The following is a 54191-nucleotide window of genomic DNA, read 5'->3' on the forward strand; positions in this document are numbered from 1 at the left end:
ACCGACAACTCCGTGGCCCCCTGCTCCAGCAGTGCCTGGATCAACACCATCGGATTGCCCGACAACCCAAAACCGCCCACGGCGATCGAGGACCCATCCCCGATATCAGCCACGGCTTCCGCCGCCGAGGCAACACCCTTATCCATTGCCAATTCAATGACCTCCCTTGCCCAGAGAATTTTGTATCGGCCCCAACCATCCAGGACTGTGACCGGCGTTACCTTCCAACCTATCGCCATCGAGCGCTCAGCCCGAACATTGACTGACGCGTTGAGCGCGGTGCTACCGGCTGCTCCATCCACCGTCGACGGTGTACGAGGCCCCAGTGACCATTCCGGCGTCGGGCGATGCCAACCAGGCGGCCAATGAGGCTACCTCCTCCGGCTCAACAAGGCGCTTGACGGCGGACTCGGTGAGCATGATCTTGGCGACAACCTCATCCTCGGGTATGCCATGCATCTTGGCTTGGTCCGATATCTGCTTTTCGACCAAAGGAGTCCTGACATAGGCCGGCTCGATGCAATTGCTTGTAACCCCATGTTCTCCCCCCTCCAAGGCCGTGACCTTGGAAAGACCCTCGAGCCCGTGTTTGGCTGCCACGTAGGCACTTTTGAAGGCGGAGGCGCGCAAGCCGTGGATGCTCGAAAGATTGATGATCCGACCAAATCCGCGTTCATACATACCTGGCAGTACCGCACGAATGAGCAGGAACGGCGCTTCGAGCATGAGCCGGTGGATCATCCGCCAGTCGTCGGGGACGAATTCGTGGACTGGGTTGATGCGCTGGATGCCCGCATTATTGACGAGGATGTCGGCATCCAGGCTGAGTGACTCCAATGTGGCCGTATCTGAGAGATCGATTTGCCACGCCTTCCCACCCACCTCGGATGCGACCTTCTCGGCAGCCTCGCCGTTGAGATCTGCGACGGTCACGGTTGCCCCGCGTTCGGCGAAGGTTCGGACGCAGGCGGCACCAATGCCGCTCGCTCCCCCGGTGACAATCGCGTGGCGTCCTTGCAAGTTTCCGCGCATGTGTCTTCTCCTGTTCTGGCCATCATGGCAATGTCAGGGCAGTACCGATAGCCGCCTGGACGGGGCATCCATCGGACATGGCCCCTCAACGGATCATTGCATGCTGGACGCATCTGCGTCAGCAGCTGGGTTCCGTATGGCCGCAGAGGCAGAAGCCAACGCAGGAAGAATGCAGGAATGCGCTCCGGTCATTCCGCCAGTTCGTGGCGTGCATTTGCCCGCCAGCGGATACCGGCATCGACAAAATCGTCGATTTCGCCATCGAAAACGGCGCCGGTATTTCCCACTTCGTGTTCGGTCCGAAGGTCCTTGACCATCTGATAGGGGTTGAGGACGTATGAGCGCATCTGGTCCCCCCACGAGGCCTTTACGTCTCCTGCGAGGGCCTTCTTAGCCGCATTTTCCTCTTCTTGCCGCACAAGAAGCAGTCGCGACTGAAGGACCCGAAGCGCCGCAGCACGGTTTTGAATCTGCGATTTCTCGTTCTGCATCGACACCACGATCCCGGTGGGGATATGGGTCATTCGCACCGCGGAGTCCGTCGTGTTCACGGACTGCCCGCCGGGGCCCGAGGACCGGAAGACGTCCACCTTGATTTCGTTGTCCGGAATCTCAATGGAGTCGGTTTGTTCAATCAGCGGGATGACTTCGACGGCGGCAAAGGATGTCTGTCGCCGCCCCTGGTTATCGAAGGGGCTGATCCGTACCAGGCGGTGGGTTCCGGCCTCCACCGACAACGTGCCGAAGGCATACGGTGCATTGACCTCGAAAGTCGCCGATTTGATCCCGGCTTCCTCGGCGTAGGAGGTGTCCATGACGGCTGTCGGGTAACCGTGCCGTTCTGCCCACCGGAGATACATACGCAGGAGCATGTCGGCGAAATCGGCCGCGTCAACGCCTCCGGCACCTGCCCGGATGGTCACTACGGCGGCCCGTTCGTCGTATTCGCCCGCCAGCAACGTGACCACTTCTAGTTCGCTGAGTGCCTTTCGGAGTGATTTGAGCTCCTTTTCGGCCTCGGCCAAGGTATCCGCATCGTCTTCCTCGCCAGCGAGCTGGACCAGGACTTCCAGATCGTCAATCCGTGCATCCAGCCGTTCGATGCGCTCCAGTTCGCTCTGCCGGTGAGAGAGCTTCGAGGTGATCTTCTGTGCTGCCGACGGATCGTCCCAGAGGTCCGGTACACCCGCCTTTTCTGATAAATCGACGATGTCCGCTTTGATTCCGTCGACGTCCGTGACGGCTTCGATGGAAGCGAATGTGTTGCGCAGGTCGCGGATTTCCGCGGAGAAGTCAGAAGAGGCCATGATCCACCAAGCCTACGTCATCTTGTGAGTCCCGTTCTGGCGCTGGATTCCACGCTAATGGGAATCCCCTGCGGCACGAACCAGCCGATGATCGGAGGATGTACCACCGCGCTCAGCCTCACGACGGCCGTTGTTCCGTCGCTACTGGCTCCGGCGCGTGTGACGGAGAATCCATCGAACCGGCTGGCAGCGCCAACGTCGTCGACGTATTTCGACGCTGCCGCGCCGACTCCTGCATCACTGAGCCGGATGCTGATCTGGTCTGTCGAACCGGCGTTTTCCACTTCGAAGCTATCGGCTGCAGCGGTGACGGCGCTGTCTGCAACGCTGAGGAGCTTGCGCGCTTGGGTATTGACCAGAGTGGCCGCCAATGTCGCACTGACCGCCAACAGGACTATGACCACGTAGCCGATGATCAGGATCATGGATTGTCCATCCTCGGCAGCGGCGTCCATGCGGGCTGCTGCTGGCTGAATAGGTCGGCTGTCCATCCGGGCATGGTGACTCCGTTGTATTGGGGGACTGCGGCGTTGCATCTCAGCCAAATCGATCCACCCTGACCGTCGAGGACGACGACGCCTGGCCAAAATCCAAGTCGACGCCCGCAGGCAAGAACGGCAGCGGAACCCTGATGACGACCGTGACGGAGACCGTAGAACCGGGCTCCAGGCAGGCCGAAGAACAGTGGTATTCCATGGTGGCCGAGTTCTCATCAACGTCGAGGTTGCCCACGGCGATATCCACAGCGTTGCGCGCGCGGGCGGCGCCTTCGTCTTCACGGTCTGCGGCCGCGAAAGTCCGTGCTGCATGATCCGCTGCACCCACCGCGGCAAATGAAGCCGCCTGCAATTGGGAGGCGCTGATGATCAGATAGGTGACGGGCACGAGCAACAGGACGCCAAGAAAGATGAATTCGATGATCGACGACCCTGCTTCACCGGCATGCGCGTCCGACCACATACGGTGAATCCATCGTGGGAGTTGCCTAGCTGCCATAGCTTGCCGCCTCTCCGCTGACGCTCAGATGTCCGGTGACGGCAAAGTATCCCAACAGTGGGAAGGGCGTGCTGACCGTCACCCGCACTCCCGGCTGGCCCCCGATGGTGATCGATTGGTAGTCGACGTCCGCTTTCAGCCCCGTGCCCAGCGAACCACCAATCAGATCCCGGGTCCGCTGCGCGCCCTCTGCCGGGGATCTGTCCGCCAAGGTCCCGAATCGTGCGCCCGAGGCAGCAGCGTCCATCAATGTGTTGCGCACATGCAGTACCAGGGCCAATTGCAAGACCGAGATGAAGAGCATCGTCAACAGTGCCGATACCATCACGAATTCGGCAACTGCTGACCCGTCCTCCCCGTGGTGGACGCGGACGGGGTAGGGCACGAGGCGTTGGGGTTCCTGCCCGTTCTTCTGCATGCGTGTCGCGCTGCCAGTGGCGTTCTCAGTCGAGACCTGAGACCCGGTTAATGGCCTGGTTGAACAAGTCGCTCAGTCGAGGACCGGCAATTGCCAGCAGTGCTGCAACCAATACCGCCGACATCAATATGAATAGGTCCTGATGTCACCCGCGCGTGGCCACCGGACGACCACAGACTCAAGCATGCCGCATTTTGAGTTCCCGCGACGCCGTATCCGGGCGGTCCTCCCTCGGCTGGCTCGCCGTTGTTCCGGGGTTTTTGCGGCGGCTGCTGTCGCTGTCTGTCCACCCTCAGCCGAAAGAACTACCACCAGAACTACCACCACTGCCCCGCGCGCCCATATGCTTGCCCGCATGAAGCCCGGGGATCGCGTCGAGTCCACCCGGCCACCCCACCAGCACGGCACGGTCATCCTGGGCGTCAACCTCTTCCCCGGCATGATCCGAGTCCAATGGGACGACGGCACCCGCACCTTCGAGGGCCCCGAATTCCTCCAGCCACTCCGCCGGGCATGACGAAGGCGCCCCACCGCCTCCGTATGGAGAGGTGGGGCGCTATGGAAGGCTGCTGTTCCGAGTCGGTACGGAGGCCGGTACCTATGAGGATTCCAATGCCTCCGACTCCTCGGCTTTCGAGCTGAGTTGCTTGTTGATGGGATCTCGTTTTCCGTTATAAAAGAGCCCTATCAGTATGACGAACTCAGTCGTCATGATTCCAGCGGCGACGACACCATGCCCGACAAAAAGGTTGCCCAACGACCCAACTATTCCCACACCGGCGAGACATCCAGCCCAAATTTGGCCGCGCTTTGCCAAACCTATACGCTCACGATCCATGGCGTGTTCGTGATCCATCTGCCGAAGAAGCTGTGCCTCCTCGACATTGGATGGCTCGAAACCCACTTCAGTATTTCCGAACCGATTTCATGATCCGAGCCACCTTGGCCTCGGCATCCTTACGAATCTCTTCGTTTGTCCGCTGGCGCTGGTTTCCGGCCGCACCCGTAATCGTCGAAGCTCCGGCGAGCAGGGCGCGCATCTTTTCGCGCTTATTCAAACCTTTCCTCCTCTTTCGTGCAGTAGTGCTTGAGGATACGCGCGTCGACAGCACCAGCCCTGTCACAGACGTCGCCAAGTCCAACCGGCCGATTTCGACGCGCAAGGCATGCAGGCCCACTTCCTTTGCAGACTCCGCCGAGTAGCTAATTATCGAACTATCGGAGCTGGGCGTAGACCTGAAACTTGCAGCGGATACAGCAGTTCTGGAGCGAGTTGGTGTTCTCAGATATCCTGCCGCAACATTACTCACGCTGTCGCCTCTTCCTCGCTAGATGGCGCCAAATTCTCGGTGAAGTTCTTGGCGAATTGCTTGTCCCCCGCCAGGCCCACGTTCTGAAAGCGGCACTGGTAGAAGAAGCAGTCCTTAAACTCGACTGCCCCAACGACAAATTTCCTGCCGTCGGTAATAGGCCACAAGAGGGCTTCCGGCGGCGCGTCGAACGTACATCCATCGAGCGCCCCCTTTCCGCTTAGCACGGCGACCGCGGGGCCAAGTATCAGACAATCGCGGAACACCTTGCCCGAAATCGAACTAGACGTGACGGTGAGGTCCGCTACTCGGACAACTGATCCTTGGAAGTCGGCCTTATCATTCGACATATCTACATCATGCCGCATCCCTGCGGCATATGCGCAATAGGCAGTCGGGCAATGCGCTGCCTCACCCAAGCAGGGGAGGCAGCGCATTTTCGCCGGCTACTCCCGTCGGGATCTAGGTTCGTCCTCGGGTGGGAGGTTCACGTGGTCTGCTGCAGCGTACTGCGGCAGACCGTTGGCTACGGGTTTCTGGTCGACGTCGCCGGAGATGCTGTTCTCGTTCCAGTACGTGGGTGCCTTTGCGGAGCCGAGGAGGATCCGGGTGAGCCAGTCGGGCAGACGCGGTTCGAGCCACCGCCAGAGGGCGTACCAGGCGCCGATGAGGACCGCGCTGATGACCGGGATCGCGAGATCCCCATACGCGATCAGGTCGGCCCGCAACGGTTCGAGGACCGGCACGACCGCCAGCACCCAGCCGATGAAGCTCCCCCACAGCGCGGGCACGAGCGTCCGAAGTATTGATGTGAGCATGGTGGTCTCCTAGAGTCCGCGGTTGGCTGGCAGGTTGAGGTAGGCGATTTCGGCCCTGATGGTGGCGCTGCCACGGCTGCCGTCGGCCTTGCCGTAGTAGATGTGCGCCGGCTTCCCGCCGGGGCCGGCCGTGTCGTAAAGCTTCTTCTGCAAGGCCTCCACGAGCATGGGGCCAAACACGGGCGTCTTGCCGTGGTCGGCTTCGATAAGACCGGTGTAGTAGCCCTTGCCCGTGCGCGGGTCGCGGAGTTTGGAAAGCCACCGTTGGACGTTGGTGGTGAGGTTCTTGTCCTTGTAGCCGATGGCGGCCATGAGCTCGTGCCACGCCTTGTCGGACGCGGCGGTGTGCTTCGACGTGACCGGGAGCGGCTCGGCCGGCCACCCCTTCCCGGAAGGCTTCGGCTTCGGATTGGAAGGTGTCGCGGGCTTCACATTGCCGGGTTTCTCGTCCAGGTATTTCCCCTTGGCGACGTAGGCGCGGAATGCGCCCATGTCGAAGGTGGGGTCGATCTTGCGGCCCTTGGGGACGGCGATTTCCTTGTGCCCTAGGACAGCCGACACAGGGAGCTTGAACTCTGCGACCAGTGCGGCGCAGAGCTTCACGTAGGAGTCGTACTGGGCCGGCCCCCACTTCTCACCCTTGCCGTCATTCTCGGCTTCGATGCCGATGGCATGGGTGTTCCCGTGATTCGGGTTGCCAACGGCTCCTGCATGCCAACAGAGACCAGCGGCGACGACGTAGATGGTGCCGTCGCGGCCCAGCACAAAATGTGCCAGCGGTCCGGGCAGCGCGCCCTTGTTCGATTCCACGTATCCGAGCGCGGGGGCGTTGCCGGTCTGGGCGCTGGCAGTGTGGTGGCAGATAACGGTCTTGATGGCACCCATCTGGCCGTGGCCACGGGTCTTCCACCCCGGGCGTTCGACCACAGGATAGCCAGTGGTCTTCGCGACTCGTGCGAGTCCAGTGAAATAGGTCATGACGGCCCTCCTAGGGCATGAAAAAGCCGCCCGTGGGCGGCTGGTGGTCAGGGTCAGATCGGGCGGGGCGGGGGTGGAGGATCGGCACGGGACCAGATCATCCCCTCGAGGATCGCGATGTGCCCACCGTCGCGCTCCCGTGCCTTGCGCAGGGAAATGATCTCGGCTTCCAGCTCCGTGATCCGCTTGTCCTGGCGCTCGATGGTGTTCTGGATCCGGGTGGTGAACTCGGACCAGTTCGCCGACTCCTTGCCAGCGGCCTCGACCTCGTTGCCGGCCATGCCGACCTGCGCGGATTTGCGGGACGCGTAGATGGTCGCAACAGCCGAACCAACACCCAGCCCCCCGAGGGCGGTGATGATCAGCTGGATTGCATCCACTCCCGCTCCTTCCACGCATTCACCAGGCGGTGCAGGGACGCAAGCCGGGCGATGATCGCGCACGAGAGCGCGGTCATCAGCAACGCCTGCGGGCCACGGGTGATCGTCCCCGGGACCAGGGCCAGCAGGGTGGCCGCGTAGATCAACACCCCACCGGCCATGATCGGCAGCACCGCGTACTCGACCCGGTATCGGCGCCACACCGTGGCCACGCACGCGATCAGGGCAGCCAGCAGGAAGATGCCCCACGTCGTGGTCAACAGGGTCCCCGCCGCCCCCTCGATGGTCCGGGGCGGGGCAAACAACACCCACACCCCGGACGTTCCGATCAGCAGGTACCCAATCCCGCGAACAATGGACTCCGTCAGCGACGGCGGGCCGTTGGTGGTCATGGTGTCCTCCTAGACCTTGATGCTTCCGGTGTTCGAATCCGAGACGGTGAGCCCGTCCAGGAAGTTGTTCAGCACGTACCGTGGCCGGACCGCAGCCGCGTTGACCGACAACGCGATCAGCGCCTGCGTGGCGGCCCCGGACTTCGTCACCGTGTTCAGGTATAGGTACGGGTCCACCGCCCCGGAACCGATGGCCATGGCCGAGCGCCCGTTCGGGTTCGTCGTCGCCGCACCAATGACGTGGTTGTTCCCCGCCACGCACCCGGTCGAGAGTCCGATCACGACGCCGATGTTGCTGGATCCCTCGGAGGTGTTGCCGAGGACCTGGACGTTCTTCAGGTCGGCGGCGGTCCCCTCGGAGATGACGCAGATCCCGAAATCGGACTGGTTGTCCTTCACGTGGTTGCCTTGGACGAGGCCGGATGTGCAGACGATCCCGGCCGGCGTGGACACGCTGATGCCCCGGGTCACCGTGTTCCGCACCGTGTTCCCGACGACCTTGAACCCGGACCACCCGTAGGGGTTGATGCCGCGGGACTGGGCGCCGTCGACCACGTTGTACAGGACCTGGATGTTCTCGAACGGGATACCGAGCGTGGACACCGAGTGTGATCCGATGAACCGGCCGCACGTCGGCCACACCTCGGCAGTCTCCGGATCCGTCCAGGGCCCGACCCGGCAGTTGCGGACGGTCACGTTCTTGGTGATCGTCCCGTCCAGCGGCCGCATCGACGCGGCCCCGCTGATGCAGGAGTCGATCTGGATGGCTTCCTTGTGGGTCTCGGAGATGTTGAACCCGAGCATCCACACGTCTTCGATCGTGACCCCGTCGCACCCAGGCAGGTCGAACACGTGGTCACGGTTGCGGATGCACGTCATCCCCCGGAACTTGATGTTCCTTGCGTGGGCGAACGTGAACGTGTTCCCGCCCGGTATCTTCGAGTTGTTGTCCCAGGTGCCGCCCTCGATGACGATGTCACCGTTGCCCGTATAGCCGGGGAAGTCGTCCTCCACGCCATCGAACGAGGTCTCACGGTAGTTCCTGACCATGTGCATCGCTGCCTGGTCGCGGATGACCTTGGCACCCCAGGCCATCACGTGGTTGCCCTTCTTGAAACGCAACCGCTTCTTCAACCGGAACGTGTACCCGACCGGCAACACGACGACCCCGGTGTTGTCATCCAGTGCCGCCTGGATGGCCCAGGCATCGTCCGAATACCCGTCACCCTTCGCCCCGTACTGCATGACGTTGACATATCCGGTCCCCACGCCGCCGCCACCGCCGCCCCCGTACAGGGCGTTGAGCAGGGAACGGGTCGCCGAATCCGTGTCGGCAATGACATCCCGGGTCATCTGATCCCAGATCGGGCCGATGATCCCATTCACCAGGGACGTGGTCTCGGCACGGGTCGCCGTCCCCGGGGTCGCCATGTTCGTGCCCACCGCCTCGTCGGTGGCCACCCCGTTCGTCCCCGGCAGGCCGGGCGCACCGCGCTGGCCCTCCAGGAACGGCTGGTAGCTGGACACCGGTCCGGAGACGAACCAGACACCCGGAGCCGTGGACGTCGACGGGATGTCCACGGTGAAGCCCTCCACGAAACCGTGGATGTTCGAGAACGGGGTGTACGTGGTCCCGTCCTTCATCCGGTGCGCCTGCACCAGGGTGGACGTCAACGTCGCGTCGGCCGCGGCGAGGACCACCTCGCCGGCCGCGCCCTTCGCAACCAGCGGGACCCCCTGGCCCCCGGCGTCTGCCTGGTAGGCCATGAACCCTGGAACCGTGCGCCTGCTCATATGGTGCCTCCTTGGACACAAAAAAGCCCCTGCATGCAGGGGCAAGAGAGTTGTGGTCGGCTCAGGCGATCTGCCACGAGGCATCCAGCCGGATCGCGTTCCCCGTGTTCAGGTAGACGCCCGGGGCAGCATGCGTGATGGCCGCGACCCCACCGGAGTCAATACGGCCCCCGTACCCAGAAGTGCCCGGGCGGGTCCATGTCACGTCGTAGGTCGCCCAGATCGGCTGCCACCCTGATTCGATCGTGAAGATCGACGTGTCGACCATGTTCCCCGTCCCCGCATCCGCTGTGACCATGGGCCCCGTGTAGACGAGGTCCACGCGGGCGGTGACCGTGGTTCCCTGCCTGCTGATCGCATACGAGGTCAGGGTGGCCACCGACGATGCCGTGATGCCCACCCCGGTGGTCAGGACGCCCGTCTTCCCGTCGACCCAGGCCCCGCCGACGAAGACGTCGAACACGGCGCCCCTGGTCGACTGGTCCATCCGCAGCGCTATCGTCCCATCGGGGATGACACCATCCGGCGCCGAAGCCGAGAGGGAGTCGCGCTCCGACTTCGAGAACACCGGAATCACCCGGTTCCCCAGCAGGGCGGTGCGTCGCCAGTCCGGAACCAGGTTCCACATGTCGTCGTCGGACGGGACCCGTTCGCCGTTCCAGAGAGTCTGTGCCATGGTTTATCTACCCTTCCCAGGTGATTCGTACTTGGCCCGATCGGGCGTCGCCGTTCTTGCCGGAGATCCCGGCAAATCCTGCATATGAGCCACCGGCCATGCCGATGCCACGGCCCGCGATCAGCTGCGCCCCCCACGAGACGGGGAGTTCCTTCCACCCGCCCTTGAACCCCTTGGGGATGGCCACGTCGAACGAGGATCCGCGGGAGACATCTGACCCGCCGCGCTTGGCCGAGAAGTGGAGGAAGAGATTGAGCGTGACGGAGGAGTTGTAGGACCCGGCACGGAGCCGCTTGGGCACCCAGATCTCCACCTTCACCGGGCTCCTGCCCTTCAGCTTGGAGGGCTTGTTGTGGTAGAACCACGCGCCGCGGTTCGCCCCGGTCGAACCGTAGGAACCCTGATAGAGATCCCGGCCCATATAGGAGTTCCACGACCCGGTCCCCGTCGACCATGTCGCCGATTCCGCAGCCGTGAACGTGTCCTGGCCCTTGCCGCTGCCGGTTGGCGGCGGCGGGACATCGGGCTTCTGCTTCGGAGGCTTCGGAGCAGGCGGCGCCGGAACCTTCGCGGACTTGCCCAGCACCCACGCGTTGTCGTCCTGCCACAGGAGGCGGACCTTGTCCGAGACCTGCGGGGTGTAGGAGGCCGGGAACGCGGCATCCACGTTCCCGGACGCGGTGCTCACGGTGATCGTGTCGGAACCGATCGGCGCAGCCGTCACGGTGCCGGTGATCGGCTTCACCACCAGCTGGTCCGGCGGCCCGTTCACCCCGATCACCACGGCCAAGGACGGGGCATCGGGCCGGTCGAGCATCAACACCCACACCGGGTCGTACTCCTGGGCGTCAATGTGGGTCAGCCAGAACGCCGGGACCGAGACGCCGCCAACGGTCACCGCGCCCGGGGCACTGGTTGCGTAGCCGTTGACCAGCCGCACCCGGTGCTTGGCCGGGTCCACGAGATCCTCCAACCTCAGGCTGGCGGGCGTGTCCTGCTCGGGCATCATGTCTGGGTCCCCCTGATGTACCGGGCCACCGCGAGAACATCGGAGGTGGCACACTCCATGGACAACCGCATCTCACCGAAGCCTGCAGCACCGCCGGAAATCTCGACTTCCACGCACCGGCCAACCAGCGGGTAGGTTTCGCCGCCGATAACCGGCTGCGCCACCACCCCCCAATCCCCGATCTCGTACAGCGGGTTCGCCGCACAGTAGACATTCAGGATGGTCGTGGCCGACTCCACCTGGTCACGCAGGTACTGCTCCGCCTCGAGCTTCATGGCGTAGTAGCTGGTCGCCGACGACGTCATCTCCGTGGGCTTCTGCCCAAACGGGCCACCCCAACGCAGGGGCCCGTCCACCGTCGTGGCGTAGGCGCGGATCTCCTCCCCGCCCTCCGTCTGGCCGGAAGCCGTGACCGCGTTGAACAGGGCGTCCTGCGACTGCTCACGCCCCACGGTGATCATCGCCCCGCCGGGGCCGGCATCAATCGTCCAATGCGGCGTGCCCGGACGCTCCGGGTCGAACACCTGCAACAGGCCGACCCCGTTGATCCGGTAGTCCCCGACCATCCGGGCCAGGTCCGCGATCGTGTTGATCCGTTCCTGGGCGTAGACCATGTTCTTGGGGACCGGCTTGTCCTGCACGCCGACGAACTCGACACCGACCAGCCCGGCACACAGCCGCTCGATCTCCCCGAACACCGTCCCGCCCGATTGGGGCGGGGCCTCCGGTGACATGAACTTCGCGTTCGCGAGCAGCTGCGACAAGTCGGCACCGTCCAGGGGAACCGTGGCCCCGCCGTTGACCCAGCGCACCGACTGCCCGTTGCCGTACCGGGTCAACCGCCACAATTCGTTGGGCTGGTTCCGGGTGATCAGCCACTCCCCCAGGGGGACGGTTTCACCGGCGCATTCGAAGACCGCCTGGATGCGCGATCCGCCCACGGAGAGCGGTTCGTCGTACCCCCATGGGGCCAGCAGGCCCTCCGAATCCTGGACAGTGAACGACGCCGACCCCTGGACCGTCTGCTGGTCACCCAGCCGCCAGTTCATCGACCACGCCGACACGTCCAGCCTGTCCCGGACCACGGCGCCGTCATACAGTGCCGCGCAGGACAGCACGGCGCCGGAGCTGGAGCCGTCGAACGCGGCCAGCATGGCCTCGGGTACATCACGCACAGCGGCTCCTTAGAGGTTCGAGAAGATCAGGGGGTTCTTCTGCCAGTCCAGATATGTTGTGGCACTGGCTGCGGCTTGGACTTCCCCGTACGTGTACCCGCCGAGCAGCTCCTGCACCTGCCCGTAGGTGATGAACCCGGACTGGGCCGCCTGCAGGACCGCCTGCACGAGGTTCCCGGCCAACGCCCAGTGGGTGAGGTCCTGGCCTAGGCGGACGGTGCGCTGGTCTTCGGTGACGTCTCCGGCGATGTAGGCCAGAGGTGGGAGGAGGCGGTGGCGTGGCAGGGGCCGCAGCAGCAACACGGGGGCTTCCAAGACCATGGTCCGGAACGATGTCTCGGTGGGTTCGTCGTCGGACCACATGGTCACGGACACGTCGGACGCCGCGGACCGCAGCCCTGAACTGAACCTTGGGTAGCGGGAGCCCATGACGTTGGCGCTGGTGCCGTTGTTCGCGTAGGTGGCCGTGCTGATCGCCTTGGAGTCGAGCAGCAGCATGCCGTCGATGATCCTGGTGGAGTGCACAGGTAGTGCCCCGTCTGGGTGGAGGGGGTCCTGGATCCAGGCGACGTCCGATTCGATGGTGATGCTGGCCGTCGATTGGACCTGCCCGTCGACGAGGACCGTGTATGTGACCTCACGGTTCAAGGGGACGGCCCAGTCGTGGGCGATTCCGAGTCCCGAGACCCGCCAGGACCTGTGCCCTTGGACCGGCCCGGACTCCCCGGAGCTCGACCACCGCAACTCCAGGGTGCTGCCATCCGGGACGTTGTAGACAGTAAGCCGGGTACGCGGGGCACCCTCGCTGAACTCCCCCCACTCCTCCACATACTCAACCCGCTCAGCAACACTCACCGAAGCATTCGGCACCCCCTCCCACCGATACTCCCAACCATCAGCACCAGGGGTGTCCCCATTGAATGACTCCGCCGCCGTTACGGTCTCTGTCAGAGTGATGCCATCCAGCATTTCAAGGACAGAGCCGGCAACTGGCTTGGCTGCCGATGCGCTGTAGTAGATCGAGAAGCGAATGTCCTTCGCGTCCGGTTTGGCGACGAAATTCTCGATCACCACATCACGCTGCTCCCCGGCCGCAAGAGTGAATGACGCAGAAGCGGCGGTATCACCTGTAGTAACCCCAGCAATCCAAGTCAGAATCGAGATTGGAACCGGAGAAGACCCATTGTTTCTTAGCGGAATGCGCCAACTGTAGGGTTTCCCCGGCTCCACAGAGACGCGAAATCCTGTATTGGTGTAGACCAACGAATAGGCTCCAGTCGGGGGCGGGCCGGTCGTGATGACAAGCCCGGATGCTGATTGTTCCGTGATTGAACCAGCGGTTGTAGAGGCCATGGCCGCTCTGTCGCTAGACAGTGCAGACCCGCGCCACAGGTTCCGTCGCGTCTCCAACACCCGCCGCAACACACGCCGCGTCCGCCCCAAAGACTCCACCTCAAGAAAAAACGGAGTCTCCTCACCCAAACCAACAGCCACGAAAACCACCTCTCATCAGGATGATGGGGCCGAACCCGAAGCCCGACCCCACCACCACTTACTTACGCCGACCCAACGACGCCCTCGCCACACCAGAAATCTCCTGACGCGCCACACCCCGGACCTTCCCCAAGAACTCCCCCGAATCCAGGAACAAATCCCCACGGAACTCCGCCGGGCCTCCCCCGCGACCGGCGAGCGCGTGTTGGGCGAGGTTCTCCAGCGTCCCGAGTTGGGGTTGGTTGAAGATCCATTCGTTTCCGCCGGTCTTGTTCAGGACGGTTGAGAGTCCTGGTGGGAGGGCGCCGCCTTGGTCGCGTAGGAGTGTGGCGTAGTTGTACGGTTGCCGGTTGCGCCATAGTTCCGCGTGGAGGTGGGGCCCGGTGGAGTTGCCGGTGTTGCCGGATCGGGCGATGGTCTGCCCGGCCTTGACCCGGTCGCCGGGTTTGGCCACCCACCCGGAGAGGTGTCCGTAGTAGGAGTTCATCCGGTTGCCATGGGTCATCAACAAGCCCTTGCCCGTGCGCCCGGCGACCGCGTTCCAGCCGATCTTGGACACGATGCCGTCGAACATGGCCTTCACCGCAGTACCAATTGGCACAGCGAAGTCGATGCCCGCGTGGGGGTACCGGCCACGGGAGGATCCGAAGCCGGACGTGATGCGCCCGCCGGGGCGGTAGAACCGTCCCAGGGGCCCGTCGTATCCGCCGACGAACCCACCGCCGCCTGCCCCGGCTTGGGCGGCTGCTGCGGCGTCATCCTTCCTGGTCGCCCAGCCGGTCATGTCGTCGACCAGCTTGAACCCGGCACCGCGGATGAGTTCGTTCATCCCGGCCCCGGGCAGGGCTGCCGACATTCCGGTCTTGATGGGCTGGACGAGGGATTTCACGGCGGAACCGATCATTCCCACGGCCCAGTCCTTGACCTTCCCGACCGTGGACTTCATGCCTCCCCACACGTCGCCCCAGAACCCTCCGATGCCCTTCTCGGCCTGCTGCCCCTGGTCGATTGCGGCCATGGGCATCTGGCGTTGGCCGTCGAGCATCCGACGGGTCTCCCCCGCCGTGTACACGTAGCCGGGGCCGGTATTGATGAGCTCGGGGCCTTCCTCGCCCACGAGCTTCCAGCCCCGGCCCATCTGGCCGCCCTTCGCGAACGCCGGGATCTCCGCGGCGTCTGGCAGACGCCACGGCAGTTTCAGCTTCCCGGCGATCCCGTTGAACATTGCCTTTAGGCCCTTGTTGTAGACGGTCCCGACCACGAAGTTCACCGGCTTGCGGGCGATGTTCGCGACCCGCTTCCAGATGGCCTCGATTGCGTCCCGTCCCTTTCGGAATCCGTTCGGGATGGCTTCCGTCACGAGCTTCACCAAGGCGTTGAACACGGGCTTGATGCCGCGCTCATAGACGGATGCGATGACGGTCTTGATGCCGTTCCAGATCGTGGTGACCTTGTCGGAGATGGCCTTCCACCCGGCATCCCACAGCAGCCTGATCGCCAGCATCTTAGACAGGATCCAGCTGCGGACCCATTCGATGGCAGCGGATACCCGAGTCTTGATGTTGGTCCACGCCGTGGTGACGAAGCCGACGATGTTCGCCCATGCTTCCCTGGTGAATTTGGAGATCTTGTCCCAGTTCGCAATGACCAGGGCAGCGAGGCCGATGACAGCGGCTATGACCCAACCAACCGGGCCCATGGCCAGGATCCAGGCAGCAGCCATGCGGGCGCCCTGGATCAGGGACTGCACGCCCATGAGGACCCACGCGCCCACGATCCGGAGGGACTGCAGCGCGAACACGGCACCGGACTTGATCGCCTCGAGCTTCGCCGCCACGAAGGTCGCGATGATCTTGCCCCGGGCGATCAGGGCCTGGACCCCCATGCGGATGAACGCCGGCAGGAGCAGGGCCGTAATGACACCCGCGATGATCGCGATCGGCTGCTGGTTGTCGATCAGGAACTGGCCGAACTGCGCCACCGCCGGGATCACGGTCAGCTTGAAGTAGTCGAAGGTCTGCCGTGCCACATAGCCCAGGCGCTCCATGAACCCGGCGAACCCCGAAGACGTGACCTCTCCGTCGTTGTAGACCCACGCCGCGGTGAAGGCCTTGATGCCCCCCGAGAGCAGGTCAAACGTCTGGTGCGCGATATAGCCGAGACGCTCCATGAACCCAGGGATGCCGGAGGAGGTGATCTCGCCGTCGTTGTACTCCCACGCGGCGCCGAAGGCCGTCACGGACTGGTTCACGACATCCATGGCTGTCCCGAGGGCACCAAAGACCTTCGTGCCCAGAGGTTCCAGCCAGACCAGGACCTTGTTCTTGAAGAGCTGCCACTGCTCGGCAAAGTCCATCGTCTCCTCGCCGGCGCCGAGGATCGTGTCACTCGTCTGGCCGGCGGCCTTGGACATGTCGTCGAGGTTCAGCGTCCCGGACTTCAGGGCCCCGATGAACTGGGTGGCCCCGCGGGTGCCGAAAACCTTGGAAGCAAGATTCAGCGCCCCCGCCTCGTCGCCCTTCTCCAGGAAGCCGGAGATCTCGCCCTGCACCCGCTTAAAGGCCTCGGCAGGCTTCTCCCCGTCCTTCGCCATCGTGACCAGCCCCTTGGACAGGGACGCCATGATCTGGGAACTGTTCAGGCCCGCCTTGTCGAAGGAACCGACCATGGCCGTGGTCTCCTCGAAGGAGAACCCGAGGGTCTGCATCGCCGGGGCATTCCGGGCGCTGGCATCGGCCAGCTCGTTCATGCCCATGCCCGTGGCCTGCGACACCTGGTACAGATGGTCCAGTGCCCCGGAGACGTCCTCCCCCTCGATCTTGAAGGCGTTGAACGCGGCCGACGTCTTGTTGACGTCAACTTCCTCACCGAGGATCCGGCCCGCCTCCAGGTACTGGGAGGAGACTTTCTGCAGGGTCTCCCCCGACAGGCCCATCCGGGTGTTCACGTCGGCGACCGTGGACCCGATGTCCTCGAAGGAAGCGGGCACGGTGGACCCGACCCGCTTTGCAACGTCGACCAGCCCGTCAAGATCCTTCCCCGTCGCCCCCGTTCCGACCCGGATGGTGTCAGCGACGTCGTCGAAGATCTCGCCCACGTTGTACAGGGCCTTCCCCACGGCGAGCGCACCGGCTCCGACGACGGCTGTTCCCGCTACGACTGCGAGGCCGAACCGCTTGCCGACGGATTTGCCTGATTTGTCGGCTTCGGCGCCTGCTCCCTTGACCAGGGCGGGGCCGAATCCCCGCATGGATGGGAGTACCGGGAGCCATACGGTGTCTTCGGCCTGTGCCACGGGTCCCCCTTCGGGTGCTTATTCGGTTATGCGGGCTTGCCAGCGTTCCTGGGCTGCCTCGACCTCTGAGAGCAGGTCGGTGTAGTTCCGGTCTGCGCGGGCCTTCTGGGCGCGGCTGATGGCCGTTGAGGGCCGCTTGGCAGGGCGTTGGCGGCCGGGTTTGCCGCCTGCTGCTGCGATGACTGTCGCCTGGAGGGCTGAGAGCATGTCCGCGAGGGTGTCGAGGCGCTCCACGACGGGCGTGTACTCAGAGATCCGGGGCCCGTTGTCGGGGAGGTCCTTCACGGATTCGAGCATCGTGTCCGCGAGCTCGTCGTCGTTGACGCGTGCCTCCACCGTTTGGGACCACGCCGGAAGCCGCTCGATGAGGTTGAGCAGCTTCCGGGGTGAGTACCGGCGGCGGAAGAAGTCGAGGAGGTCCAGACCGTATTCGCTGTGCAGGTCCGCCTCGATCGCGTCCCCGTACCGATCGACGAGTGCGATCAGGTACGGGAGTCGGCTTCCCCCTGGACGCGGTAACCCGCTTTCAGGAGCGCGCGGACCTTGCGGGGATCCTTCTCGGTGATCTTTCCTCCTCCCTGGCCGACGAGGGTGATCTCCTCGGCGAGGTCGAAGAAGATCATCATGTCCGTGACCAGGTTCTCGAAGGCCTTCATCCCGGCCTTCGCGAGGAGGGGCTCGACGCTCGGCCACTGCTCGCCGCAGAGGGTGATGAGCATGGCTTCCATGTCGTTGTGCCGGTAAGCGCGGGCCCACTGGATCAGGGACGCGCCCGTGGGGGCCTGGATGATGATGGTCTCGTCAGCGGACACCGGGAGCTGGAAGGGCTCGGCCTTCGCTTCCTCGGCGTACTGGTCCCATGTCTTAAACTGCTGCTGGTTGCTCATGGTGGTAGGGCCTTCCTGGTCGGGCTACTTGTTGGACTTGGGGGTATCGGCCTTGGCGGCCGGCTTGCCGTCGGCGGGCTTCCACCCGCGGGCGCGGAGGTTGGTCGCCTCGACTGCGTCAGCCGGCGTCCACTTGCGCGTGCCGTCCGTGAGTTCCTGCTGTGCTTTCGCCATTGCTCTCTCCTGCTTCGGTTGGTAGGTGCCTGGATGAAGCGGTGGCCCCGGCAGGCCCTACCAAGGAACCGGGGCCACCAGTCGGGAAAGCCTGCCGTCATCCGCCGGCCGGGGCCGGGAAGCCCATGGCCGCGTGGTCCAGACCCGGGCCGCCCCAAAACTCGCGGAAGCTCGTCCCGACGGGCTCGTCGGTGTAAGCGGTGAACGTCGCCGGGTAGCGGATCTCGTCACCCTCGGACCACGCCTGCTCGCCGTTCTCCGTGATGGAGGCACGCGGCAGCCAGCGGGCCATGTAGATCGCGTCCGGGCCGTCGCCGTCCTTGCCGATGGCCAGGACGCGGTACTTCTTCTGGACCGGGCGCGAGGCCTTGTCGAAGAAGAAGTTCCCGTCGGTGTCCGTGGTCACCGCGGAGAGGTCCAGCCCGTGGTAGAGCTCCATGGCCTGCCGCTTGGACTCCTGCATGGTGAACGCGAGGCCGCTGACGTCCTTGAGGATGTCAACACGCCCCGGCTCGGCGTAGCCGTGGGAGTCGACCTCGGCGGTGTCCTGGTCGCGGGACCAGGTCGCGCCGTCGTCCTTCGTGGTCCGGCCGACGCCGACATACCCTGCGGGGACGACCAGGCCCTCGGTGGCGCTCCAGATCTTCGTGATCTCGGTGTCGGATTCCTCGTAGGGCTTGACGAAGATCGCCATTTCGAGGGCCTTGCGGATGTTGGCCGGGTTGTGGGCCTTCACCTCGTTGAACGTTTGAACTGCCATGATGGCCACCCTTTCTAGGTGTCGAATTGCTGCCTGAACTCGATGCGGTACGAAGCCACGAATCGGTTCGTAGCCGGGTTGCGGTAGTCCACCCAGGCGGGGGAAACCGATGTGCGGGCCCTGTCGACCAGGACCACGCCGATACGACGGCCGTTGAGCCGGTGGAACCACTGCCGGGTTTCCTCGGCGAGCGCCTCCGCTGTCCCGTAATCGGTGGAGAAGCACTCCACGTCGATGAGCGGGGCGTCAGTGACCATGTCGTCCGTGCCGGGGCCGCGGGCCATCCTGACGAACCCGGCCAGCTGCTCGACGTCCGCGGGGACCTTGGTGCCTGTCTGGACGCCAGTGTCGGTGCGGTGGGCTGCGATGAGTGCTTTGATGATGCTGGGCCAGCTCATCCGCCGGCCGCCGCCCTGCCGAGGATCCGCCGGCGGCCGGTGCGGGATGATCCCCACTCCTGCTCGGCGTTGTCGGCCACGACGTTGACGAACGGTCGGCCCTTGGGCCGGACGCCGGCCACGGTGGTGACCTGCATGTCGACCTCCTCGCTGGCCGCAATGCCCTCGGCCCGGGCCTTGACCCGGTTCGCGACGACTTGCAGATGTGCCAGGACGCCCGGCTGTGTCATGGCCGAGGCGATGAATGCGGGGGTGATCTCGACTTCGCCCATCAGCCGCCCACTTTCTCGATCGCCGCCTTCTGGAAGCCGTCGACGATGAACCCGCCCGGTTGGCGGCCGGGTTCGCCGACGACCTGGTGCTCGTCGCCTTCGACGACGACCGCGTCCGCGCCTTTCAGCGGGGCGCTGAGCGGCAGGTAGACCCAGTAGCCGTAGATCTGCTGGTCCTTCGCGGACGTGTCCTCTGTGGAGCCGCGGGGCTCGTACCAGCAGGGCCACGTCTCGTCCCGTGGTGGGCCGATGACGGGGTTGCCGTAGTCGTCGAACTCACCGGGGATCGGCTTGCCCCGAAACCGGAGGACGCACGTCTCGGTCATGAGGTTCATCAGGCCTCCCCGGAAAGCGTGTACTTCGCCAGGACGACCGACCCGACGGTGTCGTACCCGGCTTCGAGGGACACCGAGCGGCTGCCCAGCGACTCCTGCCGGACCCGGCCAGCGGATCCGGAGGACGCGCGCTCGGCAATCACGGCGAGCAGCTCCGGCGGGCATGTCTCGTAGCCGTGCCGGAACTCGATCTCCACCACGTGGGGGAAGCCGCCCCGGCGTTCGATGACGCCGTTCTGGTACCACTCCCACCCGGTGACAGGTTGGCCGCCGGCAGCGATGCCTAGGACCTCGACCAGCCTCATGGTGGGGAGAAGAACGAACCAGGCGCCCGCGGTGCGGATCTTCACCGTCTCGGTGATGACCGGGGCGATGTGCCACTCGCATTCGGTACGCACGGACTCTGCCGCGCTTTGGATGACCGGGTCGGGGAACGGGGCACCCTTGAATCCGACCAGGTCACCAGCTGTGATCAGCTGCTCCATGAGCGCCCCTCCCTCCTACTTGTCCGCCGGGGGCGGGGCCTGCTTGTTCGCCGGCACCGGGCCACCCTTGGCCCCGGCCGCGGCTTCCGCTGCGGCCTTCTCCTTGGCCGCGGCCTCCGCTGCTTCGGCAGCCTTCTTCGCAGCGGCGTCCTCGGCTGCCTTCTTCTTGGCTGCCGCTTGGCTGGCCTTGCGGCCAGATGCCTTGGCGGACTCCGCGTCGACGTCCTTGCCCAGTAGGCCGCGCAGCTTGGCGTCCGCGTCGCTGTACTGGATCGTCGTCACGTAGCCGCTGGTGGTGCGGACCTCGTAATCCTTCAGATCAGACATTTCAGACCCTCCTCAAAGGGGTTGGACGACTGGCGGCGCAGCCCTCGGGCGAACGCCGCCAGCCGGTTCAGGGTGGGTCAGGCCGCGACGGCCGTCTTCACGAAGGCGGACGGGCGGGTGACACCGAACGCGATGCGCTCCTCGGCGAGGATCGCGACCATGTTGCGGATGAAGAAGTCCGCGTGCGAGTCCGTGATGCTGACCGAGGTCTGCTCGCGGTCCCACAGGACGGCCTTCGAGAAGTCGCCGACCAGGGCCTGCCCGGCGGCGATGCCCTCCGTCTCCAGCACCGGGACGCCCCAGAGGGTGCGCGGGCCGAGGGCGAACGGGCCGGCGCCCAGGAACTTGCCGGTGGAGCCGTTTTCCCGGGCGAGGTCGATGGTCTCGACGTCAACCGGGTTCAGCGCGACCGCGTTCGGGACCACCCGGCCGACTGTGCGGGCCTTCGTGAGGGCCTTGCGGGTCGAACGGAAGATGTCCGTGTCGAACGCCTGGGTTTGGACACCCGAGGTCGAGAGAATGCCGGTCAGGTTCTCGCCCGACCCGTCACCGGTGAGAATCTGGTTCTCCTCCGCCTCCGCGATGTCCGAACGGAGCTCGTCGTTGATGAGCCCCTCCAGCTGGGCGGCGTCGGCCAGGGCCCGCTTGGTGGCAGGCACCCACTCGGCGATCGTCTTGACGTTGGTGGTCTTGCGCTCGAACGCCCACGACCCCTCGGGCTTGTATCCGCCACCGGTCGGAAGGACCAATGCCCCGCCACCTTCAGGCGCCGTCGGCGCGGCGCTGGACGTCGCCTCGGCCACCGGGGCCGCCGCGTTGGTGTGGGACACCTGACGGACGTACTCGATGGCATCGGCACCGGTGCGACGGACGCTGATCACGTCGCGGATCGTCAGCGGCCGACGGCCCAGCATCTCGATGATGCCTGACTGCTCCGGGGTGACGAACGCGCCGGCCGAAGCCTGGTCGCCACCGACGAACAGGCCCTTGACCCGGATCGGCGCGGTGGAGAACTTCGCCCGCTCCGGCACACGGCCGTCGGTGAACGGGGACATGGCGTCCTTGAACTGCTGGGAGTTCACGACCTCCAGACCGAGATTCTTCACCCGGCGCAGCGACTTCTCCGCGCCCTTCTGCGCCTCGACGTCGTCCGCGGCGCTCCCGCCGATCTCATCGGCGAGCGCCTTGGCCTGGTCGAGGATGTCGGCGTCGGCCTTGGCGGTCTTGATCTGCTCGAGCAGGTCGCGGCTCTTGACCATGTCGCGGTCGTAGTCGGCCTTCTCGGCGTCGGTGAGGGAGCGGCCCTCGGCGTCGGCCTTCTCCGCGATCTCGCGTGCGGACTTGACAGCCGCCCGAGCTGCTTCCTGCAGCTGCTTCAGCTTGCTCATGTTCTTCCCTTTCTGGGGATGAGTAAGGCCCCCGGTGTTTCCGGGGGCCTCGTTGTTCGGGTGGTTAGGCGCTGAACTCGATTTCGAGTTCGAGCACCTCTGCCAGGTTCCGTGCGGACGGGTCCGGCTTGGGGTCCTTCGACTTGGCCGCTTCCGGCTCCTCGTCGTTGCCCCGCGGCGGCCCGCTGGCCTTTTCCTGGTCGTCTTCGATTTCGGCGGCGGCGATCACCGCGCCGATTGCTTCCTGCGCGGATCGCAGGGAGTCGATGTGCTTGGACGCGAGGACGCGGCCGGCCTTCAGTCCCCCTCCGATGGCCTCGGCGAGCGCCTTGACGGCCACCACGGAGGTGTCCTGGTTGGCGCCGATGGGGACGAAGGAGAACTCGTAGACCTTGAGCTTGCGCAGCTCGTTGGCCTTGACACCGTCCTCCAGCTCCACGGCGCCCTCGTCGAGGGTGTCGAATGCGAAGGAGAGCTGGCTGAGTCGGCGGCCCTTGACGAGCCGGTAGACGTGGGGGCCCTTGGGCGAGTCCATGTCGAACTTGCCCTTGACCCGCCAGCCGTGCTCGTCCTGGGTCATCTCCAGTGCGCCTGCGACGAAGAAGTCCGGGTCGTCCATGCGGTGCCCGTACAGGCCCGGCAGGACGTTCCCTGATTCCTCCCACTCCTTGATGGTGTCGGTGAACGCGCCGGGTGCGACGACGTCGCCGTAGGAGTCGGGCTCCCGCGTGAAGGTGGAGGGGTAGACGATGAACTCGCCTTCCTCCAGCCCATCATCCGGGCCGGCCTTCACTCCCCCGATCGGGACTGTCTTGATGTGCATGGTTCCCTCCTGGGGGGCTAGCTGATGATCACAACGGAGCACTGGCAACCGGCGACCTCATCGACATCGCCGTTGAACGAGCCGGGCCACATCAGCCCGTTGCTGAACTCGTCATCGATGGGGACCTCCTCGCCGTTCACGCTGGCATGGGAGGACCGCGGGTTCCCGGAGTTGACCTGCCACCGCTTCTTCGCCTTCGGGCGGGTCTGCCGAGCGGCCTCGACCATCGCGAACCCCACGAACGTGGCCGCGGCGGTCATCCCGGACTGGTCTGCCCGGGACTCCTCCGCGACGTCGAAAACATGCGCCGGGGCGTCGCCGTCATTGCTGGAGAACGCCGCCTCCAGAGCCGCCACGGTGGCCGCGTTGACCTGCGAGGCGATCCGCTCGGCAACCTTCCTCAGGAAGGCCTTCGTGCGGTCCACGCTGTACTTGTCCGGATCGACGCCCATGCCGGTCAGGGCGGCGAGGGCGGTGGCCTTCGTGACGTCGAGGGACTGGTCGAGGATGTCCTCGGACAGCTCCTCGTCCCACCGGTCTTCGTCCCACCAGTCGGGGCTCTTCGCCCCGGCCGCGGAGAGGACCACGGCGCGCTGCCGGGCGAAGAACTTGGAGAACACCTTGGCCATGGCCTTCTGGTGCTCGGACGGGATCTCCTCCGGCGCCTTGATCTCGTACTCCGCGGCCTTGATGCGCCGCCGCGGGGCCGCCGATTCGCCGCCGATGTTCTGGCTTCCGGAGTCCACAGGGGACGCCTGGCCGCCGGTGATGACGTTCAGCGGGACGATGAGCTCGTCCCCACCATCGATGGCCTGGAGGTTCCGCATGGAGCGGGCCTCGTTGCGGGTCATCCACGGCCCACCCACGGACTGCTGCAGCTGCGCCGCCTGCTCCTCGAACGAACCGCGCATCTTTTCCTCGAGGTTGAATTCGAGGTAGAAGCGATCCGAATCCGGGAAGTCCCCGAGCAACTGGAGCTTGAGCTCCTGCACGATGCGCTGCAGCCACGGGCCCAGCGTGTCCTGGTAGAGGTTCTTGTGCTGCTCCTTGATGTTGGAGAACGTCGCATGATCGAGCAGGCCGATCATCGGCGGCGGGATGAAGTACGCCGAGGCCACCTCCTCCCGGGTCAGCTTCCGGGACTCGATGTACTGCAGGTCCTTCGCAGACTGCGAGGCCGACACGTACTTCATGCCGTCCTCAAGGATCGGCGTCCCCGCAGCATCCGAGCCGCCCGAACCGGCGTACTGCGAGCGCCAGCCGGTGCGGAAGCGTTCGCGGCCCTCACGGGACCACTTGGGCGCTCCTGCGGGGCGTTCGAGGTAGCCGCTGGTGCGGGCGCCGTTGCGGAAGGTCTGGGCCCGCATGCGGGCTGCCTCGTATTCCTCGGCAAGGATCTCGCGCAGGGACTCGATGGAGGAGACCCCGCCGAGGTCACCGTCCGGGCTGTACCCGTCGATGAAGAGCACCTCCTCGCGGGCGAACGTCTTCTTGCCCTTGGTGCCCTTGACCTCGAAGGCCTCGGCGAACATCCACGACGAGGAGGTGATCGAGTACATGGCCGGGGGGATCCGCACGAGCGAGTAGCCGCCGGCGTCGTTCTTGACCTTCACGGCGAGGAAGCGTTCGAAGATTGCCAGGTCCCGGACGAGTGCGTCGAAGAACGTGTAGTGCGTCGTCCATGGGTTCGGGGTCCCGATCATCTTGGCCAGTGGGTGGTCGGTGACGCGGCGGCGGTCGTTGTCGTCGACGCGCTCGAAGAGGTGCAGTCCGAGGCTGGCGATGTTGCGGCCGAGGAAGTTCACCACGGTCTGCACGCTGCCGTGCCGGCGCCAGATCTGCGCGTAGTCCGGGGAGTAGTCCGCGGAGATCGCGAGCCTGCTGGCCACGGTGACGGTCGGGCGGGAGATGCTGGTGAGCTGTCCCTGGGAGATGATCGATGCCACGCTCTGACCTCCCCGTTATGGTGCCTGGATGAATTCGACTTCGGATCGTTCGACGACGATCTCGCCGTCCATGGCCACCGGCTCGCTGCCGGGCTGCAGGAATGATGCGTCCCTGACGAACAGGAGCGGACCGGATTGACGGACCAGGAACCCGTCGAGGGACTGGCCGGACTTGAGGTTCACCACCACCCGGTGGGCGACAAGCGACCGCCAGTGCAGGCGCAGGGCCAGCCAGACCGCCGCAGCGCCGATGATGAGGCCGAGGGTGGCCAGGACTGCAGCGAGCACGTGGCCCTCCTTCTAGACGATGAACAGGTCGTCTTCCTCGTAGGCGGATTCCCCGGTCCCCGGGTCCACCCCGGCAAACCAACCGGCGAGCGCGCCGGCTTCGAGTGGGGTGATGTCGTTGGTCGATGCCTTGCGGCCGAGCGCCCACCGGTCGCCCACGGGGCGCTTCACCGCCCCGGCGACGGCGTCGTTGAGCTCCTTGGCTTCCTCGTACAGGAAGTGGTTCTCGCGGACGAGAGTGGCCATGTTGGCGCAGGCGTCGAGGACGTCCTGCGTGGTGGCCACGTGGAGGCGTACGCCGGCCTTCTCCAAGTGCGGGATGAGCACGGCGCCGGGGCCGCGGCCGTCGATGACGACGGTGACCCCGTAGGTGTCCTGCAGCTCCTTCGCCCTCTCGACCATCCAACTGGTCCCGGGGCCGTGCTGCAGGGGCTTGATCCAGACATCCTCCCCGTCGGCGCCGGAAGCGACGATGGAGGAGCTGGTGAGGTCGAGGGAAACCGCGATGGCCATCGCCTGGATGGCCAGGTGTGCCGGCCGCTCGTCGCGCAGTCCCAGCTCCCACTTGCCGGGGCCGAAGATCTCCGACGTCGACGGGTCGTCCCACCAGCCCATCCGCTCCCTGGCGAACTCAGCGGGCGGCAGGGAGTCCCGCTCGGCGCTGATGTACTCCACGGTCAATCCCGTCCCGTTCGAGCGTGTACGGCCCAGCAGCGGGTTTGCCGCCTGCCAGTTCTCGACGACGTCGAGCTGGCAACCTTCCCGGGTTGTCTCGTGGTCGCACTTCTCGTCCTCGCACGCTTGCCGCTTGGCACACCATTCGATGTAGGCCAGCCGGTTCGATTTGCCCTCCCGGCCACGGTCGCGGATCTTGCGGAGGACGTCGGAATGCATGACGCCGGCGCTGGAACCGTAGATGACCTGGGGATCGGGGCGGACGGACAGGGTCGGGATGAGGGAGCCCATGTGGTCGGGCTGTAGGGCGAACGCCTCATCAAGCACCACCTTGTCTCCGGAAAGGCCGCGGCCGCCGGTGCGGGTCCGCGCCCGGAACTTCAGACGCTGCCCGGTCGTGAGCTCGATGCCCTCCGACCCGGCCGCACGGTGGATCTTCTTCACCCTGGACGACAGGGAAGCATTGCCCTCGATCAGGATCTCCATATCGCGGAACGCTTCCTGCGCCGTGGAGAACTCGTGGGCGGACCAGATGACGAGCTCCTGGTCGGTGATGAACAGCCACCCGAGTGCGGCCTGCTTGAACAGGCCCGTCTTGAGGTTCTGCCTCGCGCAGATGACCGTGAACTCGAACGATGCCGCACGGCCCTGCTTGTCGATCGCGAACATCAGATCAAGCGCCAAGCGCTGCTCCGGATCGGGATTGAACCCGATCGCCTCGTTCAGGTCCGCAACTTCGGGACCGTACGTGTCGTGGTATTCCGGAGTCGTCAGGTAGGCCGGTTCAACCAGCAGCCCCGAGTTTCCTAGCACGGCGCGCCCTCAATTCATCCAGCGGGTCAACCGCCTTGCTCTGTCCGGCGAGCGCTTCGTCAAGGGTGGCGCTGAGCTGCTTCACCATCGTGGAGACCGCGGAGCCCGTGTCCATGGTCGGCATGTCCAGGCGGCGGGCGATGACCAGGGCCGACTGGCCCATCACGGTCCCGACCCGGTCGGCCTTCTCCAGCTCGGCGCGGACGGCGTCCTCGACGCTGAGCGGTTCCCCGTCCGGGGTCGTTGGCCGCTCGACCTTCCCGCCGGCGGCACGCGGCGCCGCGGCCGCTACAGCAGCGGCAAGCTTCGGCCCCTTCGCCCGGTGCGCCCGGACGCGGCAGGAGTCGCTGCAGAACCTCGCGGTGCTGCGCTTGGCAAGGAACACGTTCCCGCAGGTGGCGCATGCGACTTCCACGGCCACCGCCTCCTCCTTGCTCAAATGGGCGATCCCGTTACCGAACACGTTCCGTTACCGAGGATCGGTAACGTTACGTCGCGGCCCCGCGAACGTAAATGACTACCAGGCGGAGTCAGGCTGACTAGGAGCTTTGGAGATTTCTACCCCCCTACCCCCGGGCGGCGGCTCACCAGTCGCGGACCGTCATCTTGTTCCGTTCCATGCGAACGGCGGTCGCGTTCCGGGCGCCGGCACCGCGGTTGCACCGTTGATGTTCAGGTCCAGTCCACGCGGTGCGGTCATCGTTGTGCCCGAGGTCCCACGGCCCGTCAGGGTCGATGGGCTCACCACACCGATAGCACGTTGCCTGTCCGCTCTTGACCGTTGGTTCCCATCGCCGACGCTCGGCCTGGTGCGCTGCACCGTAGCCCCGCGACGTGGTCGTCGGCATCGACATGGCCAGCTCCTTCGAACGTGTTGCCCCTGCCAGTGTCGGCCGCTGGTTGAGGTGGTGCCCGGTGTTGCGTCCACCTTCCGCCAACACCACGCCTGGTCGAATGCAGCTGGGGCGCGTGGGCTTGGCTGGGCAGGACGGGTAGGCCACCCGATGGGGCGGGTGGGGGTGAGAGGGGGTGGGGTGCCACCCGGGGGTGGGTGTCCCCCGGGTAGGGCCGGGGGTGGGGTCCGTCCCGGGTAGGGCCGGGGGGGGTGCCAGCAGGGTGGGGTACCCCGGGCATGCGAAAGGCCCGGCACCCTTGGGGGGAATGTGCCGGGCCTTTCAAGCGGTGGGCGATCTGGTTTTAGATATACGTCACCGGATTGGTTATAGATTAACGCACTTCGACACCGATGTCATGCGGACTGCGTATTGAGCGTGTCGGCCAGGTCATGGATCGTCCCGGCCGGCCACTCCGCGCCACATGCACGGCAGCTGGCCAACACCTGCTCTGACCCAACAGCCGCGACCAAGGCCGGCTTGCGGATCGTCTCACCGAACTCCTGCACCATCGCCCACGTGTTCCGGCACTCCGGGCAGCAGGCACCCCGCAACTGCAACACCTTGGCCGGATCCAACAACCCTTCGATCTGCGTCACCCACTTGCCCAGGACCTTCCGCGCCTCGAGCCTGCCAGTCGGCTTCGTCCGCATGAACTCCACCCACGTCAGCACCCGCTGCTCCATCGTGGCCATGGGTCTGACCACCAGCCGCTCACGCTCCAACCACATCAGGTCAGCCGACTCCCGGTCGATGGCCACGAACAGGTCCACCGCCTCGATGGAGACCGCAGCCTGCGAACCACCAGCACCACCACCGCCGCCCTCAGACCGGTTGCCCATGTCCGGGCGGGCAGCATTGCGCAGCAGCACGAACAGCGGCGGCTCCTGCCAGAAGTGGCGGTCCTCGTTTCCCTGGTTGTCCCGATAGATCGCGGTCTCTGTCGTCGTACGCAGCAGCCTGTCAGCCAACCGCATCACGTCCTGCTCAGTCACAGTCCCCATCGTCCCCAGCTCCTTCCACCACATCGACGTCTTGTTCCTTCAGGCCCAGCTGGTCCAGGGGGCGAACCTCGTACTGCTCGCGCTCGTATCTGGCCAGCTCCTCGTTGATGCATCCCCAACAGCCACACGGCTTAGGGCGCCGGCACTCAGGCACCACGCACCTGCCTACCCGTCAGCTCGGTGTGGATGCGGCGGCTGACCCAATCCCGAGGACGCCACACGCCGGCATCGTTGCCCGTCAGGCCCAGCCCGATGATCCACCGATCCTGCTCCGCCGTCGTCCTGCCCTTCTCCGTCTTCAGCTCACGGAACAACAGCAGGCCACGCTCCGGATGACCCAGCACCAGATCAGGAAACCCCGGCTCCGAACGGCGACTGTCGAAGACGTGGTACCTCAACGTCCAACCCAGTGCCTTCGCGGCACCGAGCACCTGCTCCTGCAACTCCTTCTCAGACCAGGCCAATACCGACCCAGCCAAACCACCAGTACTCACGGGGTCACCTTCTCTTCCTCGGTCTGTTCCTACGTCTGTTGTTCTTCTTGGGTTGATCACGGGGCTGGGGTACCGAACCTGCCCTCCCCGTACCGGCCCGACCCGACCCGTCCCTACCCGTCCCGGTAAAGACAGCGCCGGCAGAGTGGCCTCCTGCGGATTCTGCTGATTTCTGCGGAAGCCCTGCAGACGGCTCAACAGGGGCCTCGACAACGGGAGCTGGCACTGGTGCCTGCTCGACCGTGGAAGCCGCCTCAGGCCGGGTGTGGCCGTTGCCTGAAGGCTGTCCTGGAGCGATGGGCTGCACCGGAGGCTTGGGAGCCTTGTAGCCGTTGCGCTGTGCCCATTCGTTCGTCTTGATCCACTCGATCGTTGCCGCCGAGTAGTAGGGCTTCTGCGGTACCGGCAGAAGCGGGAGCGCCTTGTCGGCGTCCGGGTTGTTGTTGCGGGACGAGTTGCACCCCTTGCAGGAGACCACGTAGGTCTCTACCGTTGCCGCTTGGCCGGGACTGCGATGGTCGTACGTGCCGACGTGCCGGCCCGTCCTCGCACCTGGGGCGAACTTCACCACCTGGCCGCAGTAGCGGCAAGCGTCGCCGTCGCGAAGGCGGACCGGGATGATGAGGGCCGGGTTGGAGTTATCCGACTTCCGTTGCCTCTCCCACTCGATCTCTTCACGCGTGCGCATGTGGATGAACTCGGGCTCGTCCATGATCTTGTACACGGTGCGCACGCCTTGACCGTCGCCCAGGTCACGCTCCTGCGTGGTCATGTACCCGGCGAAGAGGGCCACGTTGAGCAGCTTCTCCGCCCGGCCAAGACCGCCGATTGACAGTGCCGTGCCGCGGTTCACGACGTAGTCCGTGAGGTGCGCCGTCGATTGGGCGGCGCATCTGACCACGAACCCGAATACCTCGTTCACGAGACGATCGTCGATGTCCTGGTGCTCGAGCACTCCGAGCACCGTCGGGTGGTTAGCCGCGGTGTCTCCGACTCTCAACCAGGGCATCTGCTGTCCTTCCTTCCGTAGACTCGTCGCCGCCGGCCTTTACCGGAGCGGTTTCCTGCTCGTTCTTCGCTTCGCAAGCCCGGGCCAGAGAGGGGACGACCTTCACGTCCCCGCACACTGCACAGATCCAGTTCGCGTCGTACTCCCCCGGCGTCATCTGCGGAACGCCTGACGCCGGGCCGCAGCCGCCATGCCCTGCAACCAGGACTTGAACTCGCGGTCCTTCGTCCCATTCCCCGGCACCGCAATGGCCGTCCGGGAGAGGACCTCGTACTTCACGAACGGCTTGCACGCCTCCAACGCCGCCTGACCGGCGAGCGCGAGTTGCGCCTGGTCATTGATGCTGAGGGTGGTCCATGGTTGGTCGAGTGCCTCGGCGATGGCGCGGCCGGCGGCTTCTGCTGCTGGGTGGCGGGTCACTGTTCGTCCTCCCCTCGGAGTGGGCTGGTGTTGGGCGTCTCGGGTGCCCACTCCTGCTGGTAGTCCGGGTGGTCTGCGTAGACGGCAGCCAGAGTTCGGATCATGGGTGCTGTTGGTGCGGCGGTGCCGAACCGGGCGATGTACTGGCGTTCTGTCAGCCACATGATCTGCTGGCTGGCCCGCATGGCGAAGCCTCTGAGGTCGGTCGGGTATTCCTCCATGACCGGATCCTCACTAACCAGTACCGGCCAGGTCTCGTGCTGGGCGATGATCGTCCGCTTGGCCACGCATTCAGCGAGGACTCTTTTCCAGCGGCGGCCGCTCACGTCTTTGCCCTGCGAGTACGCGCGAAGGCAGAGGTTCGCCTCGAACTCATCGTCCGAGATCCGGGCCTGGAGGAACTCCAAGATCTTCTCGGCGTCGTTCATCGCGCGTCCTCGCCGTCGAACTTGCGCCGCTCGAACTGCAGCGGGCCCCGGGCGATCTCTTCATCGATTGCCCGCCGGTTGCGGATGAGCATTATTTCCTGGTTGATCCTGACCACTTCCTCCGCGATCGCCCGCCGATCGAGATCGGCGAGCGTGGTGGCAAGCTCCTCGGCCTGATGGGCTACATGCGCATCGATGGTCCCGTCTGTGTATGCTCCACACGGGCAGAGGAACTCTCCCGGGGCGCGATAGACGAGTTGCTGGTGCGCGGCGAGCACTTCGGCGATCTTCTCGGCCATTCCGGCCGAGGCGTCCTGTCCGCGCCCGTAGGTCGCTTCTGCCTCGTCGTTCGCGCTCATGCTGCTGCTTCCTTTCCGTCTTCGAGGGCGTACTGCAGGGGCGGGAGGCGTTCGGCCCAGCCGTCCCGCCATTCCTGGAGGTCGTGGTCGAGCTCGTCGCCGTCCTCCGCCCGAATGGGCATCAGCAGGCCGAGGAACGAGTCACCACAGCTGATGAGCATCCGCTTATTCGTCTCCGTCGGCTCGATCGACAGCGGCTTCTTGTAAGAGGCGGCGGCGTGGGCGAAGAGCTGGAGCAGCTTCCCGTTTGTCACGATCCGCGAGGGGACCTGCCGGTCGGCCGCGATCGCACCCCAAAAGACCCGGGCGAGATTCGGGAAGACGTCCGTCGTCGCCCCGTTGGGGATCGAGTACGCCTTGCCAGGGAACAGGCCAGAGATGTCGATGAAGGCGATCTCACCATCGGAGATCGTGATCCGCAGCGCGTCGCCGATCTCGTCCTCCGGCTGGTTCTTCCCGGCCTTGAACACGGCCAACAACTCCTTCACCGTCGACGGGTCCAAGTCGAAGTGATCCTCCGCCGGGTCACCGGTCAGTCCCTCGTGCTCCCACACGGAAACGATGGCCATCGCCGCCGAAGCCGTGTTCGTCGCCTGCACGTACACGTGTTCCCCGGTGACCGTGAAGTGCACGACGCCAAGGCCCGTGGCCGGATCCGAATGCACATGCGGGATAACCGAGGCCAGCGCCCGTCTGAAGTCCAGCGTGTTCAGATTCAGGATCACAGGGAAACACCGCCCGCGTTGCGCCGGTCGATTGCTTCGGCCCATTGGGCCGCGACGGCGGCGACCTGGATCAGTTCAGTGCGCAATGCCGCGGGGTCGGATTCTGCCAGAGCCTCGAACACTTCCTCTAGCAGGATGTCCTTCCACGCGCATTCGCCGCGGGATGCACGACGGTCGGTTACCTGCGTGGCCAGCTCTGCGAGTTCGATGGCGTCGTAACGAGCATCTCCGGTGATCGGATGGAGTGGGAGGCGGGCCGGCCCGGTGCCGTCGGGGTGGTTCTGCTCGCCCCACTTGGCGTCCTGGCGTTGGCGTTCGTCGTCTACGTCGCTGAGGACGGTTTCGCGGGCACTGGTCGCGGTGGGGTGGAACGCCTCGTGCGCGGCCTTGGCTGCCTTCGTCGCTTCGTCCTGGTTCAGGTGGAACGTGTGCCCCTGCTCGAGCAGCTCCATGGTCCCGCCGTTGGGGCGGATGCTGATCCGGACGGCGTCACGGATCGCCCGTGCCGCGGCCTCGATCTGGTTCTGGTTGATGGTCATTTCGTATCGCCTTGTCCGAGGATCGCGGCTCCCGCAATCAGGGTGACCAGGGCCGTTAGCCCTGCTTGCCAGTGGTACGGGGTCCAGATCGCGACGATCACCATGACGACGGTGGCAACGATCAGCGCCCTCCCTATTGCGGTCATGCTGCTTCCTCCTGGGTGTGGCAATGGTGGGCGCAAGGGACGACGTCGTCCGTTGCCTGGTCGAGTGCGCGGCCATCGCATGCCCGGCACTTGCCGTGCAGGCAGTCCGGGCCGATGGGCGGCGCGGCACCGGTGACCTCGACAACGTCGCCCGGGAGCAGACGCAGGGATTTGAGGGCTCCCTCAAGCCAGAGACGGACCGCATGGCCAGTGGTCTCCAAGGCGTTCAGGACGCCCGAGACTGTCTTTCCGTTGTCCGGGTTCGTGCACTCGATCCTGCGGCCGATGTCGCGGTGGCAGAGGTCGGCGGCCTGCTTCTGTGTCGTCACTTGCCTGCCACCTGCTCGACGATGAATTCGTGCATGACCTTCACGTGGCGGGCATCGGCGAGCGCGTTGTGCACGCCGTCGGCCTGTTTGGGTAGCTCGTTGGTGCCTTCCCAATCGACGAGTGAGCGGACGTCGTTGGTGTACATGGGGATGCCACTGGGCAGTTCAACCATGGGGCCGAAGAGTTGGGCGAGGGCGACGTGGTCGTATGCGCCGTACCAGGCCCAGAGCTCGGTGTGCGGGGTGGCGGTGAGGAACTCTCGGACTTCGTTTGCGATGAGGCGGTATGGGCGGATGGTGGTGCTTTTGTCGTCGAGGTGTCCGGGACCTCTGACGCCGCGGGTCGGGAGTGATGGCCAAACGTTCTTCATGAGCCATGGGTGGTTCTTGATTCGGTCTACGGGCATGTCCGCGTTCACGGCGTAGTACTCGCGGCCGTCCTCGGCCACGATGGCGATGCTGATGAGTTCGATGGTCTTGCCATCTTCGAGGAACTCTGTGTCGTAGAAGTACTTCATGCTGTTGCTCCTTGTCTTCTGACTGCTCTGGTGGTGGCCCGTAGCGTGTACGGGCAGTGAGCTGATTCGGGGTGGGCTGCTGCCCTGGGGTTGGATGTCGTCGGGATGATGGAGAACGACGGCGCGCCGAGCATCTCGACGCCGAGGCCGCGGGCGATCTTGTGGATCTCGAACATCGCGATCGTGCACAGCCCCTGGGCTTCGTCCGGTGTCGGTGCGGTTCGGTTGTGGGGGCCGGTGATCGGCCAGACCGCCTCGAACACGTCCCGAACCGGGGTGGGCGGTTTGGCCGCTGTCTTGGCCTTCACCGCCGCCCCACCCCGCGGCGCCGACCCGAGCGGGTCACCGTGCTTCAGGAGCCGCTGGTAGTGCTTACCGCAGTACCCGCGGGTCTTCGCATCGGATTCACAGGCCTCGACGTCGCAGGCCGGTTTCTCGGTGGCCATCAGGCTGCCTTTCCTTCGGCGTTCTTCTGGGCACGCTTACGGCTGCGGTGGAGGTTGTACCGTTCGTCTGGCGTCAGACCGCCGTACATGCCGTGGCGCTGCCTCCCATGGACCGCCTTCTCGTCCGCCATGGCCGCATCCAGGCACTGCTGCGCGACCGGGCAGACCGCGCAGACCTTCGCCGCGACGTCGTAAGCCTTGGGATCGCTGAGGTTCTTCGGGAACCACGGGTCAACGCCCTTCTCCGCCCAGCCCTTGCACTCCGCGAGCTCGCGCCAATCGATGACCTGGGACGCACGCTGCGGGGACTTCGTCAGCCGCCGTGCCCTCGTCCGGGCTAGCACGGCGGTTCCCCTTTTGGGCTGGGGCGCTTGGCCTCCCAATCGGCCTTCAGCTCCGCGAAGGACATCATCCCCGCCGAACCAACGACCCGGGCGTCCTGCGTGAACCGCAAGACGCCGACCTCCTGGACTGCGTAAGCGAACGCCTTGGCCCGGTCCGAGTACTGGCCGGCCAAAAGCATGGACTGGCGACGGGCCGGAACACCCGGGGACTGCCACACCTTCACCGCCCACCAGCCATCCACCAGGCGGACCGCCGCACGCGGCCACACCGCACCGTCCGGCGCCCGCATCGCCGCGTACTGGGCAGAGGCAGCCGAGAGGTCCAGCTCCAACAGATCATCAGGTCTCGGGGCGCTCACGACTCGTCCTCGCCGTCATCCTCAGCCGCGTCGGCGGCAGCGTCCGCGGCCTCGCGTGCTTTACGCTTCTCCTGCCAGTAGTCGAAGACGATCTCCTCGATCGGCGTGAGCTTGTAGCCCAGCAGGTTCTCCCGAACATCGGACCAGGCAGTCAGCCGTTCCGCGTAGTAGTAAGCGAATGGGTTCCACATGCTGAAGTCGCCGACGTCAACGCGGAAATGGTCGATGGCCAGCAGCAGGAGGATCTGGTCAGCCGAGAGCTTGACCAGCGCCTCACCGTCCTCGTCCGGGTCAAGCCCGGTCAGTTCCTTGACGACGCCGCCACCCACCACTTCCTGCAGCAACCGCGCGCCCACCACCTGGGCAATACCCTTCGGCGGAGTCCCGACCTTCTCCGCCAGAAAGTCATCCTCCACCGCCACAGCGGTCCGCAGATCTATCTGCATCTGCTCGCGCTCGGCATGGGCTTTGGCCTCAGCCAGCTCCTCCGCAGTCGGTTCGCGCTCAGGCTCCTCCACCCGCTCGCGCACCCACATGGCCGAGTGCTTGTTGAGACTCAGATCATCCAACAGCAGCGACCAGCCGCCCTCAGCTGCCTCCGCAGCCGTCATATCGGAGCTGTACTGCACCTGGTACTTGTTATGCCATTCGTACTGCTGGCCGTCAGGCCGCTCGATCCGGGCGATGCCCGCCTCGTCCGCAGCCTTCTCCAAGGCAGGTCGATCAACCTCCAACCACTCGACCTGCTCCTCGGAACGCTTCACCTCATACGACCAGTTCCACGGGCTACTGAGCGTGTTCTCCAGCTTCTCCACGATGGACGGGTGATCGGCGAACCGGGCAATATCCAGAGCCTTCTCGATGGTCACCTGATGATCGGCAACCTTCGCCTGCGTCTCCTCCGATAGCCTGGCCAGCTTCAGCCGCTCCGCCACCGTCTTACGGGCCCGGCCCGTGGACTTCGCGATCTTGTTCAGATTCAGGCCCTCGAGTTCGAGCTGCTCGTACGCCTTCGCCTCCTCGATCACCGTGATGTCCGAGCGCTGCAGGTTCTCCACCAGCATCGCCGTGATCTGGTCGGCCTTCGTCACCAGGTTGTGGTTGATCACCACCGGCAGGTACGACAGGCCGGCACGCTTGGCCGCGGCCAGACGGCGGTGGCCGGCGATGACCGTGAAGTCACCTTCCAGGGTCGGGTGCGGTGCCACCGTCAGCGGCTGCAGGATGCCCTGCGCCTTGATGCTGTCCGCCAGCTCGTCGATGTCACCCACGCTCTCGCGGATGTTGCCGTCGTGGTTGCGCAGCTTCTCGATCTGCATGTCCTCGAACGTCGATGTCTTACCCATGGTCAGTTCTCCCCTTCGTCGTTTCTTCTCTCCACTAGGCGACCCGCTGCGACTTCGCATTGCAGGGCCTCCACCAGATGGGTTACGGATGTCGCGGCCGCGCCGAGGACGTCGGACAGCGGCTCGGCGCGCTCGAGCTTGTACAGGGCCCGGCGCAGCGTGGCCTCGGCCGCCAGGATCAGGTCCGCGGCCTGCTGGGCCGCGGCTTCACGCCGCTCCGCCTCACGCTGCGACGGGTGCAGCGCCATGGCACGGGCCCGGGCCTGCTGCAAGTCCAATGTGTTGCCAAGAAAATCGGCCTCCGTCATGCTCATCGCAGCTCACGCCCCAGCCCATCGAGGATGTCCAGGCGCGACAGGTCAGCGCCGATCCCGTCCATTGCCGACTGGTAGCGGGCATTGCGTGCCTGCCGGCGGGCCGCCGCCCGGCGCAGCACGCCACCCAGCAGGACGAAGGCCCCGACCAGGACCACAACCATGACGACCAGCACGACGAGGACCACGATCCAGAACGTCATCGCATCCTGCAGGCTCATGCCTCGGCCCTTCCGCTCTGGCCGTCGTCGGCCACGATGCCGACGGCGGCGAACATCAGCAGGCCGAACCCGAGCACGGTGGCCCCGTTCCCTGCCTGGTAGGTGGCCAGCCACAGGATGGCGGCCAGGAGCGCCAGCGGCGCCCAGATCAGGACACGGCGGCGGAACGACGCCTGTGCCGGTGATGGTCTTCTCACGATGCTTCCCCTCCAAAATCGAATGCTTCTGTCTCCGGCGCCGTGCGCGGGATGACTGGTGTGAACGACGCCGCGTCGCGGCTGTCCACAAAGATCCGGCCCGTACAGGCCGACCAATGGCCGCGGACCTCGACGTCGATACGCACGCCGCCCGGCCAGACCGACCGCGCCGCTGCCGCGACGGACTTACGCAGCTCGCCCCGGTCCTTGAAATGGACCATCGGGCGGTCCTTGCGGGGCTTCTCCCCCGTGGGCTGGATGATGATCTGCCGCGACACCCTTGCCTGGCTGCTCACGACGGGCCACCCTTCGACGGTCCGCCCAGCACGTAGTTGCCCTGGTGGTCCTCGGCCAGCTTGTATCCCAGTTCCCTGGCTAGGGCCTTGAACGGCTGCCAAGCCCGGGCGGCTCTATCGAACGCGTCAACTACCGATTGCCCCGCGCGCTGGAACGCCAGCCACGTCTCAAAGCGGGGGCCGCGCTCCGCGGCCACCAGTGTGCGGGACTCCTCGATCAGCTCTCCGGCCCGGCGGACGTAGGTCCGGCAGAGCATCGGCTGGCCCGTCCCCTCGAGGTGCGCGGCCCGCTCCAGGAGATGTTGGGCGCGCTGCATGCGCTCCTCGGCGGCGTTCATGCCGCGTCCCCGGCGTGGTGGACGAGCGTGAGGCCGAGCTTCGCGCCGAGCTGCAGGGCGAACTGCTGCCGGATGTAGAGCGTCTGCCGCACCTGGCCGTTGTGGTAGCGCGGCGCTTCATGCTGGGGCCGCAGATCGAACCACTCGATGTACCGGGCGTACGGGCGGTACTCGTACTCCTCGACCTTGCGCTGCTTCGCGTTCGACCAGCGCCATCCGATGCTGAAGCGGTAGATCACCTTGGCCGCCAGCAGCATCTCGCGGGCCTTGGGGTCCGAGATCCCGAACTGCGCCGCCCAGACCCGGACCAGGGCCGCGTCGCCGTTGGCCACGTACCGGTCGTGGTAGGCGATCGCAGGGGCCGCGGACTCCAACGCCGCGGCCATGACCTGCTTCTCCTCCTCGGCCTCCAGCACCATGCGGGCCAGATCGGCACGGCTCACCAACTCCGGATGCACCGGCGCCGGGGCAACCGCGTAGGATCCCGTCTTCCGAATGGCCGGCAGGACCTCCGCGGTAACCCAGCGGCGGAATGGTTTCGCGCCCTCCGCGTTGCTCCGAAAGACCGCGTCGTACAGTCCGGACTCGTTGATGACCGTCAGTTCCTGCTCGCCACCAAGGGTGCGCACTTTTGCGTACCCTTTGTCCGCTTCCTCCAGGCGACGGGTCATATCCGGCGCCGTCCTGTAACTGAGCACCGTCGCGACGTCCTTGGCCACGAACCAGGGTGCGCCATCGATCTCGACAGTGCGGAGCATCGTTCCTTCGTATTCGAATCTCTGCAGGTCGTTCATCGTCTTGTTCCGTTCTCGAAGTGGAGGTGCTTGCTGGCTGAACTGCGCTTTCCCCCGATTCGGCCGACGACGTCGCCCTTCTGGACGATGCGCATCGTCTTGGGTGCGGCTTGATCTGCCAGCAGGTTCCGGATGTCCACGAGCAAGGCCTCGATGCGGTCCAGCTGGGTCGGCGCCGGAACGTCCTGGGGGGAAGTGGGCGTCCCGGCGGTCTGGCCCCGGTCGGCCTGGGGGGTGGCCGACCGGGAATCTATGGGGATGAGGGAAGCGGCGCGGGCCATGGTGCGGTCGCCGTTGTCCCATCGGACGGGCACGAAGCCCGGGTACTCGGTGCGCTTGGCGTCGTCGTCGAAGACGACGCCGAAGTGGGCGCTGCTGTTGTCGAGGCAGACGCGGGTGCCGGTCTTGAAGTCGGTGCTCATGCTGCTGCGTCCTCGCGCTGCGCCGGGATGATGTCCCGGACGGCGGTGGCCAGGACGGCGGCTGCTGCCTGGATGCATTCCTCGCGGGTCGGACGCAGCTCCCCCGCCATGACTGGGTGCCGGGTCTCCGGTATCGTTGCCATTGAAATACCTCTTCCTGAATTGGTTTTCACTGCCCTCAGCCGCTAGTCCCGGCTGGGGGCATTCTTCTTTTGCTGCGCCTTCAAGAGGCGAGCGGGATCTGGCCACTCGTGTGCACAGCACTTTGCACGACGGGCATTACTTCGTGCTCCTCGAGTTCGAAGTAGTCCTCCCAGTCGACGCCGAGCCGCGCCGATATGAGAAGTGCCAGATCTTCCGTGAGGGTCGGCATCTTCCCCGTCTCCAGGAGGCTGATCGTGTTCTGAGACTTCCTGACCAGGTAGGCCAAATCTCGCTGGCTGTACTGGCGGTTCATCCGCTTCCGCCGGAGTGCCGCTGGATCCTTGACGCGCATCCAGCTCTCCTTTCGTAGGAGCTTCAAGTGCGATCGGTTGGTACGCCTCATCAGTATTGCCCTTTCGTTTCGGTCTGACAAGTCGAGTGTGCACGACTGTGCATCTACTTGTCAAGTAGACAATCCGGATAAACCCTTTCTGAACTGGCAAGATGGGTTCGTTACTTGTCTTCGACTTGTTATTCCCGTTAGCGCAAGTTGGCACCCGTCAGGAAGAGTCACCGCTGTGAACCAACCCCAGAGCTTGAGCGAACTGATCAACATGGCCTTTCACCGCCATGACACCTCAGCGCGCCAGCTGGGTTTCCTTGCTCGGCGCGAAGGCTTCCGCATCGTGGCCACGACGATCAACCAGATCCGCAACGGCTCGTACAAGTCCACGCCGTCGGCAGAGACCATCCGGGCGATTGCCTGGCTGGCCGGCGTAAGCGATGAGGTTGCGTTCACGGCAGCGGGACAACCAGTCCCGGGCCCGCCCCTCGCTGACGAACTCCCGCCCGGCACAGACAACCTCTCGCCGAAGTCCAGGAAAGCCGTCATCGAGATGCTGCGGGTCCTCATCGACCTTGAAGCGAGTAACCATGACGACCAGGAACAACCCGAAGCGAATCCATCCGGCGAGCGCGCTGGTAGTGCGGCTCGGCGTAGCGGTGGTGTTGTCTCGGGACAGAAGACGGGTCTTTCTTTTGCCCCGATTGTCCAGTCGCAGATCGACGAACACGACAATGAGGTACCGCCGGCCGACTTGCTGGCGGCACACCCGCCGATGGAGTTGGACCGCGACCGGTTCGAGCGTGAGCATGGCCAGGCGGGCGAGGAATCTCAGGCCCGGCCGGAGGACGATTAACCGTTCAGTCGTAGCAGCTGGTGCGGACGGATCGGCGCGGCGGGCGTAGCAGTGGCGTCATGTGTGACTTAGTACATATGTTCGGATCATGTTTCATCCTTGGGGGGCGTTACGTGGTCTCGCGCACGTCATCATCATCTGGGCCAGGCCCGCGCCTGGCGTACCTGCGGCCACCGACGGCGAGCGCCGCATCTGGATCGATCCGCGCATGGGCCAGCGGGAGCGGCGTTGTGCGCTCTCGCATGAGCTCGTGCATTTGGAGGCCGGGCACCGCGGGTGCCAGCCGGGCGGCGTTGAAGCATGGGTGCGTGGGGAAGCGGCCCGCCGGCTGATCGACCTGGACCGCCTGGCTTCGACACTGCTGTGGTCGCAGGACCTGCGGGAGGTTGCCGACGAGCTATGGGTGACCGAGCTCGTCCTGGCCGATCGCATGGCTGCATTGTCGCCGACCGAACACCACTACCTGGAAGTCCTCTGGGCTGCCGCGCAAGGCTGACACCACCTACCGAGAGGGGAAGGACCATGGCTGGAAAGCCCAGGGCCGTGCTGTACCTGCGACAATCGGTCGCACGGGAGGACTCCATCAGCCTCGAGCTGCAGGAGACTGCCGGCCGCGCCTACGCCAAGTCGCAGGGGTACCGGGTCGTCGCCGTCGAGGCAGATCCCGGGATCAGCGGCCGGACGTGGAAGCGGCCCGCCGTGCTGCGGGTCATGGCCCTCATCGAAAACGGGGACGCCGACGTCATCGTGCTGTGGAAGTGGTCCCGCCTGTCCCGGTCCCGCCTCGACTGGGCGGTAGCCGCCGACAAGGTCGAGACCGCCGGCGGTCGCATCGAATCCGCCACCGAACCCCTCGACGTCTCCACCAGCACCGGACGGCTCGCACGCGGCATGCTCACCGAGTTCGCCGCCTTCGAATCCGAACGCATCGGCGACGTCTGGAAGGAATCTCACGCCCGCCGCGTCAGCCGTGGACTACCCGCCAACGGGAAACCCCGGTTCGGCTACCAGTACACCCGGGCGGAAGGGTTCACCCCAGACCCTGTGAGCGGGCCTGTGCTCGCCGAAATGTACCGGCGGTACAACTCCGGGCAATCGGTCTACTCGCTTGTCCAGTGGGCCAACGACGGCCCCACGCGACCCGTCACCGGGTACGGGCCCTCCGGCGACGGGCTCTGGTCAGCGCGCACCATCCGCCGGATCCTCGACCAGGGCTTCGGGGCCGGCTACATCACCCGCCACGGCGAGCGCATCCCCGGAGCCCACGAGCCCGTCATCACCCCAGCCGAGTTCGAGGAGTACCTGGCACGCCGGGATACCCGCCGGGTGTCCCGGCGGACGGAGCGGTCCGAGTACCTGCTCTCCGGACTCATCCGCTGCGACTGCGGATCAACGATGAACGCCGGCCTATTCGGCACCGGGAGGATTCCGAAGTACCGGTGCAAGGCCGCGAATGAGAAGCGTGCCCACACGGGTGGCTACGTCACCACCGCCGTCGTGGAAGACGCCGTCCTGGACTGGCTCCGCAGCGTGGCCGACGACATCACCCATGCCGCCCAAGACCTTCCGGCGCCGAAGCCCAAGGCCGGGGCAGGTAACCAGGAAGCCGCACTCAGGCGGAAGGTCGTGAAGCTCGGTGCCCGCATGGACAATCTCACCCTGAAGCTCGTCGACGGGACCATCCCCCAGGACTCCTACGAACGACTCCGCGACCAAACCAAGACCGAACTGGCCACCACCGAAGCGCAGCTGCGGAACCTCGCCGTCGCCGAAGCCAAGCCCGCCGCCGTCATCGTCCCCGACCTCCTGGCCAACTGGGGCGGCCTCCCCATCCCCGTACGTCGAGACATGCTCTCCCGACTCATCCACCCAGTACGCGTAAAACCCGGCAGGCCCCGCTCCATCGTGGCCGTCGCCGGCCTCTGGGAAGACCCACCAATCCTCGGGTGAGATCAGGCACCAGTCATGAACGTGATCATGACCCACCCCGGGACATCCCCGCGCTCGTCGTCGCGGACGCGTCGTCCCATGCGGTTGACCTGCGCCAAACAGACCAATGTGGCTGTCAAACCGATTGCTGCTGCCCTGTTCCATGTGTTTTTCATTGCGTCCTACTCTCCTCGGTGGTTCTCGGCATTGCGCGCCAGTTCACAATTGGTCGTTACAAATTCATGTCGATGAGCGAGAGGCCCGGATAGACCGCGAAGACGATGGTCAGTGGGAGGATCCCGAACACCACCGGAATCATCATGCTGATCTCCTTGCGTCCCGCCGTTTCCATGAGTTCCCGTTTCGCTGCATCCCGGACATCCTGGGCTTGTGCCTTCATGACTTCCGCCAACGGGGTTCCTCGCTCCGATGCCACGGTGATGGCGTCGACGAACCTCGTCATGGCGTTCAGGTCCAGACGTTTGGCCATGCTGTGAAATGCCGTGGTCATCGGTGTCCCCGACCTGATGTCGGCAAGAAGCTCATTGAACTCGTCGGGCAAGTCGCCTTCCGAACTGTTGCAAACACGTTCAATGGCTCCAACCGTGCTCTCGCCTGCGGCAACGGCCAATGCGATGAGCTCGGCAATACTGGGGAACTGGCCCAATATGCGGCGACTGCGCTTTGTTCCCTGCTCCGTGAGGTACCACTCGCGAAAGAGATAGCCTGCCACAGCCGAAAAAATCAGCACTGCAATCGAGAGCACACCGTTGAACGTTCCCCCGGCGACGGAAGCGGCAATCAGCAGGCTACCGATCAGCAGTCCACCGCCAGCGTAGGTCAGCTGCGATATGCGGAACTCGGTGACGGTCATGTCAAGGCCCGCACGCTTCAAACGCTGCTGCAGCCCGCCGCTGGCGGGATTGAAGCGGTTCAGCACGGATACGAGATCCTTGAGTACTGGCCACATGATCTTGACCAGTGGCCCCAGTGGCGACTCGGCGGCTACCTGCCCGACTCTGGCACCGGTGCGTTCGCGCCCGGACCGCAGCTGTCCGGCAATCCGGTCCGCAAAGTTCACGCGACGCATCGCAGGAAGACGGACAAAAACCAACCAAAGACCTGCCCCCAGAAGCAGGCCCAGCGCCAAACCCCAGGCAATCGCTGCGCTCATTTGAGGATCCGTTCTTCGCTGGGTAGCGAGCCAATACCCAGCATGACCCGGTAGCAAATGAAAGAGATGGCCACCCCTGCCAGAAGAACCATTGCACCACTAAGGGTTGAATACGCCTCGACGGCCTGGCGCTGGGTGGACATCAGCAGGAGGATCACCCAAGGAGCGGCTACGGCGAGGCGGGCGGCATTCACCGTCCATGATTGTCTGGCTTCGAGTTCTCCTCGAGTCCGGGCGCTGTCGCGGAGAAACCCGCCCAGCGTTCCCAACATCTCACCGAGATCGGATCCACCGACGTCCCGGGTGATCATCAATGCGGCAATGATCTTGTCGGCTACGGGATCTGCCAGTCGATGCCTCAGTCGTTCTATGGCCTCGTCAAAACGCGATGTTGCGCGGTAGTCCAGTCCGAAGTCAACGAAGGCGGGTCTCAACGGCTCCGGTCCTTGGGTGCCCAATTGGATGAGTGCTTCGGGGAGTGACAGGCCCGCGCGAATGGCGGAACGCAGATGGTCAACGACGTCGGGCCACTGCTCGCGAAGGGCAACTGCGCGCTTCGCGGCGCGCCATCGAACGACGAGCAACGGAAGCGTTCCGCCGAATGTCCCGAAGATCAGGGCGATCAGTGGCGACAACGTCATCACGAAGACGATAACGGCGACCACGAGAAAACAAATCACTGTCGCTGAGACGAACCCGCCGACGGTGACCTTATGCAGTCCCGCATGGAGCAGCAAGCTCTCGATCCTGTGCTTTCGCGCCTGTTTCCGTTTGACCGGTTCACTCCAGCATGCCTGCCAGATCAAGAGGAATCCCAGGCCCAGCAGTAGTCCATAGACCAGGCTCATCGTCCGGCCCCCAGGAGCGTGGATGTGTCAACACCGGCGTTATCGAATTTCTCATGAGTCAGGTCAGCCGACGGGGCCAGCTGCAGTTCGCCGTCCACACGCCGGAAAATGGTGGACGATTCGATAATGCCGTTCTCCACTCGGCGTCCCAACTTGAGGATTTCGGAGACGCCGCGTTGACCGGATGAATTGCGTTCGCAATGTACTACAAGGTCGATGCACGAGGCGACAGTGGGTAGGACGAAGTTCGAGTTGATGTTCTCGCCCGCGAGCAGGGGCAGCGTGCAAATCTTTGTCACGGCATCCCGGGCAGAGTTCGCATGGACGCTTGCCATCCCGGGCAGGCCGGCGTTCATGGCAATCAACATATCCAGGGCTTCTGCTTCACGGACTTCGCCGACAATGATGCGGTCCGGACGCATGCGCAATGCTTCCTTGACGATCCTGCGCATGTCGATTTCGCCGTGTCCTTCAAGATTGGATTGACGGCATTGCATCGCCACGACGTCCCGGAGGGGAACCTTTAATTCAAAGATCTCCTCGACGGTGATGACCCGTTCCCGGCTGCCAATTCCGGAAGCCAGGCAATTGAGCAAGGTGGTCTTGCCCGCCTGGGTGGCTCCCGAGACAAGGACGTTGAGCCCGGCACCTACTGCCATGTAGAGGAAATCCGCCGACTGGCGGCTCAGTGATCCGAGCTCCACCAAGTGATCCAACCGCGAAGCACGCGCAATGAACTTCCTGATGTTCACCGACCAGTGCTTCCGGGTGATGTCAGGAATCACCACGTGGAGGCGCGAGCCATCCGGGAGAGCTGCATCGACGAAGGGCGTTGAGAGGTCCAGCCGGCGTCCGGAGGACTTGAGCATTCTTTCCACCAGCAGTCGAACATGTGCGTCGTCCAGACGGATGGAAGTCAGCTCGGAGCTCCCACCTCTGGCCGCAAAAACTTCTGTCGGCGAATTGATCCAGATCTCCTCGACTTCCGGATCGTCCAAGAGTGGCTGCAGAGGCCCAAAACCGGCGACCGCATCGAAGACGGCACGACCCGTCTCGTCCAGTTGGCCCAGGCGCGGCAACCCCTCCAACAACGATCTCTCGTCGTAGTCCCTGACCGCGACATCCACGATCCGTCTGACTTCCGCAACGTGCTCGGCAGGATCAAGCCCGCGGCGCCGGACGTGCTCGCGGACCTCGTCTTCGATGATGCGTTGACCGTCCATCGTCACCTCCCGACACGGAATGGCAGGGCACGCGCCCTTGGCGTCCACGACTGGGACAGCACCTGCGACACTACCGACAGCGAACCAGCCAAACAAGCGGTTAAGCCGACGTGTGGATAATCTCCGCCCATGTTTTCCACAGCTCCACGATTTCCACAACATCCTTTGTGTATCGCAAATAGCCTTGGGACCAGGATGAACTGGGAACAAGGAGGAACCCCATGGCGCTGCACGTTGTCGTAATCCCGCGGCCGACAGGTAGTTTCGAGGTCCCATCCACTGCGTATTTCGATGTCCATGGACCGGGCGGAGTTGATGGAGCAGCACTTGCCGGAGCCTTGGAAAAATTGGGGCATCATGACCTCTGGCCAGACGGCGATCTACCACTGCGTGCCCTTGGCCCGCTACCAGCGAGCGGCATGTTGACGCTCTCCCCTTTTAAGCGTTCCGGACCTTCGGGATCCCCAGCACCCGAAGTCCTGCTCGTGGCCATCAAGGGTCCCGACTGTGGACAGCACATCACCCTCACCCGGGGCAGCTATTCGATCGGTAGGGGCGATTGCGACCTCCGTGCCCTGGATCCCGCCCTATCACGGCACCACGCCGACATCGTGGTCGATCAGACGTCAATTGCACTCGTCCATGCACCCACCGATCAACGAGCCGCCTCACCTGCTCCTCGGGGTCCATTCCTTCTAAGTGTGGGGGACGAGTTTCAACTGGGGACCACAACCTTTCGCATTTGCCCGGCTCGACCACACGGCACGGAAAACGCCACCTCGGCACAAATTGAGTGGCCGCCTCGACCGTCCACCCTTCACGTGAGGTCGGCCACGAACAGGCCCTGGCTGACCATGGCAACCGCGGTCATGCCACTGCTCATCGGCATCATCCTGGCCGTGACCCTCGGCTCATGGATCTTCCTGGCATTCAGTGCATTGGGACTCGTCACCGGCGGAGTACCGGCGACGAGCGAATTGTTCAATCGCCGAAGGACACGCCTGCGGATACGCAAGCGATCCGCCCTTCTCCTAGCCGAAGTTGACGCGGCCGTCCCGCCTGCTGGGCTTCTCGCGTTCCGCAATACGCGTCCACCCGCCGATGCACATCCTGCCAAAACGCCTGGTGCCTCGAGCGTCCATCCCCTGCGATTCGGCTCAGGCTGCGTCAGGCCCCCTCTCAAACTAGAACCCGCTACATACCGCGGACCACAAATAGTCCCGATACCCGGTGCCGTCATCGCCAACGTTTCTCCAGGAGGACTTGGCCTCATCACAGGAAGCGGCGCAATGTTCGGCGCTGTCATCCGTTCCGCCGTGCTGCAACTCGCGTTCTCCTGCGAGCGTTCCAGCGCGCATCTCCTGATCGTGGGCGCAACGGAACTGCTACCGCCCGAGGCCCGGTATCTACCAGGGGTCCACGCATGCCATGACGTGGATGCCGTCGATTCGTTCCTCGATTTGCTGCCTCCCGGATCGGTGGTGATGGCCATGCCCGGGCTCGAGAGACACGGCCAATTGGTTTCGCGTGTCCGGGCAGCGGCCCATCGTGGACAGATCCCGGGCGTCGTCCTGGCCGGGGTGTCACGGCAGGAGACATCGGACTGGGTCCTCGACGTCACGACGGCCAGTCTCCACATCGACGACCTGGTGGTTCGACTCGGTCTGGACGGCATCTCGCAGGCAACCCTGGCGAACGTCGGAATCGCGGCCGAGCCGGAGATCTCCACCACCGTGTTCCCCTCCACAGGGGTCGACGGCGTCACCGGCCGACTCGCATCGCCGGGATCCCGCACAACAGAACGTGTTTGGCGCGACTCCAGCGAATTGGACTTGCGTTGCCGCATCGGGCAGGGCATCGAAGGCGACCTCGATCTGGATTTCGTGGGCGATGGCCCCCATGTGCTCGTCGCCGGAACAACCGGGGCCGGAAAATCCGAATTGCTCAAATCCATCACCATGGACCTCATTTGCCGCTATGGTCCAGACCAGCTCGCTCTGGTCTTGCTCGATTTCAAGGGCGGTTCGACGCTGAGCCCGTACGCCGAGACTCCGCACTGTCAAAGTCTGGTCACGGACCTGAACGTCGAATCCGGAGAGCGGGTGTTGGCCGGCCTCAGAGTCGAGCTCCGGCGTCGGGAATCCTTGTTCAAGGATGCCCATGCCGAGGACTACCAACGCTACCGTCGCTCGGCGCCGTCCGGAGCGCCTCCCCTGCCGCGGTTGCTCGTCATCGTCGATGAGTTCCGTATCCTGACGGACGAGTTGCCCGACGCCGTGCCGGAGCTCATGCGCATCGCCACCGTTGGGCGCTCGCTCGGAGTCCATCTCCTGCTGGCGACCCAGCGACCCCAGGGCGTGGTGACGGCGTCCATGCGGGCCAACATCAACACAATCATTTCGCTTCGGTTGCTCAACACGGGAGACTCGCAGGAATTACTGGGGTCGGCCGTGGCAGCGGAAATTCCCACGTCTTCCCCGGGATCTGGATATGTCAGGACAGCGGGCGAGCCGCCACGCCCCTTCCGCTCCATGCCCGTTGATGGGCAAAACAGGACGTGGACCGTCCAAGAACTTGGACCACGATGGCAGGATTGCCGCACCGTGGCGACAGTCCATGGGCCAACCCCGGCTGAGTCGACACCGGCCTTGGAACTCGCCGCCTTGACTGCCAACAGGGTCATGCCAGCCCTGCCCGTCTCGTCGTTTGCCCCGCCCCTGCCTGTCGAGCTTCATTTCATCCCCGGCAGGTTGAGACGCCAACGGCCCAACGGTGCCATCGCCCTTGGCCTGCTGGACGACATCGAACACCAGAGACTGGCTCCCCTCTGGTGGGATCCTGAACGGCAACGCCGCCTTGCGGTGATCGCCGGACCTGGCAGCGCTGCGCCGTCCGCGCTGCTGCGCGTCGTGGCAACGCTCGCCCGGGAGTCGCCCGAGCGCCACATCTACGTTCTGGATGGCACTGGCCACTTTTCCTGTGTGGCGGGGATTCCCCGCGTAGCCGGTTACGTGGGTATCGATGAACCCGAACGAGTCTCGGACCTGTTGGATTCCTTCGAGGGTCCTGCCGATTCGACGGTCGATGCCAGCCCAACGCGGATTCTGTTGATCAGCGGCCTGGCCGGCTGGGCAACCGCGTTGGGTGCATCGAATTTCGCCTCCCTGGACGATCGGGTGGCCGTCCTCGCGAGAACGGCGAGCCAACGAAACGCCAGTCTCATCGTCATCGGGGACCGCGATTTGGTTTCGTCCCGCTACCTCGCTTTGGCGGAGCACCGCCTGTATGTGCGTTTTGGTCTTGGCCCTGAGACCACCATGGGCTGGCCGAAACTTCGCCAGACCGCGCCACTTCCCGGCCGGGCGGTTTGGGTGGGACCGGATACAGCTGCGCAAGGTGGCATCGTCCAACTTTGCACGCCTCCGCCGTCGAGCACCAACGTCGGCGGACCGCGCCCCGAGCTCCCCATACGCAGGTGTCTTCCGCTGCCGCATCACGTCCCCGCTGCACCAGTGGAACACAACCGTGCGCGGCCCGGCGTTTACCACGTCGGCGTCATGGGGCCGGAGAACCGGCCCTGGACGTGGGAACCGGGTGCCATCGGCCTGGTTCTTGGCGGACCGCGGTCGGGAAAGACGAGCTTGATCAGGCTCCTGGCACATCAGCTGGACGGGCAATTCAGCATTGCCCAGGACGTGGATCCCGACGACGTTGCCCCGGATGTCCTCCTCCTGGACGATGCACTGGAGCTTTCCGATGCACGCTTGGCAACCCTGGACGCCATGATCCGCTCCGGAACGCATGTCATCATGACGTCCGTTCCGGATCGCGCCAGGCTTCAACGCCTTCCGTCGTCCGCGCGGATGTTGCCCTCCAACGCCTACCTGTTGCTCAATCCCCGGCAGGCAAGCGACGGCGATCTTCCTGGCTGGCGCCTGCAGCCCCATCGGCAGTCACTTCCGGGTCGGGCGATCGCCATGGTCGGCGGCTCCTTGAAACAAGCCCAGTGCGCCCACTGGGAAGATGGCCAGGAGGGCTAGTCCCGCTGCTGGCGGTCGCCGAAATATGCCGTGGCCTTCGGATCGAAAGTCAGCAGGAGAATCGCTGCGGCAGGAACGAGCAGCGCAGCACCCAGCGCCAGGGCCCAACCGCCCGCACCAAGAAACGAGACGGCAAAAATGATCTGGAAGACCTGCCACACGACGGCAGCCGCCCGCGTCCAGGCATGCCCACGGTAAACCTGGAACGCAAGATTCGCCTGCCAGGCAGCCGCCCCCACGATCAAGGCCAGCATGAAGAGCCGTCCACCCAACGGCACCGGGCCCGCAGCCGGCAATGAGGTCGCATACCAGGCTGCGGCACCCAAGGCAGCCGCCGCCTCCAGGAGCAATAGGCCAAACACGACGAGGATGGACACCGGCCGAGTCGGACTCGGAGCACGGGCTTCTGGGGTCTCACCGGAGGCGTTCGAAGAACTCACGTCCTCGAATCTACTCGACGGCACCAATACCGCGCCGACATATCCGCCCCTCCGCGGCCATCCACGGCATCATTCCACGCGCAATACATGTCCTCTTGTGACGGATCCCTCACGCGTAAACGCCGATTAGTTCCCATCCACCCCTTGTTTACGTGCAGGTAACATGAAAACCTTATTAGGCAGTTGCACGGGAGCATGGTTTGATGCTCCCTTTTGTGCTGCCACCGCCCCGCTTTTCGGTTCGTCCGTGGTGGGTCGTTCCCTGACATCTAGCCCCAAGGAGCATCAAAGAGCATGGATTGGCGTAGTCGCGCAGCCTGCCTGGACAAAGACCCCGAGCTGTTCTTCCCCGTGGGGAACACCGGCCCGGCGTTGCTCCAGATCGAAGAGGCCAAGAGCGTCTGCCGCCGGTGCCCCGTCATCGACACCTGCCTCCAGTGGGCCATCGAATCCGGTCAGGATGCGGGCGTCTGGGGCGGCATGAGCGAAGATGAGCGTCGCGCGTTGAAACGGCGTGCGGCAAGGGCCCGCCGCGCCTCATAGGCGCAGGACCTCAAGCCGTACGGAGGGGGCGAATCCCAGGATTCGCCTCCTCCGGCTCGTTAAACTTCCCGTTGAACGACGCCCCGAATCCCGATGAAGTGCCCGATCCCGGCTACACGGCCTCGGATCGGTGACGGTGTTTCCGGCTCCCCGGGCAGATGTCCCCGGTATCCTCCGGGATTCTAGCTACCATCGTGGGGTGAGTGAACATGGAGGCAGCCCCGGCCAGGGCACACTGATCGACGGCCGCTACCGCATCATCGAGCGGTTGGCGGTCGGCGGCATGTCCACCGTGTACCGGGCCACGGATATCCGGCTCGAACGCAGCGTTGCCCTGAAACTGTTGCACCCGCACCTTGCCGAAGACCCAGCATTCGTCGAGCGGTTCCGCACCGAAGCGATCACTGCCGCCGGCTTCTCCCACCCCCATATCGTCGGGGTATTGGATACCGGTGTGGACGGAACCACCGCGTATTTGGCCATGGAGCTCATCCGGGGGCACACGCTGCGGCAGCTGCTGAAGGATCAGGGTCGTCTGGCGCCGCGGCAGACGTTGGCGCTGCTGGACGCCATCGTTGAAGGGCTCTCGGCTGCCCACACCGTCGGTCTGGTCCACCGGGATATCAAGCCGGAAAACGTGTTGCTCTCCGACTCCGGCCAGATCAAGGTCGCTGACTTCGGGTTGGCTCGTGCGGCGACGAACCAGACGTCCACCGGAAACCTCATCGGAACCGTTGCATACGTTTCCCCCGAGCTGGTCACAGGTGCCCCCGCCGATGCCCGAAGCGACATCTATGCGCTGGGCATCATGGCCTATGAAATGCTGACCGGACAACAGCCATTTGTCGCGGACACCCCCATTGCCGTTGCCTACAAGCACGTCACCAGCGATGTTCCGGCCCCCTCCCTGGTTCTGCCCGGCCTGGCCACCGATCTCGACGAACTCGTCGAGTTCTGCACGCGGCGCGAGCCCGAGGACCGGCCGCAAGATGCGGAGGCCCTGTTGGGCGAGATCCGACAGATCCGCCGTACGCTCACCGACGAACAACTGGATCATCCGGCTGTCGAACCACGGGAGACCGGAGGCCCGGCCTTCGCCCCGCACCCCCCCACCAGCGTCGGGGAACCAGCTGCGGGATCGGCTGAAACGGAGGTCATCGACCGCGGCGGGCAGCAGGGCAACGCGACCGAGGTCATCGGAGGGGGAAGCAACGAGACCAGCGTGATAGCTGCGGCCGGGGCCACCCGGGCGCTGCCCCGCCTCCAGGACGGCACCGACACGGGGCAGCTCTCAGCTGTCGTTCCGGTATCCGAAACCACCCCAACGGGCGATGACCGCCCCCTCTCCCCCCGGGCCAGGGAACGACAGGCCCGCAAGGACGACAAGTCAGCCCGCAAGCAGTGGGCGCGCGAAGCACAGAAACCGCGCGAGAGCCTCGAGTCCCCGTCGTCGCGACGGCGGGGCTGGATCTTGGGCATCGTCCTGTTCCTGGTTGCCGTAGTCGTCGCCACAGGGGCCTGGTTCTTCGGCATGGGGCCCGGTTCACCGGTGCAGATTCCCCAGTTCAGCGGCCAACCAACCGCAACGGCGGTGCAGTCGCTGGCTGCCGATGGTGTGGCCTCGACCCAGCGGCAGGTCTTCGACGAACAGATCAAGCAGGGGCGGGTGGTCGGTTCCGAACCGGAGGCGGGGGCGACGATCCGCCGTTACCAGTCAGTCGAGCTCCTGATCTCCAAAGGTCCGGAGCTTTTTGCGGTCCCGAACGTGGTCGGCCGTGACGCCAAGGCCGTGGACAAGACATTGAAATCGGCCCACGTAACCGCGGGGAAGGTATCCAGGGAATACAACGAATCCATCGCCGCTGGCCTGGTCGTCTCGCAGGATCCGGCGCCCGACCGCCAGGTCCGCCGGGGAACCAAGGTCGCCTACGTCGTCTCACGGGGCCCGGCTCCCGTCAAGGTCCCCGACGTCACCGGACGCTCCGAAAAGGATGCGGTGGCCACGTTGGAAGCCGCGGGATTGACGGCGAAGAAGGCCGGCGAGGAGTTCGACGCGAAGATCGCCAAGGGTTCGGTCATTTCCCAGGATCCGGCCTCCGGAACGGCCAAGCGGGACTCCACCGTGACCTATACCGTGTCCAAGGGACCAAAGATGGTCGAGGTCCCAGGAGTCCGGGGCAAGCAACTCGACGAGGCAACACGGATCCTCGAGGAAGCCGGGTTCGTAGTCAAGGTGAACGAAAGCAGCTTCGGGATCATCTTCAACACGGTGGCCACACAGGATCCGAAGGCCGGCAGCAAGCAGCCGGAAGGGTCGACCATCACGATCGGGGTCGTCTGACCGAGGGTCCACCCTGCCACGGCAAAGCCCCCGCCGGGATCACTCCTGCCGGGGGCTCCGCCGTGGGGACAAGCGCTCAGTCGGTGCGCGGCTTCCGTCCGGCCAACGCACCGGAGACCAGGAATGCCATCTCCAGGGACTGGCGGTGGTTCAGGCGCGGATCGCAGACCGATTCATAGAGGTCATCGAACTGGTCTGCCCGGATGGGATCGGCACCGCCGAGGCATTCGGCCACGTCATCACCTGTCATCTCAACGTGCAGGCCACCGGCATAGGTGCCCAGTGCGTTGTGGACTTCGAAGAAGCCGCGGACCTCGTCCATCACGTCGTCGAAGCGACGGGTCTTGTAGCCGTTCTCGCTGGTGACAGTATTGCCATGCATCGGATCGGTGACCCAAAGGACCTGGGCACCGGAGGCGGTGACCTTCTCGACGATGGAGGGGAGCTTCTCGCGGATGTTCTTGGCACCCATCCGGGTGATGAAGGTCAGGCGGCCGGGCTCCCGGTGGGGATCCAGCTTCTCGACCAGTGCCACGGCGTCCTCGCCGGTGGTGTTCGGGCCGAGCTTCACGCCCAACGGATTGCGGACCCGGGACAGGAAGTCCACATGGGCACCGTCGAGCTGGCGGGTGCGCTCCCCGATCCACACGAAGTGGCCCGAGGTGTCGTAGGGCTGGCCGGTCCGCGAGTCGGTGCGGGTGAGGGCCCGCTCGTAATCGAGGAGCAGGGCCTCGTGGCTGGCGAAGAACTCGGTGGTCTTCAGTGCATCGAAGTCGGCGCCACAGGCGTCCATGAAGCGCACGGCCCGGTCGATCTCGGCTGCCAGGGATTCGTACTGGGAGTGGGCCGGGTTGGCGCGGAAGCCCTTGTTCCAGTTGTGCACGCTGCGCAGGTCGGCGAACCCGCCCTGCGTGAACGCACGGATCAGGTTCAGCGTGGCGGCCGAGGTGTTGTAGGCCTTCACCATGCGTGCCGGGTCGTGCCGGCGGGATTCGGGGGTGAAGTCGAAACCGTTGACGATGTCCCCGCGGAAGGCCGGCAGCGTCATGTCGCCCCGGGTTTCGGTATCGGAGGAGCGCGGCTTGGCGAACTGGCCGGCCATGCGGCCCATCTTCACCACGGGCATCGAGGCGCCGTAGGTCAGCACCACGGCCATCTGCAGGATCGTCTTGACGCGGGCGCTGATGCGGTCGGCTGTCGCGGCGGCAAACGTTTCGGCACAGTCCCCGCCCTGCAGCAGGAACGCGTGGCCCTGGGCCGCTGCGGCGAGCCGTTCGCGCAGGATGTCCACCTCACCGGCGAAGACCAGCGGCGGCAAGGATGCCAGTTCGGAGACGGCCTGGGCGTGCTCCGGGGTGCCCGACCAGCTCGGCTGCTGCGCGATGGGCAGCTGGCGCCAGGCATCGAGGCCGGGATCCGTTGCGGGCCCGGGCACCGGGGTGTGGAAGGGAACGGAGGGCTGGGTCGTGTCATTCACCCGACCAGCGTAGCCGGGTCGGAGTCCGGCGCCCTATTTCCCGCGTAAAGTTTCGGAGCCGTCGGCTTCCCCGTCCTCGCGGGGTGCACCGTCGTCGTGCCCTGTGCCGGTGCCGGTGGGTTCGTCGTGGCCGGGCGTGGGGGTGCCGTCCTTGGGGGTCCTGATGTGTTCGACTTCCTTCTTGGCCGCGTCGACGGTCGCCCTGACCTGGGCGCGGGCGTTTTCGGCGAGCGTTTCGCGGGCCGCC

Annotated in this window: 70 protein-coding genes (1 of these 70 running past the window's edge); 7 read left to right on the forward strand and 63 right to left on the reverse strand. The window is 65.0% G+C overall.

The genetic code is table 11. The annotated features are described in order from the left end of the window. From ACN0TP_RS15715 to ACN0TP_RS15740, 6 genes are all read right to left on the reverse strand, one after another. Positions 1-302, reverse strand: a 302-nt coding sequence (locus tag ACN0TP_RS15715; protein WP_417220466.1) for a CoA-transferase, incomplete at its 3' end; no start/stop codon positions are given. Continuing rightward, on the reverse strand, positions 283-1032 hold the full coding sequence (locus ACN0TP_RS15720; protein ID WP_417220467.1) for a 3-hydroxybutyrate dehydrogenase: 750 nt from the start codon (positions 1030-1032) through the stop codon (positions 283-285). The genes ACN0TP_RS15720 and ACN0TP_RS15715, both read right to left, overlap by 20 nt. Before the next feature lie 188 nt (positions 1033-1220). Further along, entirely contained in the window at positions 1221-2339 is a 1119-nt protein-coding gene (prfB, locus tag ACN0TP_RS15725; protein ID WP_417220468.1) for a peptide chain release factor 2, read from the reverse strand. Positions 2340-2356: 17 nt separating this feature from the next. After that, on the reverse strand, positions 2357-2764 hold the full coding sequence (locus tag ACN0TP_RS15730; RefSeq protein ID WP_417220470.1) for a hypothetical protein: 408 nt from the start codon (positions 2762-2764) through the stop codon (positions 2357-2359). A gap of 112 nt (positions 2765-2876) precedes the next feature. After that, positions 2877-3299, reverse strand: a complete 423-nt coding sequence (locus ACN0TP_RS15735; protein WP_417220472.1) for a hypothetical protein — start codon at positions 3297-3299, stop codon at positions 2877-2879. A gap of 25 nt (positions 3300-3324) precedes the next feature. Then, a complete protein-coding gene (locus tag ACN0TP_RS15740; RefSeq protein ID WP_417220473.1) occupies positions 3325-3753 on the reverse strand; it encodes a TadE family protein in 429 nt (142 codons plus the stop codon). Between the two features lie 355 nt (positions 3754-4108). Here ACN0TP_RS15740 and ACN0TP_RS15745 point away from each other — a divergent pair, with 355 nt between their 5' ends. Next, a complete protein-coding gene (locus tag ACN0TP_RS15745) occupies positions 4109-4270 on the forward strand; it encodes a hypothetical protein (RefSeq protein ID WP_417220475.1) in 162 nt (53 codons plus the stop codon). A 388-nt stretch (positions 4271-4658) separates the two neighbouring features. Here ACN0TP_RS15745 and ACN0TP_RS15750 read toward each other — a convergent pair whose 3' ends face one another. The 51 genes from ACN0TP_RS15750 to ACN0TP_RS16000 form a co-directional block, all read right to left on the reverse strand. Beyond that, positions 4659-4931: a hypothetical protein gene (locus tag ACN0TP_RS15750; RefSeq protein ID WP_417220476.1), complete on the reverse strand. Its 273-nt coding sequence runs from the start codon at positions 4929-4931 to the stop codon at positions 4659-4661. 128 nt (positions 4932-5059) lie between these two features. Beyond that, positions 5060-5413 (reverse strand): hypothetical protein, encoded by a 354-nt coding sequence (locus ACN0TP_RS15755; protein ID WP_417220477.1) that lies wholly within the window; start codon positions 5411-5413, stop codon positions 5060-5062. 96 nt (positions 5414-5509) lie between these two features. Further along, a complete protein-coding gene (locus tag ACN0TP_RS15760; RefSeq protein WP_417220479.1) occupies positions 5510-5881 on the reverse strand; it encodes a hypothetical protein in 372 nt (123 codons plus the stop codon). Positions 5882-5890: 9 nt separating this feature from the next. Then, a complete protein-coding gene (locus tag ACN0TP_RS15765; RefSeq protein ID WP_417220480.1) occupies positions 5891-6859 on the reverse strand; it encodes an N-acetylmuramoyl-L-alanine amidase in 969 nt (322 codons plus the stop codon). A gap of 53 nt (positions 6860-6912) precedes the next feature. Then, entirely contained in the window at positions 6913-7239 is a 327-nt protein-coding gene (locus ACN0TP_RS15770) for a hypothetical protein (RefSeq protein ID WP_417220482.1), read from the reverse strand. Further along, on the reverse strand, positions 7221-7631 hold the full coding sequence (locus ACN0TP_RS15775) for a hypothetical protein (protein ID WP_417220484.1): 411 nt from the start codon (positions 7629-7631) through the stop codon (positions 7221-7223). Before ACN0TP_RS15775 ends, ACN0TP_RS15770 begins: the two co-directional genes overlap by 19 nt. A gap of 9 nt (positions 7632-7640) precedes the next feature. Beyond that, entirely contained in the window at positions 7641-9425 is a 1785-nt protein-coding gene (locus ACN0TP_RS15780; RefSeq protein WP_417220486.1) for a glycosyl hydrolase family 28-related protein, read from the reverse strand. Positions 9426-9486: 61 nt separating this feature from the next. Further along, positions 9487-10101 (reverse strand): hypothetical protein, encoded by a 615-nt coding sequence (locus ACN0TP_RS15785; protein WP_417220488.1) that lies wholly within the window; start codon positions 10099-10101, stop codon positions 9487-9489. Positions 10102-10108: 7 nt separating this feature from the next. Next, positions 10109-11110 (reverse strand): hypothetical protein, encoded by a 1002-nt coding sequence (locus ACN0TP_RS15790; protein ID WP_417220489.1) that lies wholly within the window; start codon positions 11108-11110, stop codon positions 10109-10111. Beyond that, the gene (locus tag ACN0TP_RS15795) at positions 11107-12285 is read right to left on the reverse strand and encodes a hypothetical protein (RefSeq protein ID WP_417220490.1); all 1179 of its coding nucleotides are present in this window, start codon (positions 12283-12285) and stop codon (positions 11107-11109) included. The genes ACN0TP_RS15790 and ACN0TP_RS15795 overlap by 4 nt, the downstream gene beginning before the upstream one ends. Positions 12286-12294: 9 nt before the next feature. Next, complete coding sequence (locus tag ACN0TP_RS15800; protein ID WP_417220492.1) at positions 12295-13140, reverse strand: hypothetical protein; 846 nt, start codon at positions 13138-13140, stop codon at positions 12295-12297. Positions 13141-13837: 697 nt separating this feature from the next. Then, positions 13838-17074, reverse strand: coding sequence for a phage tail tape measure protein (locus tag ACN0TP_RS15805; protein ID WP_417220493.1), 3237 nt, complete (start codon positions 17072-17074; stop codon positions 13838-13840). Positions 17075-17092: 18 nt separating this feature from the next. Continuing rightward, the gene (locus ACN0TP_RS15810; protein WP_417220494.1) at positions 17093-17410 is read right to left on the reverse strand and encodes a hypothetical protein; all 318 of its coding nucleotides are present in this window, start codon (positions 17408-17410) and stop codon (positions 17093-17095) included. A gap of 146 nt (positions 17411-17556) precedes the next feature. Continuing rightward, entirely contained in the window at positions 17557-17961 is a 405-nt protein-coding gene (locus tag ACN0TP_RS15815; RefSeq protein WP_417220497.1) for a hypothetical protein, read from the reverse strand. 24 nt (positions 17962-17985) lie between these two features. Continuing rightward, positions 17986-18135, reverse strand: a complete 150-nt coding sequence (locus ACN0TP_RS15820) for a hypothetical protein (protein WP_417220499.1) — start codon at positions 18133-18135, stop codon at positions 17986-17988. Positions 18136-18232: 97 nt separating this feature from the next. Beyond that, positions 18233-18895 (reverse strand): hypothetical protein, encoded by a 663-nt coding sequence (locus tag ACN0TP_RS15825; protein ID WP_417220500.1) that lies wholly within the window; start codon positions 18893-18895, stop codon positions 18233-18235. A gap of 14 nt (positions 18896-18909) precedes the next feature. Beyond that, complete coding sequence (locus ACN0TP_RS15830; protein WP_417220503.1) at positions 18910-19293, reverse strand: hypothetical protein; 384 nt, start codon at positions 19291-19293, stop codon at positions 18910-18912. Continuing rightward, on the reverse strand, positions 19290-19565 hold the full coding sequence (locus ACN0TP_RS15835; protein ID WP_417220505.1) for a hypothetical protein: 276 nt from the start codon (positions 19563-19565) through the stop codon (positions 19290-19292). The genes ACN0TP_RS15830 and ACN0TP_RS15835 overlap by 4 nt, the downstream gene beginning before the upstream one ends. Continuing rightward, a complete protein-coding gene (locus ACN0TP_RS15840; RefSeq protein ID WP_417220508.1) occupies positions 19565-19900 on the reverse strand; it encodes a hypothetical protein in 336 nt (111 codons plus the stop codon). Before ACN0TP_RS15840 ends, ACN0TP_RS15835 begins: the two co-directional genes overlap by 1 nt. Next, entirely contained in the window at positions 19900-20385 is a 486-nt protein-coding gene (locus ACN0TP_RS15845; RefSeq protein ID WP_417220510.1) for a hypothetical protein, read from the reverse strand. Before ACN0TP_RS15845 ends, ACN0TP_RS15840 begins: the two co-directional genes overlap by 1 nt. Before the next feature lie 15 nt (positions 20386-20400). After that, the gene (locus ACN0TP_RS15850; RefSeq protein WP_417220511.1) at positions 20401-20712 is read right to left on the reverse strand and encodes a hypothetical protein; all 312 of its coding nucleotides are present in this window, start codon (positions 20710-20712) and stop codon (positions 20401-20403) included. A gap of 77 nt (positions 20713-20789) precedes the next feature. Continuing rightward, positions 20790-22100, reverse strand: a complete 1311-nt coding sequence (locus ACN0TP_RS15855; protein WP_417220512.1) for a phage major capsid protein — start codon at positions 22098-22100, stop codon at positions 20790-20792. 64 nt (positions 22101-22164) lie between these two features. Next, positions 22165-22923: an HK97 family phage prohead protease gene (locus tag ACN0TP_RS15860; protein ID WP_417220514.1), complete on the reverse strand. Its 759-nt coding sequence runs from the start codon at positions 22921-22923 to the stop codon at positions 22165-22167. A gap of 17 nt (positions 22924-22940) precedes the next feature. Next, the gene (locus ACN0TP_RS15865) at positions 22941-24869 is read right to left on the reverse strand and encodes a phage portal protein (protein WP_417220516.1); all 1929 of its coding nucleotides are present in this window, start codon (positions 24867-24869) and stop codon (positions 22941-22943) included. 15 nt (positions 24870-24884) lie between these two features. Next, entirely contained in the window at positions 24885-25157 is a 273-nt protein-coding gene (locus ACN0TP_RS15870) for a hypothetical protein (protein WP_417220518.1), read from the reverse strand. Positions 25158-25169: 12 nt separating this feature from the next. Next, positions 25170-26645 (reverse strand): hypothetical protein, encoded by a 1476-nt coding sequence (locus ACN0TP_RS15875; RefSeq protein WP_417220520.1) that lies wholly within the window; start codon positions 26643-26645, stop codon positions 25170-25172. Beyond that, entirely contained in the window at positions 26617-27060 is a 444-nt protein-coding gene (locus ACN0TP_RS15880) for a hypothetical protein (RefSeq protein ID WP_417220522.1), read from the reverse strand. The genes ACN0TP_RS15875 and ACN0TP_RS15880 overlap by 29 nt, the downstream gene beginning before the upstream one ends. A gap of 834 nt (positions 27061-27894) precedes the next feature. Further along, on the reverse strand, positions 27895-28533 hold the full coding sequence (locus ACN0TP_RS15885) for a hypothetical protein (protein ID WP_417220525.1): 639 nt from the start codon (positions 28531-28533) through the stop codon (positions 27895-27897). A gap of 155 nt (positions 28534-28688) precedes the next feature. Continuing rightward, on the reverse strand, positions 28689-29036 hold the full coding sequence (locus ACN0TP_RS15890; RefSeq protein WP_417220527.1) for a VRR-NUC domain-containing protein: 348 nt from the start codon (positions 29034-29036) through the stop codon (positions 28689-28691). A gap of 4 nt (positions 29037-29040) precedes the next feature. Continuing rightward, positions 29041-30045 carry a hypothetical protein gene (locus ACN0TP_RS15895; RefSeq protein ID WP_417220529.1) on the reverse strand — a complete coding sequence of 335 codons (1005 nt, stop codon included), beginning with the start codon at positions 30043-30045 and terminating at the stop codon, positions 29041-29043. Between the two features lie 153 nt (positions 30046-30198). Continuing rightward, complete coding sequence (locus tag ACN0TP_RS15900; protein WP_417220530.1) at positions 30199-30465, reverse strand: hypothetical protein; 267 nt, start codon at positions 30463-30465, stop codon at positions 30199-30201. Then, a complete protein-coding gene (locus ACN0TP_RS15905; RefSeq protein ID WP_417220532.1) occupies positions 30462-30893 on the reverse strand; it encodes a DUF6221 family protein in 432 nt (143 codons plus the stop codon). The genes ACN0TP_RS15900 and ACN0TP_RS15905 overlap by 4 nt, the downstream gene beginning before the upstream one ends. Further along, complete coding sequence (locus ACN0TP_RS15910) at positions 30890-31252, reverse strand: hypothetical protein (protein WP_417220533.1); 363 nt, start codon at positions 31250-31252, stop codon at positions 30890-30892. The genes ACN0TP_RS15905 and ACN0TP_RS15910 overlap by 4 nt, the downstream gene beginning before the upstream one ends. Further along, on the reverse strand, positions 31249-31977 hold the full coding sequence (locus ACN0TP_RS15915) for a hypothetical protein (RefSeq protein WP_417220534.1): 729 nt from the start codon (positions 31975-31977) through the stop codon (positions 31249-31251). The genes ACN0TP_RS15910 and ACN0TP_RS15915 overlap by 4 nt, the downstream gene beginning before the upstream one ends. Beyond that, the gene (locus ACN0TP_RS15920) at positions 31974-32516 is read right to left on the reverse strand and encodes a hypothetical protein (RefSeq protein WP_417220536.1); all 543 of its coding nucleotides are present in this window, start codon (positions 32514-32516) and stop codon (positions 31974-31976) included. The genes ACN0TP_RS15915 and ACN0TP_RS15920 overlap by 4 nt, the downstream gene beginning before the upstream one ends. Further along, a complete protein-coding gene (locus tag ACN0TP_RS15925) occupies positions 32513-32662 on the reverse strand; it encodes a hypothetical protein (RefSeq protein ID WP_417220538.1) in 150 nt (49 codons plus the stop codon). The genes ACN0TP_RS15920 and ACN0TP_RS15925 overlap by 4 nt, the downstream gene beginning before the upstream one ends. Further along, on the reverse strand, positions 32659-32991 hold the full coding sequence (locus ACN0TP_RS15930; RefSeq protein ID WP_417220539.1) for a hypothetical protein: 333 nt from the start codon (positions 32989-32991) through the stop codon (positions 32659-32661). Before ACN0TP_RS15930 ends, ACN0TP_RS15925 begins: the two co-directional genes overlap by 4 nt. Continuing rightward, entirely contained in the window at positions 32988-33509 is a 522-nt protein-coding gene (locus tag ACN0TP_RS15935) for a 3'-5' exoribonuclease domain-containing protein (RefSeq protein ID WP_417220540.1), read from the reverse strand. The genes ACN0TP_RS15930 and ACN0TP_RS15935 overlap by 4 nt, the downstream gene beginning before the upstream one ends. Next, positions 33506-33955, reverse strand: coding sequence for a hypothetical protein (locus ACN0TP_RS15940; protein ID WP_417220543.1), 450 nt, complete (start codon positions 33953-33955; stop codon positions 33506-33508). Before ACN0TP_RS15940 ends, ACN0TP_RS15935 begins: the two co-directional genes overlap by 4 nt. Next, entirely contained in the window at positions 33955-34299 is a 345-nt protein-coding gene (locus ACN0TP_RS15945; protein ID WP_417220545.1) for a WhiB family transcriptional regulator, read from the reverse strand. Before ACN0TP_RS15945 ends, ACN0TP_RS15940 begins: the two co-directional genes overlap by 1 nt. Then, entirely contained in the window at positions 34293-34658 is a 366-nt protein-coding gene (locus ACN0TP_RS15950) for a hypothetical protein (RefSeq protein WP_417220546.1), read from the reverse strand. Before ACN0TP_RS15950 ends, ACN0TP_RS15945 begins: the two co-directional genes overlap by 7 nt. Continuing rightward, a complete protein-coding gene (locus ACN0TP_RS15955; RefSeq protein ID WP_417220549.1) occupies positions 34655-36004 on the reverse strand; it encodes a ParB/RepB/Spo0J family partition protein in 1350 nt (449 codons plus the stop codon). Before ACN0TP_RS15955 ends, ACN0TP_RS15950 begins: the two co-directional genes overlap by 4 nt. A 2-nt stretch (positions 36005-36006) precedes the next feature. Then, on the reverse strand, positions 36007-36318 hold the full coding sequence (locus ACN0TP_RS15960) for a hypothetical protein (protein WP_417220550.1): 312 nt from the start codon (positions 36316-36318) through the stop codon (positions 36007-36009). Further along, positions 36315-36539, reverse strand: coding sequence for a hypothetical protein (locus tag ACN0TP_RS15965; protein ID WP_417220552.1), 225 nt, complete (start codon positions 36537-36539; stop codon positions 36315-36317). The genes ACN0TP_RS15960 and ACN0TP_RS15965 overlap by 4 nt, the downstream gene beginning before the upstream one ends. Further along, the gene (locus ACN0TP_RS15970) at positions 36536-36736 is read right to left on the reverse strand and encodes a hypothetical protein (protein ID WP_417220554.1); all 201 of its coding nucleotides are present in this window, start codon (positions 36734-36736) and stop codon (positions 36536-36538) included. Before ACN0TP_RS15970 ends, ACN0TP_RS15965 begins: the two co-directional genes overlap by 4 nt. Further along, on the reverse strand, positions 36733-37032 hold the full coding sequence (locus ACN0TP_RS15975) for a hypothetical protein (protein ID WP_417220555.1): 300 nt from the start codon (positions 37030-37032) through the stop codon (positions 36733-36735). Before ACN0TP_RS15975 ends, ACN0TP_RS15970 begins: the two co-directional genes overlap by 4 nt. Next, positions 37029-37349, reverse strand: coding sequence for a hypothetical protein (locus tag ACN0TP_RS15980; RefSeq protein ID WP_417220556.1), 321 nt, complete (start codon positions 37347-37349; stop codon positions 37029-37031). The genes ACN0TP_RS15975 and ACN0TP_RS15980 overlap by 4 nt, the downstream gene beginning before the upstream one ends. A 17-nt stretch (positions 37350-37366) precedes the next feature. Beyond that, the gene (locus tag ACN0TP_RS15985) at positions 37367-38128 is read right to left on the reverse strand and encodes a BRO family protein (protein ID WP_417220557.1); all 762 of its coding nucleotides are present in this window, start codon (positions 38126-38128) and stop codon (positions 37367-37369) included. 32 nt (positions 38129-38160) lie between these two features. Next, positions 38161-38586, reverse strand: a complete 426-nt coding sequence (locus tag ACN0TP_RS15990) for a hypothetical protein (RefSeq protein ID WP_417220559.1) — start codon at positions 38584-38586, stop codon at positions 38161-38163. Beyond that, positions 38583-38729 (reverse strand): hypothetical protein, encoded by a 147-nt coding sequence (locus ACN0TP_RS15995; RefSeq protein WP_417220561.1) that lies wholly within the window; start codon positions 38727-38729, stop codon positions 38583-38585. Before ACN0TP_RS15995 ends, ACN0TP_RS15990 begins: the two co-directional genes overlap by 4 nt. An 80-nt stretch (positions 38730-38809) precedes the next feature. Further along, positions 38810-39082, reverse strand: coding sequence for a helix-turn-helix transcriptional regulator (locus ACN0TP_RS16000; RefSeq protein ID WP_417220564.1), 273 nt, complete (start codon positions 39080-39082; stop codon positions 38810-38812). A gap of 244 nt (positions 39083-39326) precedes the next feature. Here ACN0TP_RS16000 and ACN0TP_RS16005 point away from each other — a divergent pair, with 244 nt between their 5' ends. From ACN0TP_RS16005 to ACN0TP_RS16015, 3 genes are all read left to right on the forward strand, one after another. Then, positions 39327-39929 (forward strand): hypothetical protein, encoded by a 603-nt coding sequence (locus ACN0TP_RS16005; protein ID WP_417220567.1) that lies wholly within the window; start codon positions 39327-39329, stop codon positions 39927-39929. Positions 39930-40017: 88 nt separating this feature from the next. Further along, positions 40018-40425, forward strand: a complete 408-nt coding sequence (locus tag ACN0TP_RS16010; protein ID WP_417220570.1) for an ImmA/IrrE family metallo-endopeptidase — start codon at positions 40018-40020, stop codon at positions 40423-40425. 26 nt (positions 40426-40451) lie between these two features. Next, positions 40452-41879 carry a recombinase family protein gene (locus tag ACN0TP_RS16015; RefSeq protein WP_417220571.1) on the forward strand — a complete coding sequence of 476 codons (1428 nt, stop codon included), beginning with the start codon at positions 40452-40454 and terminating at the stop codon, positions 41877-41879. A gap of 211 nt (positions 41880-42090) precedes the next feature. Here ACN0TP_RS16015 and ACN0TP_RS16020 read toward each other — a convergent pair whose 3' ends face one another. The 3 genes from ACN0TP_RS16020 to ACN0TP_RS16030 are packed head-to-tail and all read right to left on the reverse strand — an operon-like array spanning position 42091 to position 45103. Beyond that, positions 42091-43032, reverse strand: coding sequence for a type II secretion system F family protein (locus tag ACN0TP_RS16020; RefSeq protein ID WP_417220572.1), 942 nt, complete (start codon positions 43030-43032; stop codon positions 42091-42093). Beyond that, entirely contained in the window at positions 43029-43880 is an 852-nt protein-coding gene (locus ACN0TP_RS16025) for a type II secretion system F family protein (protein ID WP_417220573.1), read from the reverse strand. The genes ACN0TP_RS16020 and ACN0TP_RS16025 overlap by 4 nt, the downstream gene beginning before the upstream one ends. Beyond that, positions 43877-45103 carry a CpaF family protein gene (locus ACN0TP_RS16030; RefSeq protein WP_417220650.1) on the reverse strand — a complete coding sequence of 409 codons (1227 nt, stop codon included), beginning with the start codon at positions 45101-45103 and terminating at the stop codon, positions 43877-43879. Before ACN0TP_RS16030 ends, ACN0TP_RS16025 begins: the two co-directional genes overlap by 4 nt. An 869-nt stretch (positions 45104-45972) precedes the next feature. Between ACN0TP_RS16030 and ACN0TP_RS16035 the strand changes: the two genes are divergently transcribed. Beyond that, complete coding sequence (locus ACN0TP_RS16035; protein ID WP_417220574.1) at positions 45973-49143, forward strand: FtsK/SpoIIIE domain-containing protein; 3171 nt, start codon at positions 45973-45975, stop codon at positions 49141-49143. Here the strand turns inward: ACN0TP_RS16035 and ACN0TP_RS16040 are convergent. Next, positions 49140-49583, reverse strand: a complete 444-nt coding sequence (locus ACN0TP_RS16040; protein WP_417220576.1) for a hypothetical protein — start codon at positions 49581-49583, stop codon at positions 49140-49142. The two genes, ACN0TP_RS16035 and ACN0TP_RS16040, sit on opposite strands and share 4 nt — an antisense overlap. A gap of 294 nt (positions 49584-49877) precedes the next feature. Here ACN0TP_RS16040 and ACN0TP_RS16045 point away from each other — a divergent pair, with 294 nt between their 5' ends. Both ACN0TP_RS16045 and ACN0TP_RS16050 read left to right on the forward strand, forming a co-directional pair. After that, a complete protein-coding gene (locus ACN0TP_RS16045) occupies positions 49878-50126 on the forward strand; it encodes a WhiB family transcriptional regulator (protein ID WP_086994524.1) in 249 nt (82 codons plus the stop codon). A gap of 199 nt (positions 50127-50325) precedes the next feature. Next, positions 50326-52467, forward strand: coding sequence for a protein kinase domain-containing protein (locus tag ACN0TP_RS16050; protein WP_417220579.1), 2142 nt, complete (start codon positions 50326-50328; stop codon positions 52465-52467). Positions 52468-52543: 76 nt separating this feature from the next. Here the strand turns inward: ACN0TP_RS16050 and ACN0TP_RS16055 are convergent, their stop codons facing one another. Then, positions 52544-53944, reverse strand: a complete 1401-nt coding sequence (locus ACN0TP_RS16055) for a class II 3-deoxy-7-phosphoheptulonate synthase (RefSeq protein ID WP_417220581.1) — start codon at positions 53942-53944, stop codon at positions 52544-52546. Positions 53945-53977: 33 nt separating this feature from the next. Then, a protein-coding gene (locus tag ACN0TP_RS16060; protein ID WP_417220584.1) for a lysophospholipid acyltransferase family protein crosses the window boundary here: on the reverse strand, positions 53978-54191 show its final stretch. It continues 698 nt past the right edge of the window; the window shows 214 of its 912 coding nt (coding positions 699-912); the start codon falls outside the window, past its right edge — the gene reads right to left on this strand; its stop codon occupies positions 53978-53980.

The sequence above is a fragment of the Arthrobacter sp. genome, from assembly GCF_048266065.1.
Classification (GTDB): domain Bacteria; phylum Actinomycetota; class Actinomycetes; order Actinomycetales; family Micrococcaceae; genus Arthrobacter_H.

Coding starts and splice junctions, on each gene's coding strand:
- ACN0TP_RS15785 (WP_417220488.1), bottom strand. CDS start 10,101: ATGGCACAGACTCTCTGGAACGGCGAACGGGTCCCGTCCGACGACGAC.
- ACN0TP_RS16000 (WP_417220564.1), bottom strand. CDS start 39,082: ATGCGCGTCAAGGATCCAGCGGCACTCCGGCGGAAGCGGATGAACCGC.
- ACN0TP_RS15825 (WP_417220500.1), bottom strand. CDS start 18,895: ATGGCAGTTCAAACGTTCAACGAGGTGAAGGCCCACAACCCGGCCAAC.
- ACN0TP_RS15990 (WP_417220559.1), bottom strand. CDS start 38,586: ATGAGCACCGACTTCAAGACCGGCACCCGCGTCTGCCTCGACAACAGC.
- ACN0TP_RS15730 (WP_417220470.1), bottom strand. CDS start 2,764: ATGATCCTGATCATCGGCTACGTGGTCATAGTCCTGTTGGCGGTCAGT.
- ACN0TP_RS15955 (WP_417220549.1), bottom strand. CDS start 36,004: ATGGGTAAGACATCGACGTTCGAGGACATGCAGATCGAGAAGCTGCGC.
- ACN0TP_RS15820 (WP_417220499.1), bottom strand. CDS start 18,135: ATGGCGAAAGCACAGCAGGAACTCACGGACGGCACGCGCAAGTGGACG.
- ACN0TP_RS15960 (WP_417220550.1), bottom strand. CDS start 36,318: ATGAGCATGACGGAGGCCGATTTTCTTGGCAACACATTGGACTTGCAG.
- ACN0TP_RS16015 (WP_417220571.1), top strand. CDS start 40,452: ATGGCTGGAAAGCCCAGGGCCGTGCTGTACCTGCGACAATCGGTCGCA.
- prfB (WP_417220468.1), bottom strand. CDS start 2,339: ATGGCCTCTTCTGACTTCTCCGCGGAAATCCGCGACCTGCGCAACACA.
- ACN0TP_RS15935 (WP_417220540.1), bottom strand. CDS start 33,509: ATGAAGTACTTCTACGACACAGAGTTCCTCGAAGATGGCAAGACCATC.
- ACN0TP_RS15765 (WP_417220480.1), bottom strand. CDS start 6,859: ATGACCTATTTCACTGGACTCGCACGAGTCGCGAAGACCACTGGCTAT.
- ACN0TP_RS15980 (WP_417220556.1), bottom strand. CDS start 37,349: ATGCAGCGCGCCCAACATCTCCTGGAGCGGGCCGCGCACCTCGAGGGG.
- ACN0TP_RS15855 (WP_417220512.1), bottom strand. CDS start 22,100: ATGAGCAAGCTGAAGCAGCTGCAGGAAGCAGCTCGGGCGGCTGTCAAG.
- ACN0TP_RS15840 (WP_417220508.1), bottom strand. CDS start 19,900: ATGAACCTCATGACCGAGACGTGCGTCCTCCGGTTTCGGGGCAAGCCG.
- ACN0TP_RS15740 (WP_417220473.1), bottom strand. CDS start 3,753: ATGCAGAAGAACGGGCAGGAACCCCAACGCCTCGTGCCCTACCCCGTC.
- ACN0TP_RS15985 (WP_417220557.1), bottom strand. CDS start 38,128: ATGCTCCGCACTGTCGAGATCGATGGCGCACCCTGGTTCGTGGCCAAG.
- ACN0TP_RS15720 (WP_417220467.1), bottom strand. CDS start 1,032: ATGCGCGGAAACTTGCAAGGACGCCACGCGATTGTCACCGGGGGAGCG.
- ACN0TP_RS15995 (WP_417220561.1), bottom strand. CDS start 38,729: ATGGCAACGATACCGGAGACCCGGCACCCAGTCATGGCGGGGGAGCTG.
- ACN0TP_RS15910 (WP_417220533.1), bottom strand. CDS start 31,252: ATGAGCGCGAACGACGAGGCAGAAGCGACCTACGGGCGCGGACAGGAC.
- ACN0TP_RS15940 (WP_417220543.1), bottom strand. CDS start 33,955: ATGGCCACCGAGAAACCGGCCTGCGACGTCGAGGCCTGTGAATCCGAT.
- ACN0TP_RS16025 (WP_417220573.1), bottom strand. CDS start 43,880: ATGAGCCTGGTCTATGGACTACTGCTGGGCCTGGGATTCCTCTTGATC.
- ACN0TP_RS15835 (WP_417220505.1), bottom strand. CDS start 19,565: ATGGGCGAAGTCGAGATCACCCCCGCATTCATCGCCTCGGCCATGACA.
- ACN0TP_RS15905 (WP_417220532.1), bottom strand. CDS start 30,893: ATGAACGACGCCGAGAAGATCTTGGAGTTCCTCCAGGCCCGGATCTCG.
- ACN0TP_RS16030 (WP_417220650.1), bottom strand. CDS start 45,103: ATGGACGGTCAACGCATCATCGAAGACGAGGTCCGCGAGCACGTCCGG.
- ACN0TP_RS15745 (WP_417220475.1), top strand. CDS start 4,109: ATGAAGCCCGGGGATCGCGTCGAGTCCACCCGGCCACCCCACCAGCAC.
- ACN0TP_RS15780 (WP_417220486.1), bottom strand. CDS start 9,425: ATGAGCAGGCGCACGGTTCCAGGGTTCATGGCCTACCAGGCAGACGCC.
- ACN0TP_RS15850 (WP_417220511.1), bottom strand. CDS start 20,712: ATGTCTGATCTGAAGGATTACGAGGTCCGCACCACCAGCGGCTACGTG.
- ACN0TP_RS16035 (WP_417220574.1), top strand. CDS start 45,973: ATGCCACTGCTCATCGGCATCATCCTGGCCGTGACCCTCGGCTCATGG.
- ACN0TP_RS15920 (WP_417220536.1), bottom strand. CDS start 32,516: ATGACCATCAACCAGAACCAGATCGAGGCCGCGGCACGGGCGATCCGT.
- ACN0TP_RS15965 (WP_417220552.1), bottom strand. CDS start 36,539: ATGAGCCTGCAGGATGCGATGACGTTCTGGATCGTGGTCCTCGTCGTG.
- ACN0TP_RS15790 (WP_417220489.1), bottom strand. CDS start 11,110: ATGATGCCCGAGCAGGACACGCCCGCCAGCCTGAGGTTGGAGGATCTC.
- ACN0TP_RS15735 (WP_417220472.1), bottom strand. CDS start 3,299: ATGTGGTCGGACGCGCATGCCGGTGAAGCAGGGTCGTCGATCATCGAA.
- ACN0TP_RS15925 (WP_417220538.1), bottom strand. CDS start 32,662: ATGACCGCAATAGGGAGGGCGCTGATCGTTGCCACCGTCGTCATGGTG.
- ACN0TP_RS15775 (WP_417220484.1), bottom strand. CDS start 7,631: ATGACCACCAACGGCCCGCCGTCGCTGACGGAGTCCATTGTTCGCGGG.
- ACN0TP_RS16020 (WP_417220572.1), bottom strand. CDS start 43,032: ATGAGCGCAGCGATTGCCTGGGGTTTGGCGCTGGGCCTGCTTCTGGGG.
- ACN0TP_RS16045 (WP_086994524.1), top strand. CDS start 49,878: ATGGATTGGCGTAGTCGCGCAGCCTGCCTGGACAAAGACCCCGAGCTG.
- ACN0TP_RS15755 (WP_417220477.1), bottom strand. CDS start 5,413: ATGTCGAATGATAAGGCCGACTTCCAAGGATCAGTTGTCCGAGTAGCG.
- ACN0TP_RS15845 (WP_417220510.1), bottom strand. CDS start 20,385: ATGGAGCAGCTGATCACAGCTGGTGACCTGGTCGGATTCAAGGGTGCC.
- ACN0TP_RS15895 (WP_417220529.1), bottom strand. CDS start 30,045: ATGCCCTGGTTGAGAGTCGGAGACACCGCGGCTAACCACCCGACGGTG.
- ACN0TP_RS15860 (WP_417220514.1), bottom strand. CDS start 22,923: ATGCACATCAAGACAGTCCCGATCGGGGGAGTGAAGGCCGGCCCGGAT.
- ACN0TP_RS16010 (WP_417220570.1), top strand. CDS start 40,018: ATGTTTCATCCTTGGGGGGCGTTACGTGGTCTCGCGCACGTCATCATC.
- ACN0TP_RS15830 (WP_417220503.1), bottom strand. CDS start 19,293: ATGAGCTGGCCCAGCATCATCAAAGCACTCATCGCAGCCCACCGCACC.
- ACN0TP_RS15815 (WP_417220497.1), bottom strand. CDS start 17,961: ATGAGCAACCAGCAGCAGTTTAAGACATGGGACCAGTACGCCGAGGAA.
- ACN0TP_RS15760 (WP_417220479.1), bottom strand. CDS start 5,881: ATGCTCACATCAATACTTCGGACGCTCGTGCCCGCGCTGTGGGGGAGC.